The organism is Hyunsoonleella sp. 2307UL5-6 (genome assembly GCF_047345485.1).
GTDB lineage: Bacteria > Bacteroidota > Bacteroidia > Flavobacteriales > Flavobacteriaceae > Jejuia.
This window is the reverse complement of sequence record NZ_JBLFEN010000005.1, coordinates 274,530-332,200: the sequence shown is the minus strand read 5'-3', so window position 1 is coordinate 332,200 and position 57,671 is coordinate 274,530. Positions and strand designations below refer to the sequence as shown.

The following is a 57,671-nucleotide window of genomic DNA, read 5'->3' as shown; positions in this document are numbered from 1 at the left end:
AATATTGGTACGTTCATTAATCCATTCTGCAATAATGTGGCGTGCGCCTTCTAAGGCGTCTTCAACAGAAGTCACATTCCCTTTTACATACTTAAAGGCAATCCGCTCAATATCATTTGCATTCTGACTCATAATAATTTTGGCCAATGGCTCTAAACCACTTTGTCTCGCTTTTTCAGCTTTAGTTTTTCGGCTTTTTTTAAATGGCAGATACAAATCCTCCAGTGTGGTTAAGTCTTGCGTTACTTCTATTTTTTGTTTTAGATCTAGCGTTAAAACACCTTGCTCTTCTAGCGCTTTTACAATAGCTTTTTTTCGTTTTTCTAAGGCTTCAAATTGTTCCTTATATTTTACAATATCTCCTATTTGCACCTCATCTAAATTTCCAGTGCGCTCTTTTCTGTATCGCGATATAAAGGGAATAGTACAATCTTCTTCCAACAATTGAATCGTGTTTTTTACCGACTGTTCTGGTAATTGTAACTTAGAAAGTATGTATTTTAGTTGCGCTGACATTAATTCTGAAATATTTTAATGCTAAAATAAGATATAGTATTGACTTAAATTTTAAAAAACAAATCACCATGAAACCCTTTATTAAAATAGTTGTTGTTTTAAGTATACTTTTTACAAATTGTAAAAAAGAAGAAAAACAACGCACCAATAATACCGAAGACTTTAAAGCGGTAGAGCAAATTATACAGGATGCTTTTGATGATATTTGGAGTGCTAAAAAAGAAGAACGCATTTTAAAATATCACACTGATGATTTTATTCTTTTAGAACATGGCGAAGTGTGGACAAACGATACCATTGTCAATTGGTGTAAGCGCGCAAAATTGAGAGATACTGGTGTAAAACGCATTAACAGTTTTGATTTTTTTGAGGCTAAAAGAGAAGGGAATCGCATTTGGATGGCATACCACAATTATGCCACTATAAAAAGCGATACTTTAGAACGAAAATTACAATGGTTAGAGAGTATTGTTGCAATTAAACAAGATACTATTTGGAAGTTAGAAATGATGCACTCTACGAGAGTACCTATTGAGAATTAAATAACAATTAGTACAAATATGTTATAATTTTAAACCTCACAGGTTTTAGAAAATCTGTGAGGTCTTTTTTATATACAGTATATATTTGACATACTAAAAGTTTGATGATGGCACTATTTTTAGCGGATAAACCCGGGTTAGGGATTGCAGTGTAAAGCCCACAGCGCCGCGTAGCTTTTGGGCGCGAGGACTTGCAGCGTAAAGCCCGACCCGACAGGGGAACCCCAAAAAAATTAAGCCACTTTTTTAATTAAATCAAAGCAAGGACACTTTTTACAGCGCTTATTTTCGCCTTTTTTAAACTTTTTACAGCAACTACTTTTTACTTTTTCAGGAAGTTCTATTCCTAATTTTCGTAGCTTTTTAATTGCCTTTTTTTGTTTCTTTTTTTTGCTCACAGCGTGCGAATGTTCAATTCATTGAGCAAAAATAAGTTATTTTTATTAAATCTAAATAAGCTTAAGTGTTAAAATTATTCAGGACTATCTATCGCAGCTGTAGTTACCGTTAAATTTTCAATATCTCTATCAAATAAATACAAACCACCTTTGTCATCACCAATCATATTTATCTTATCTAAAATGGTGCGTGCAACAGCCTCTTCTTCTATTTGTTCTGCAACATACCATTGTAAAAAATTATGGGTTGCATAATCTTTTTCTTGAAGTGATATATGTACTAATTCGTTAATGCTTTGAGATACAAACACCTCATGATCAAACAATTTTTCAAACATTTCTTTAAAAGAATTAAAGGTTACATTTGGTGCTTTTAGTTGTGAAATTTTTGCGTGTCCTCCACGCTCATTTACAAACTTTACCAATTTTAACATGTGCTCACGCTCTTCATCGCTTTGCGCATACATAAAGTTTGATACCCCTTCTAAACCTTTAACCTCTGCCCAACATGCCATGGCCAAATATATTTGAGATGATTCTGCCTCTACTCGTATTTGATTATTTAACGCCTGTTCTATAGATTTTGATAACATATTACTTGGTTTTTTGTAAAGTTAAAAAATTACTCGCTTTCTATATTATTTATAATCATAAAAAAAGGCTATTCTAATATTAGAATAGCCTTTAGTGATCTATTAATTAATACTTGAAAATTACTGTACAGTAAGTGTATACTGTGGTGTTGGATTTAAAGGACAGAAATATACATACTCTCCTTTTGCTAATGTAGTGGCCTTAGTTTTTTGTGTCTCTCCATCTTTAACAACTTGTGTTACATAAGCTGTTTGTATGTGATTTTCTGGTTTGCTAGCATCATCACCTTTTTTTACTAAAACTAAACCAACTTCTTTAGCTGCATGATTATTTGCTACTTCAAATACATAAGTACCTTCGCTTACCGTTAATGCTTTTTGAACAAATTCTCCTTTAGTTTGCTCTAAAGAAATGGTTTTTACTGCTTTGTCCATCATTTTATCTTGTGCATTTCCGTTTAAAGCGAAACCTAATGTTACTACTAAAATTGCTATTACTTTTTTCATTGTTTTAATTGTTTTGAGCTTTTGCTCTGATTATTGATTATTTGTGTTTAATATTAATTTTTATAATTATACAGTAGTTGCTGTTAATGGTTGTGCTACTGGAAAATCTACTGGTACTTGTGTTGTACTGTGTACGTAATTTGAAATGGTTTTATCGCCTACTAAAGAAATAGTATCGATTAAATTCCCTTTTGAATAGCCTGCGTTAAAGAAATTTTCTAATACAGCTTCGTCTGTTTTTCCTCTATTTTCTGTAATGTTTTTAGCTAATTTAGCTAAGGCATCCAATTTAGTATCAAAAGAAGCTTCTCCTGCTCTTAATTCTAAAATTTGATCATCAGTAAAACCATTCATTTTACCAATTGCAGTGTGTGCAGATAAACAGTAAACACAATTATTTACTTCGCTCACAGCTAAATTAACAACCTCTTTTTCTTTAGCCGATAAAGATGTTTTTGCATTTGCAAAATTTAAATAGTTTTCTAAAGCTGTATCACTATGTGCATATGTTGCATATAAATTTGGTACAAAACCTAATGCTTTGTTTAAATTATCGAAAATAGCTTGATTATTTTCGCTTACTTGTTCTCTTGTTGGTACGTTAAATGTGCTCATTATTTTTGTTTTGTTTATCCTGAGTGTGTCTCAGGATATTGTTATTATATATTGCTTTATTTTGATTGTACAAAGATGCAACCGTTTTAAAAGTTGCACCATGATTGTATTTCCCTTTGGGTTGTCAATTTTTCCCTTTATTATTTTACGTAATAGTATTGTCTTGAATAAAAGGTCTTTCTGCATCACAATAAAAATCGTGAATGTGTCTTTGCTCACAATGTGTTTTTGGCGAAATAGTATTTAATACTTTTCTTCCTTTTCCTCTAAAAATTTCAATTAAATTGAAAACTGATATATGTTTTAAATTCATAATGTTATTGTTTTAATTATACACTACAAAGATGCACGAAAAGGAGATGTAATAAAATGATAAGATTGCCCTAGGTGTTGTCAATTTTTCCCTATGAATGCTTTTTACAACACAACAAAAGCGGTTTGACCAGAAACACTATAAGCTTTTAAGCGTATTTGAATATTAAAATAAATTTGAAGACGATTTTATAATATTTTTTGCAGTTGTTTTTTAAAATCAGATGGAGATAATTCTGTATGTTTTTTAAAAAGTCGGCTTAAATGTGAAGCATCTTCAAAACCCACTTCATATGCAATTTCCTTAGCAGTTTTATCAGTGTAAATTAGTAGTCGTTTTGCTTCTAGCACAACACGCTCATGTATGATTTGTAGCGGACTTGTTTTTAATTTTGAGAATGTATTTGACAGTGTTTTTGGAGATTTAAATAGTTTATCTGCATAAAACGATACACTATGTTCTGTTTTAAAATGAGATTCAACTAGCATATTAAACTCACGCAACAAATCTATTTTAGTGTTTTTTGATGTTTCTACAAACCCTTCTTTGGCTTTTAGTAGTCTTGTACCTATAATGATGAAACGCGCCATAAGCATCCGCAACATTTCAGCTTGAATAGTATCTTTAGTTTCAAATTCATCTAAAAACACTTCGTGTAATGTATTTAACTTTTTGTGTTCTTTATCTTGTAATTTTATAATTGGAATATGCACATTACCAAAAAACAATAAACCCGCACAACTAACTTCTTGATCGTGATCTTTAATACAATAAAACTCTCTGTTAAATTGATACACCACCAAATCTACCCCTGATAAGAACTGAAAATACTGCACTGTAGTTAATGCTAAAATACTATTTGCCTCAATGGTATAAGGCACGCTATCTACAACTATTTCAGCTTTAGACCATTGTGTTCTTACAAATGTATATAAATCTGGTTGCTTCGGTGTTTTATAAGATTTTAAGAGTGTTTCATCTCCTATTTTTAAAGTGGCGTTAGTAGAAAACTCGGTAAATGTTTTTTGCATTTGGGGTTAGTCTCTATTTCATATAAAACATTACATAATACTAATAAAACGAACGTAACAACTTTAGCAACAAGGCAATAATTTTCTTCTCTTACTGAATTAGAATTATCAAATTCTTCAAAATTATTCTTTTCCCCATTAAATCATTATAAGTACTAACTAATCTGCAACCCATTCCCAACCTTAGTATCATCAGGATTTACAAACACCAATTTCCCATCAGGAGTCTCCGTCATTAAAATCATGCCTTGACTCTCCACACCACGTAAGGCTCTTGGCGCTAGATTTACTAAAACTGTAACGCGTTTGCCAACAACTTCTTCGGCAGAAAAACTTTCGGCAATACCTGATACTATAGTTCTTATATCAATACCTGTGTCCACCTTCAACTTTAAAAGCTTTTTAGTTTTTGGCATTTTTTCGGCTTCTAAAATAGTACCTACGCGCATGTCTAGTTTGGTGAAATCCTCAAAAGTAATCGTATCTTTTTGTGGTTCTACTTTTGCATTAGCTATTTCGTTTGCTTTCTTTCTGGCTTCTAGTTTATCTAATTGCACTTGTATCGTTTTATCTTCAATTTTAGAGAATAGTAGTTCTGCTTTTCCTATGTGATGATATGCCGGAAGTAATTCTTTTTTAATTGAAATCTCGTCCCAATTTACAGGGTCTTTGAGAGATTCATTTTTATGAGACATCATAGTCTCTTTGTTGTTTGAGATAACTTCGTCGTTTTGCTCCTCGTTATGACGTAACTTTAGTATGTTTTTTAATTTTGTTGAAGTAAATGGTAAAAATGGCTCACTTAATGTTGCTAAAGCACTTGCTATTTGAAGCGCAACATACATGACGGTTTTAGTGCGTGTTTCGTCTACTTTAATGGTTTTCCATGGTTCAGCATCGGCTAAATATTTATTTCCTAATCGCGCTAAATTCATTAATTCTTGTCCGGCTTCCCTAAATCGGTAACGTTCAATGGAGCTTGCAATCACATTTGGATACGCTTTTATAGCTGCTAAAGTGGCTTCATCAACCTCGTCAAAATCAGAAGGTTCTGGCACAATACCATCATAATATTTGTTAGTTAACACTACAACACGGTTAATAAAATTTCCAAAAATGGCAACCAGTTCATTATTATTTCTTGCTTGAAAATCTTTCCAAGTAAAATCATTATCCTTTGTTTCTGGTGCATTTGCATTTAAAGCATAGCGCAACACGTCTTGCTGATCTGGAAAATCTTCTAAATACTCATGCAACCACACTGCCCAATTTTTAGAGGTGGATAATTTATTGCCTTCTAAATTTAAAAACTCATTAGCTGGCACATTTTCTGGTAAAATATAACTGCCCTCAGCTTTTAACATTGCTGGAAAAATAATACAGTGAAATACTATGTTATCCTTTCCTATAAAATGTACCAATTTCGTGTCTTTAGCTTTCCAGTAGGGTTCCCAATCTTTACCAACATGTGCTGCCCATTCCTTAGTTGAAGAAATATAACCTATAGGCGCATCAAACCACACATAAAGCACTTTACCTTCACCACCTTCAGCTGGTACAGGTATGCCCCAATCTAAATCTCTTGTTACAGCTCTTGGTCGTAACCCATCGTCAATCCATGATTTTACTTGTCCGTAAACATTTGGTTTCCAATCTTTTTTATGGCCTTCTAAAATCCACTCTTTTAAAAAGGCTTCGTGTTTATCTAAAGGTAAAAACCAATGCTTTGTTTTCTTTAAAGTAGGCACATTTCCTGTAATTGCCGATTTTGGATTAATTAAATCTGTGGCGTTTAAACTTGTTCCACAATTTTCACATTGGTCGCCATAAGCCTCTTCATTGCCACACTTTGGGCACGTACCAATCACAAAACGATCTGCTAAAAACTGATTCGCTTCTGCGTCATATAACTGCTCAGTAGTTTCTTCTATAAACTCTCCTTTTTTATCTAAAGTTTCAAAAAAATCAGAAGCAGTTTTATGGTGAATTGGTGCAGATGTTCTAGAATAATTATCATACGTAATTCCAAAATCTTCGAACGATTTTTTTATAATCGCATGGTATTTATCTACAATATCCTGAGGAGATACACCTTCATTCTTTGCTTTTATGGTAATAGGTACACCGTGTTCATCACTTCCGCCAATAAATGCCACATCGTTGCCTGTTAAACGTAAATAACGCGCATAAATATCAGCAGGCACATAAACACCAGCTAAGTGCCCAATATGTATAGGACCGTTAGTATAAGGAAGTGCTGTGGTAATGGTATATCGTTTTGGTTTGCTCATCAATCTAAAATTAAGGCGTAAAAGTAAGCATTTTGAGAGGGTATTGGAAATAAATTGTTATGGGTTTAGGATACTTACATAAAAGAGATCCCGCCATAAAGCAAGATTAGTTCAACTCACTATTTAAATGCGTCTTTCATAATTTTTAAAATAGTGTTTCACTAAAAAAATGTAAATTTACATGATGCAGAAACACCTACTAAATATAACTTTATGCTGTGTTGTTTTTTTCTTTGGAATTAAAACAACTTTTTCGCAAAACAAACCATTACCGCAACACGACATGAATTTTAAACAACCTCCATATTTAAAAGTAGGCGATACTGTTGCCATTGTTGCTCCTGCAGGAATTCTTAAAAATAGAGCAGGTGAAATACAGAAAGCGAAATCTTTACTTAAAAGTTGGGGTCTGCATGCTGTTGTGGGTAAACATGTATTTAATCAAGGCCGCCATTTTGCTGGAACAGATGATGAGCGATGTGAAGATTTTCAAAACGCTTTAGACAATCCAAATATAAGTGCCATTTGGTGTGCACGCGGTGGCTATGGCAGTGTTAGAATTTTAGACAAATTAGATTGGACAACATTTAAAAACCATCCTAAATGGATTATTGGGTATTCTGATATTACTGCTATACATAGTGAAACACATAATCTTGGAGTACAATCTATTCATGCTATGATGTGTACAAGTTTACAAGATGATGTTGAAACAATACAAGAGACCATTTCAACATTTAAAGCTGCTATTTTTGGTGATACATTAAGCTACACTTTAGAAGGCTCAACATACAATAAAATTGGTACTGTTTCTGCACCTCTAGTTGGCGGTAATTTAACTATACTGCACACTATGTTAGGTTCTCAAACAAGCTTAGACACCTCTGGAAAAATTCTATTTATAGAAGAAATTGGAGAATACAAGTATCATATAGACCGTATGTTGCAAAGTTTAAAACGTGCTGGTTATTTTGATAATTGTAAAGCTGTTATTATTGGTGATATGACTAAAATAAAAAAGAACACAACACCTTGGGGCTCATCAATAGAACAATTAATTTTGGATGTATTATCAGATTATAATTTTCCTGTAGCATTTAACCTAAAGGCTGGACATGAAATAGATAACCGCGCTTTAATTTTAGGCAGCACTGTTACATTACATGTGAGTAAAACACAATCTACACTTAAATTTACACCATAACCATCTAAAATTCAGAGCTTTTAAACGCACAAAAACAACCGTTTATAGTGTAAGGTAGTTTACTAATCGTTTATAGTTGCACACTCGTCTATTATTTTCAAAAAATTGTAATTTCTGTAGTACTATTGTACAGCAATACTAATTAATAGCATAGTTATATACTAGTTTTTAAATACTCAAAAAAATATAATACAACATAATTGTTATCAACAACAATCCCTCGTAACCAACTATACTTCTCTCGTTTAGTTGGTTTTTTATTAATGTAAAGCGCAACTTAAAAAGCATTAAACTCTTGTCTACTATTAAGCGTGATCATATCTTATTAGATGTTTTTTTGAAGTGTAATACTCAATATTTTCTTTATACTCCAAACTGAGTTAAATGATGGCCTATAGTTTATAAAACTTAGTATTGCATTCTTTTTGTTTAACGCACCTAAGTAATGTGACACTCTACCGTCAAAATAAGATATACCTAAATTTTCTGTTTTCTTTAAATAATCAATTAATCGCTATTGCTCTACATTAAAATTTATGGCATCCGTTATTTATTAATATTCCAATTTATCAAAAAAACTATTGGTACTGAATTTTATTAGGATTCTGATTTGCGTTAACATCAAAATGATATAGACACGCTTTAACTGAGCAATGTATTTACCTTTGTCTAAACGAAAATGATATATGAAAAAAGAAAAAGGAAATTTTGAATTTGTAAAAGATAACGACGATAAGAAAAGAAATTATCTCTTTCAAAAAGATAGCATCACTAAAACTGGAACCATTATAGTAGTTGCATTTTTGGTTATTCTCATTATAGCCGTAATACTATCTGGAGTTTTTACTGACTTTACATAATTTAAAATCTTAACTCCTTCTGTAACTGCTCATAAGCTTCTTGCACTTGTCTAAATTTTTCTTCGGCGCCGTCTTGATGCTCTTTACCTAAATGAATAACACGATCTGGATGGTATTTTTTCGCCATTTTTCGATAGGCTTTTTTAATATCATCTACTGTGGCGTCCTTGTTAATTTCTAAAATCTTATAAGCGTTATCTTTACTATTGTAAAACATGGCTTTTATACTTCCGTAATCTTTTGAGCTGATACCTAAATATCCTGCCATAGTATAAATTTGGCGTTCTTCATCTTTAGTAACAGTGCCATCGGCTTTTGCGATACCAAATAAAAAATGAATAAGTTGCAAACGCGAAGCATGATCCATCATTTGCTTAATTTGTAAGCATACTGGTCTTACCGAAACGTTTTGTTTACTTATGCCTTTAAACAATTTGAAAGCTTGGTTTGCACGGTCTTTACCATACATGTTTAAAAACTGCTTGCGCACATAATCTAATTCACGTTGGTCTTGTTTACCATCTGCCTTTATAATTACAGATGCAAGTACCAACAAACTCACCTCAAAATCTCCAGACTGGGTTTGCGGGCGTTGTCTGGGTGGTGTTCTATAGGTTGTTCTTCTTCTCCCTTGGGTGGATGGACGTTCTCCTAAAAGTGGATTACCACTATTTGACATCGAATCTATTACACTACCAATTGCTAAACCAATTATAGCACCTATTGGCCCACCAAAAGACCATCCTAAAGCACCACCTATCCATTTTGAAAAACTCATGTTTACTTCTAAATTTTATTATCAACCAAATATACTATTGTTAGTTGAAAATTTTAGTGTTTTGTTACGCAAGCTATAATAATTTAGAGTTATTATTTTTGCTAAAAATTTTATTTAATGCTCTAAATTATCAAATTTAGCACCGCGTTAAGGATAGAAGCGGCATCCTTTTTTGTTTTTTTTGCAAAAAAGATATAGCGGATAGCCTGACCTTATAACGCCATAAGCGTTATAAGGGAACGCCCAAATAATTTTTGCACAATTTTTGATTAACTTTGCATAGTTTAAATTTTAATATAAAAATATAGAAAATATGTATCCAGCAGAATTAGTAAAACCAATGCGTGAGGATTTAACCAATGTTGGTTTTGAAGAGTTACAAACTGCCGAGGCTGTTGATGCTGCATTAGCAAAAGAAGGCACTACTTTAGTTGTAGTAAATTCGGTTTGTGGATGTGCAGCTGCAAATGCAAGACCTGGTGCTAAAATGAGTTTAGAGAATGCTAAAAAACCTGATAATATTGCAACTGTTTTTGCAGGTGTTGATAGAGAAGCTGTTGATAAAGCAAGAGCACATATGATACCGTTTCCTCCAAGTTCGCCATGTATGGCATTATTTAAAAATGGAGAGTTGGTGCACATGTTAGAGCGTCATCATATAGAAGGTAGACCTGCAGAATTAATTGCAGAAAACTTAATGGATGCTTACAACGCACATTGTTAGAAAAAAGCATTTTTAAAATGCAAAAAACACTTAATGATTAAGAATTAAACCACGATACTTTCGTGGTTTTTTGGTTTGGTACGCAACCATTTTATAATTATACCATCTAAAAGTTAAATAGTATAATAATGAAAAAGTCAGTTTTTAAATTATGTATAGCGCCACTTTGTTTACTATTATGTTCTACACAATGTGAAGATGATATTCCATCTATTAATCAAGACACCCAAGCGCAAGAACTAACTATTTTAAAAACCGATATTGAAACTATAGCAGGTGCATCTATTTGTAATACTACTTTTGAATGTAAATTTATTGCCTTTGGAAGTAAACCTTGTGGTGGGCCTTGGCGTTATTTAATATATTCTACATCTATTGATATAGAAACTCTAGAAAGCATGGTTGAAAATTATAACCAAATGGAAGCTGAATATAATGAAGCATTTGGTATTGCCTCAAATTGTGCAATTGAAAACCCACCTACTAGCATTAATTGTGAAAATAATGAATGTGTTGCTGTGTACTAATACTTTGTTTATTATTTTTGGGGCATGGAAAAACTACTATCCTATCCCATATCGATTATTTACTATTTATGTTTTGGATTAACCCTTGTGTTTTTTCATCCAATACAGTGGTTTTGCTTTAACGTTTTAGGCTATAAGGCACACAAACTAAGTGTAGACGCACTTCAATTTTTTTTAATGCGATGTGCTAACATATTGGGTACGCGTTTTACATTTGATAATCCTCATAATATACCACTAAGCACACCGCTTATTATTGTTGCTAATCATCAGAGTTTATACGATATTTCTCCCATTATGTGGTACATGAGAAAACACCATACCAAGTTTATTAGTAAGGTAGAATTAGGCAAAGGCATACCTAGTGTGTCTTATAATTTACGCCACGGCGGTTCGGTTTTAATAGATAGAAAAAACCCCAGACAATCGCTTCCTGCTATTATGAAGTTTGGAGAATATATAGAAAATACAAAAAGGGCTGCTGTAATTTTTCCTGAAGGTACACGTAGTAAAGATGGTACACCAAAACCTTTTCAAACTAAAGGTTTAGAGATTATGTTTAAAAAAGTACCCTCTGCTTTAGTAGTGCCAATTTCTATAAATAATTCATGGAAAATGCAACGTTACGGGCAATTTCCTATGGGTTTAGGCACTCATATTAAATTTACCGTGCATAAGCCTCTAGAATTGGCTACCTTTGCTGATAAACAAGCCTTACTTAAACAAGTAGAACAAACCATAAAATCCCACATTCACCTTAAAAAATAATAGTATATGTCGTTGAAAAATGTAAGATTGGAAGTTATGGAATTCATTGAGAAAGACGTCGCTTCCTTAATGGAGAAATATTTAATGCCTATTGAAAAAATTTGGCAGCCTACAGACTTTTTACCTAATCCAGAAAAAGACAGCTTTTTTGACGAAATAAAAGAAATACAAGAGCTTGCTAAAGAATTACCTTATGATTTTTGGGTGGTTTTAGTTGGTGATATGATTACGGAAGAAGCGTTACCAACTTACGAATCTTGGTTAATGGATGTTGAAGGAGTAAACCAAGTTGGCGAAAACCGAAATAGTTGGAGTAAGTGGGTAAAACATTGGACTGCCGAAGAAAACCGCCATGGCGATGTTTTAAATAAATACTTGTATTTATCAGGACGTGTAAACATGAAAGAAATTGAAAAAACCACACAATATTTAATTGCTGATGGTTTTGATATTGGTACCGATAGAGATCCTTATAAAAACTTTGTTTACACAAGTTTTCAAGAATTAGCCACCTATATTTCGCATAACCGAGTTGCTAAAATTGCAAAAAAAACGAGTAATAAACGTTTGGCAAAAATGTGCCAGATTATCTCAGGAGACGAAATGCGACACCATAATGCATATTCTGAATTTGTGGAACGTATTTTTAAAGTAGACCCTAGCCAAATGATGATGGCGTTTCATTATATGATGAAACAAAAAATAACCATGCCTGCACACTTTTTAAGAGAAAGTGGCGGACACATAAGTAGTGCTTTTGAAGAGTTTTCTAATACTGCACAACGCATAGGTGTGTACACATCTACTGATTATGTTGATATTTTGCAGAAACTAATTGACAGATGGCAGATTGATAAAATTACTAACCTCACAGAAGAGGCTGAAAAAGCACGTGACTATTTAATGAAGTTACCTTCTAGAATGTATCGTTTATCTGAGCGCATGAAGATTCCAGAAAACTCTTATGAGTTTAAATGGGTGTCTCCGGCCACTAACAAATAAAATTGTTTTTTTAAGTTGATTAATTACAATAACAAAACATTTAAACCCATTTCTAGTTCAGTAAATAGTGAAACTAGTTCTGAAACAATTTTTAGTTATAAGCAACATCAAAATATAGTAACTTCTTACTACAGTGGTGGTAACATTATTAAGGGCCATCTTATTGGTTTGGTTGACGAGGATGGTAATATTAATATGCGATATCATCAAATTAATAAAAACGGTACATTAATGACAGGAATTTGTAGTTCTAAGCCTGAAATTACTACAAATGGAAAAATTAGGCTTCACGAAAATTGGGAATGGACGTCTGGTGATACATCAAAAGGTAGCTCTATTTTAGAAGAAATCTAATTAAAATGTCCTCACGAGAAATAATACACCACACCATAAGCTTTGTAAAAGAGACACTTAAAAATGCTGAAGGTGGACACGATTGGTTTCATATAGAGCGTGTGTATAAAAATAGCTTACTTATTGCCAAAACCGAAGCAGTTGATGTATTTATTGTTTCTCTAGGAGCGTTGCTACATGATATTGCTGACAGTAAATTTTATAATGGCAATGAAACAATTGGCCCTAAAATAGCACGTGAATTTTTATTTAAATTGAATGTAGATTCTACAGTTATTGAACATGTTATAAATATTATTAACCATATTTCGTTTAAATCAAGTTTAGAAGGCAAACAAAAATTTAAATCTCCAGAATTAGATGTGATACAAGATGCTGATAGATTAGACGCTATTGGTGCTATTGGTATTGCTCGAACATTTAATTATGGTGGTTTTAAAAATAGAGCCATATATAACCCAAAGGTTCCTCCTGCTTTAAACATGACAAAAGCTGAATACAAAGCATCTACCGCACCAACCATTAATCATTTCTACGAAAAGTTATTACTACTTAAAGATAAAATGAATACCGAAACTGGTAAACAACTGGCTAAACAACGCCATGAATTTATGGAGCTGTATTTAAAACAGTTTTATGCTGAATGGGAGGGAGAAGTTTAATGCAAATTATGTTTTTAGTAGAAATGCTATAGTTTGAATATAAAAAAAACACTAGCAAACGAAAGCGATAGAGATTAAACGGTCAATTTAAATCCTAAAAACAATTGGAATTTATAGGTGAAATATTTACTGTAACACATACACTTTTTTACAACAAAAAAGCTAAGGCATCACCCGCTAAAGCGGTATCACAAATAAAAAATTTACTGAATAATATGTTTAATTTCCTTGCGATATTGCGAGGCACTTTTACCAGTAATTTCATTAAACTGTTTATTAAAATGTGAGAAGTTGTTAAAGCCACATTCGTAACAAATATCAGCAATACTCATTTGGCTTTCGTTAAGCAGTTTGGTAGCGTGTACAATACGATGCTCGTTTACTATTTGTGTAAAGGTTTTACCTGTTGCTCTTTTAAAATATCTGCAAAATGCGGGTACCGTCATACTTACCTTATCGGCAATTTCATCTAAAGTAATATGATTTTCAAAATTAGAGTTAACATATTTAAATATGGTTCTAATTTTTGAGCTTTCTTGTGCTTCTGCTTCAAAAGCAACACCTTCAGCATTTAACATCTCATAATTGTCGGTAAGCGCTAAGTAGCGTAAAATCTCCATGAGTTTGATAGAGCGTTCTAGTCCTTGATATTCGGATAGTTTTTCAATTTTAGGGCCAATAAAGGTTTTAGTTTCTACCTTAAAACGAATCCCATTTTTAGCTAGCTTAAATAACGATACTAAATTTACGGCTTCTGGAATATTTAAAAAATCTTCTCCTAAAAAATCAGTTTTAAAATGTATAGTAGTTTCAGTACCTGTTGCCGTAAGTCTATCAGTAAATCCGTTATGCGGTAAATATTCACCTATTAATATTAATTGACTATTATTAAAATAAGAGAGGTGATTACCAATGTGTGTTTTTCCTTGACCCTTATTTACATAAATTAGTTCTAGTTCTTTATGAAAATGCCAATAGGCATCATTTCTATCAACCGTATCGCTATGCTGCTTTACAATTATTGAACTTCCAAAGCTTGGGGTAAGTTTTTTTAATGTAGGCTTTTTGTTCATTTTAAAGGGCTTTAGTTTACAAATTTAATATTTATTATGCATACATTATATATTTATTTACCTTAAATATATACTATATTAACTTAACAATGTGTTAACAATTACTTGATAGTTAAAATAGTACATAAATATGATAAAATTGATGTTTTCAGAGCTCTAAAAGCAGTATATATTTGCAGTGTAAATGTTTAAGTAATTTATTTTAAAACATATATATAATTAGTTTTAGTTTCTAATTATTACAAATTACATTAATAATTAATTTTAATGTCTTATTTAGTTTAGTTGGTTAAAAGTGGGCTGTGGTGGCCCACTTTATTTTTTATATATTTTTTGAATCCTGTTTATTTAAAATCTATATTTTTCATTAATATAATTTCCTTTAAAATTACAACTTATCTTAATAAAAATACACTTGTTTAAACCCGTTGTGTATTTTGAAAAAATCCTGTCAATTCGAGTGAATTTCACCACTGAAATGAGTGAAATTTGTATCGAGAATAAGAATTTTTAATATGAATTGGTCCACAATACGATTTTTTTATCAAAAAAATCAATCGAACTTACATTACACTGTTTATTTCAACTCAAAATGCACAACGGGTCTGTTTAAGTATCATCATTACTACATAACTACTCTAACATATTAGTTTATGCAAAGAAATTATATAATCAAAAACACTTATTAAATGTGGGATTTATTTAAAATTATCTTTAATATATACTATATTAACTTAACACAACCATAACATATATTTAACGGGTAATTTTGAATACAAATTAGTCAATTCTAATGTTTTTCAGGAAATACTTTTACTATAATTTTGGAGTGTGAAACGTTAATAAAACCAAATCATGAAAAACGTAAAAAACAACTCCAAAAAAGTATTTTTAATGGTAGCGCTAATGGCTACGGTTATAGGATACGCAAACAGCAACCCTTTTTCTATCGTAAAAAGTAAAGCTAACAGAACCGTACTTACTTTAAATGTTAAAGCAGGTAACCTTTTCACTATTAAGGATGTAAATGGCGTTATACTATTTAAAGAAGCAATTGAAGAATCAGGAGTATACCAAAAAGGTTTTGATCTTACTGAATTACCTAATGGCAATTACTTTTTTGAACTGGATAAAGACATGGAAATTAATATTATTCCCTTTACCGTTAATGCAAACAAAGTAGTATACGATAAGGACAATAGCGAAACAATTTTTAAACCTTCTACTCGTGTAAAGGATGATATGATTTTTGTAAATTGCTTATCAATGCATAAAGATCTCTTAGAAATAAGTATTTATTATGATGGAGGCAGCGCTCTAAGTAATTATGAATTAATTCACTCTGAAACCTTAACTAGTGAAGGTAACCAAATAAGAAAGGTTTATAAAATTAAAGATTACACAAAAGGTGATTATAAGATTGTATATAAAACTGAAGGTAAGACCTTTGTGAAATTTATTTAAAGTAACAGATTAACTCAATTATTATAAAAAAGCAGGCTAAGTTTAGCCTGCTTTTTTTGGTTTAAATTATTCCATTTCTAGAATAGCTTTAACTGATTATCTTTAAAATTTTGATGTAATTAGAAATCAATCTCTTCGACTTATATTTAATAACTAAAATACCCGTTGTGCATTTTGAAAAAATTCTGTCAATTCGAGTGAATTTCACCATTGAAATGAGTGAAATTTGTATCGAGAATAAGAATTTTTAATATGAATTGGTTCTCGATACGATTTTTTATCAAAAAAATAACTCGAACTGACATTACAGTGTTTATTTCAACTCAAAATGCACAACGGGTAACTAAAATAAAAGTTACAACACTATGGAGCAAAAATTTCCACTTCCACCATTTAGTTTAGAAGATGCCATTGAGAAGATACAAAAAGCTGAAGATGCTTGGAACAGTAAAAACCCAGAAAAAATAGCCAAAGCATATGCTATTGATAGTGCATGGAGAAACAGAGACACTTTTGTGAATGGGCGTGAAGACATTATCAATTTTTTAACCAAAAAATGGGAAAAAGAATTGAATTACAAACTAAAAAAGGAATATTGGGCGCATACAAGCAATAGAATTGCTGTTAGATTTGAGTATGAATATCAAACTAAAGCAGGCAATTGGTTTAGAGCCTACGGAAATGAAAATTGGGAATTTGACGAAAATGGATTAATGACAAAACGATTTGCCAGTATTAATGATTTAGAGATTACAGAACATGAAAGAATATTAAAATAGACGAATTACGTTCACTAGAAACACCTATATGAGATAGGACATCTTTAGATTAAAAAAGGTTCTAAAATCTATTCCCCAGGAAACTCCGCTTTTCTTTTTTCTAAAAACGCAGTAGTACCTTCCTCAAAATCTTTAGTACCAAAGCAATTTCCAAACGCAGTAATTTCGGTTTGGTAGCCATTAACGCCTGTTTTAAAATTAGCATTTACTGCTGTTATAGCAGCACGTATAGCAACAGAAGAATTTTTTTTAATTTTTCCTGCAAGCGTTTCACATAATTCTAAAAGCGCTTCTTGAGGTACAACGTGGTTTACTAAACCAAAGCTTAGTGCTTTATTGGCATCTATCATACCCGCTGTCATAATCATTTCTAAAGCACGCCCTTTACCAACTAACTGCGTTAAACGTTGTGTGCCACCATACCCAGGAATAACTCCTAAAGACACTTCTGGTAAGCCCATTTTTGCGGTATTACTGGCTACTCTAAAATGGCAGGCCATGGCTAATTCTAAACCTCCACCCAATGCAAAACCATTTATAGCTGCAATTACTGGTGTAGATAGGTTTTCTACAAAATCAAAAAGTATCTGTTGCCCATTTGCTGCCAAATGTGTACCCTCTTCAACACTGTAATCTGCAAATTCGCTAATATCAGCTCCTGCAATAAAAGCCTTTTCACCACTTCCTGTTACAATAATTACTTTTGTGCTTTTGTCGGCATCAGCAACTTTAAAAGCGTCGTGTAATTCTTTTATGGTGTCTTGATTTAGTGCATTTAATTTTTTAGGACGATTTATAGTAATCGTTGTAATGTTTGCTTCAGAATTTATAATAAGATTATTATAAGCCATTTTTCAATTTTTTATTAAGATTCACGTTTTGGAAACACTACTTTAAATATAGTTCCTTCATTAGTTTTGGTAGTAAACGAAATATTACCATTATAGGTTTCTATAATATTTTTAACCATTGCTAAACCAAGCCCCATACCACTTGTCTTAGTTGTAAACTTTGGTTCAAATACTTTATTTCTATACTCTTTTAAGATTCCTGAACCATTATCTGATACTGTAATAATTACATTTTTATCGTCTTCGCCAACATTTACTATAACCTGTGGCGTTTTATCTTCTGGAATGGCTTGTATACCATTTTTTACCAAATTTGTTACTACTCGTATTAATTGAGTTCTATCAAATTCTGCTATAATTTCTTCAGTTTCAGATGTAAATAAAATATAATCTTCGTTAAAAATATCTAATGCTAGTTTGGTAATATGTACAACATTTAGTGTTTCGTTTTGTTGTGCTGGCATTTTAGCAAAATTTGAAAATGCCGAGGCTATAGAACTCATAGTATCTATTTGCTGAATAAGTGTATTACTGTATTCTACTATTTTTTTCGTAATATCTTTGTCGTTAACGTCAAACTTTCTTTGAAAATTCTGGACAGTTAAACGCATTGGTGTTAACGGATTTTTAATTTCATGCGCCACTTGTTTTGCCATTTCTCTCCATGCTTGTTCGCGCTCACTTCTTGCGAGTTGTACTGCGCTATCCTCTAACTCATCAATCATACTATTATAAGAGTCAATTAGAGTTGAAATTTCTTGACTAGAGTCTTCTATTACAATTTTTTCGTTTCGCTTTTCCAAACGTGTTGTAATAATTTTGTCACTAATAGTTTTAAGTGATTTGGTGATGTATTTTGATAGTAAAAAAGCAATAAATATGGCTATAATTAAAACAAAAAGATACGCAATACCCAAACGCCCTAAAAATTCGTTTAGCTCTTTAGATAAAAAATCATCGCGCTCTAGGTAAGGTAAATTTAAAATTGCCAAGGGTTTAGATCTATTGTCATATATAAAGATGTATGACGACTGGTACGTGAGTCCGTTTTCGGTAAGTTTATCTACATAACGATGATCTGCTGTGTTAGAAATAGCATCTAAAATATGTGGTTCTATTGATTTTTCTTCTTCGTCAGGCTTTAAATTTGCTTTAGATGTAATCAGTAAGTTTCCTTCTAAATCGTAAAGATTAACTTGTAATTTATGGATATCTGCTATATTGCTAATTTCGTCTTTAAATATTAACGGAATATTTCTTGTTTTTACTTCCCAAGTATTCTGCCTTCCATTCAATACTCGTTTAAGGTGCGTTTTAATATTTAATTCTTTACGATTAAGTCGCTGTATGTGATAATCGGTAGTTTCTTCATTATATTGATATATAGCTACAGATGCTATAAGTACCGAGGCAATTAAAACCAGCACTATCATCACAATAAAAATACGAGTACGTAAAGAAAGTTTTTTTAATTTCATCTAAAATAGTAACGGATTAAAGATAGCAATAATCACACCAAACCTACTATCTATATTTTTAAAATTAAACAGGTATTTGGGTATTGCTACTTTAAATTATATTACTTAACTAACGCTAAAATCCTGTAAACACAAAATCAAATACTTGTAGCACCGTTAAAAATACAATTTCGCTATTAGTAACCTTTTGTTAACTTTGTAACAAACTAAATAAGCATTGTCGTTACACCTACAAGACATTCCGCGCGTAAAAACAATTACGAAAGCCGACTTTTTAAAACACTATTTTAAACCACAAAAACCTGTGGTTATAGAGCGGTTTATTGATGATTGGCCTGCATATAACACATGGAATTTAGAGTATTTTAAGCAGGTTGGAGGCGATTTAACTGTGCCACTTTATGACGATAGACCTGTAGATTATAAAGATGGATTTAACGAGCCTCATGCTAAAATGAAACTGAGTGCCTACGTTGATTTATTAAAACGAGAGCCAACAAAATACCGTATTTTTTTGTGGAATGCTTTAAAGGAAATACCGCAACTACAAAATGATTTTACATTTCCTGATTTTGGATTACGATTAATGAAAGGCATACCAATGTTGTTTTTTGGCGGACAAGACTCACATACTTTTATGCATTATGATATCGATTTGGCTAATATTTTTCATTTTCATTTTGAAGGTAAAAAAGAGTGTATTTTGTTTGACCAAAAGCAGAATGAGTATTTATATAAAATTCCACATTCTTTAATTACTAGAGAAGATATTAATTTTAAAAATCCTGATTTTAAAAAATGGCCCATGCTTAAAAAAGCTAAGGGCTATAAAACCGAATTAAACCATGGTGAAGTACTATATATGCCAGAAGGATATTGGCATTATATGCGTTATATAACACCAGGATTTTCTATGAGTTTACGAGCCATTGCCAGAAACCCAAAACACTTAGCTAAAGCGTTTTACAACGTACTAGTAATGCGAAGTTTTGATACTGTTATGCGCCACATTAAAGGCCAAAAATGGATAGATTGGAAAAACAAACAAGCTATTGTCCGTACACACAAACATCTATAAAACCTTTGCATTTATAAAACTTATAATATCTTTGCCAACTTATATTTAAAACTCAAATCAACTTAACAAATTAAAAATGAAGAAACTAATTTTTATACTAGCAATTCTAAGTGTATCACTTATTGACGCACAAGCTTACATTGGTAAAAACGACAACAAATTTCAAGTAGGTCTAAATGCTCAAGACAACGGCACAGGCATCAACATAAGTTACGATTATGGTGTTGGAGACAATATCTCTTTTGGTTTAAGTTCTACCTACCTTTTAGGTGTTGAAGAGTTAATAAATGCTGATTTTGGAGACCGTGTTGATATAAGAGCGCGTTTTAATGCTAACTTAGGAAACGTTATTAATGTAAGCGATAATTTTGATGTATACCCAGGACTAAGCTTAGGGTTAAAGAATTTTGGTGGTCATTTAGGTGCACGCTATTTCTTTACAGAAGGTTTTGGTATTTATACTGAGTTAAATGTGCCTTTTGCAAAATACAACTCAGGAACCTTAACGGCTGCAGAAACACTACACAATCAATTTTCACTTAATTTTGGTGCTAGTTTTAATTTGTAAAGCATCAAATTACATGCGATTTTTAGCATGTTCCTGTTAATAAGGACGTGATGTACCGAGAATTTATATGATCGTAAAATTTAAAAACGTTGTCTTTTGAAGTTGTTCTCGATACTATTTTTTTAAAATAAAAAACCAGCCGACTTCTATGAAACTGACATTTTGAATCTAGTTCAATTTATAACTAACACAACTAATTATACTGAAAAAGCGGATACTATTTCACAAGTTATCCGCTTTTTATGGATTTACCTGAAAAGCTCTCGTGCCTTTTCGTACACCAAATGCGATTCCCAGCCTCTATACAGTAGATAATCGATTAATTTTTGTCTTTTTTTGTATGTATTAGTCTCAGTGATAGAATTTGCTCTTTTTTCGGCTAAATTATTAAAAACCTCGATATATTCCGCATCTTCTATTTCTGCAAGTGCTTGATTTATATTAACTTTGCTGATGTCTTTTTTCTTCAATTCGAAAGTTAATCGGCGTCGGCCCCAAGCCTTAATTCTAAACTTACCGCTTACAAATGTTTTGGCAAAACGTTCTTCATTAAGAAAGTTATGCTTTAAAAGATGGACTATAATTACATCGATAGCCTCGGGTATCATGTGCATAGTCACTAATTTTTCACGTACTTCTTTATGACATCGTTCTTGATACGCACAATAATGCTCTAGTTTACTAGTAGCTTCTTGTACGGTATATGTTTTTTTGGTATGCATGTAGCATCAAAAATAACAATTGAAACTGATTAAAACATTAAAAATATAAACCCAAATTTTTATACTGAACTTTTTAGCTAACGTATAGATTGAAAAACCTTACATGATGAAAAAAATCACTTTATTAATTATTCTGCTTTTGGCTTTTGGCTTTAGTTATGGGCAGACAACTCTATCAGAAGGTGATATAGCTATTACAGGAGTTAATACCCAAAATCCTGATCAGTTTTCTTTTGTCCTATTAACAGATGTAACTGCTGGTACTACCATAAATTTTACAGATTTTGGATGGCTAAGCACTGGCTCCTTCAACACAACATTTAATGAAGGTGTTATTACCTGGACAGCAACTTCTACCGTAAGTTGTGGTACTGAGATAATTATTACAGATATTGGTAGTAATAATTATTCTTCTCTTGATTTTTCTGGTAGTACTATAGGTGCAGCTATTGAAACAGATGCATTATTTGCATTTTCTGCCGCAGGAGACCAAGTTATTGCTTATCAAGGTACACTTGCGACACCAACATTTTTATACGCAGTCCATGTTGCAAATGCTAATGGGTGGACAGATGCAACTAGCACTTCAAACAGCGCTATTCCTGCTGGCTTAACAGATGGCGTTAATGCCATGACTTTTAATACAGACAATTGTATTTATGATCGATCAGTATTGGCTAATCAAGCTTTAATTCTCAACGCAGTTGCTGATGCATCCAATTGGTCTGGAGCTAACGGTGGCGGAGCTAATATTCAATCACTTGGTGGTGCAGCTGTTTATACTTGTATTGCAGCAGGTACTTGCGCTACAACAGTGACATGGAATGGTGCTTGGGTTGGTGGGGCACCAGATGCATCTACTGAAGTTATTATAGCTGCAAATTATGACACAAGTTTAGGTAGTTTTAGTGCATGTAGCTTAACCGTTAACCCTAGAATAGATTTAAATGTAAGCAATGGCACTTACATTGAAGTTGAAAATGATGTGGTTGTTGATGGTAATTTAACAGTTCAAAGTCAAGGTAATTTTGTTCAAAATGATAATGGAGGTACTTTTACTTCAAATGGAAGTTCTAGTGTAACTAAACAAACACCACCAAAAGCAGATTGGTTTTATTATACATATTGGAGTTCACCCGTTGAAGATGAAACTATAGAAGAAGCTTTTCCAGATGCACCTGCTGATAGACGTTTTTGGTTTGATGCTTCTGCCTTCGTGGACAATGCTCCAACTGATGATATAGATGATGATGCTAATGATTGGCAATTCGCGCTTGCTGGGGATACAATGACTCCAGGTGTTGGTTACGCTGCTACTGAAAGTAGATTTCATTTACCGGGAGGAGCAGGGACAGCAGATTTTGAGGGTGTTTTCAATACTGGTGACATACCTGTTACTATAGCTTTAGATCCAACAAACTTAGGTGTAAATTGGAATTTTATTGGAAACCCTTATCCATCTGCATTAGATTTTGATGCTTTTCATTTAGCAAATTCTGGAATAATTGGTGGCGCAGCATATTTTTGGTCACAAGCATCACCACCGCTTGAGTCGAACCTTGGTAATGAAGGATTAAATTTTAATTTAAATGATTATGCAATTTACACTGTAGGATCGGGCGGTACAGCTGGTGGTGTATCAGGAAAAGAACCGAATGGCTTTGTAGCATCTTGCCAAGGTTTCTTTGTTCCTGCTTTAAGTGCAGGAACTGCCACTTTTACTAACGCTATGCGTATGGCTGATGATACAAGTAATGACCAATTTTTCAAAAACTCTAGAACTAAAAAATCTAATACTGAAAGTTTGAAAAATAAGCTGTGGTTAAATTTAACTTCTGACAATGGTGTTTTTAATCAAGTGCTCATAGCTTACGTCGATGGTGCAACTGATAGTAATGACGGCATGTATTACGATGCTCCTAAATTTCTTTCACAAGATTATGCCGCAGCTTTATATTCTTTATCAGATTCAGATAATATTAAATATGCTATTCAAGGAAAAAACACTACTAGTATTGACGAATCAGAAATTATTAAGCTTGGTTTAAGCACTAATATAGATGTTGCGACAATTTACACATTATCAATAGCCCAACTGGAAGGTGAATTTTTACAAAACAATACTGTGTCTCTAAAAGACAACCTAACAAATACAATTCACAACTTATCCGATAGTGATTACAGTTTTACTTCTGAAGTTGGTGAATTTAACAACCGTTTTGAAGTTGCGTTTAACGCTACCGCATTATCTACTAACGATTTTAATGTAAATGCTAATACAGTTAAAATAGTGCAATTAAATACTGATACTGTAGAGTTTACTACTGAAACTTCAAACTTTAAAACCATCACAGTTATTGATCTTTTAGGAAGAACATTACAGAAATATAACGCAGATAGTAATACCGAAACCTATAACTTAAATGCTTTAAAAACCGCCGTTTACATTGCTAATATAGAATTAGAGAACGGTGTTACTTTAAGTAAAAAGTTTGTGAAGAAATAAGACTATAATTAAAATTCAATATTTTACACGCTATTCCCAATGGAGCAGCGTGTTTTGTTTTTATACATTTAATCCAAATTTAACTTGAATGTATAAAACAACTATAACCTGTATTTTAAAGCTAAAATAAGATTACTTCCTGGTGCAGAAATACCTGAGGAATATGGCCTGTAACGCTGGTTTGTAATGTTTTCTAAAGCTGCGGTAATAGTTGTAGATGTATTTATGTTATATTGTGTTCTTAGGTTTAAAGTATACCATGAAGGTGAAAACGGATTACCATTTTCATCAGAAGCATAAATATAATCTTTAACTTTTTCTGAAGGTGCTAATTCGTTATAAGATAACTCAGCATTATACATAGCAAAAGCATCAACTACAAATTTTTTAAAATTATACACCAAATGAGTACTTCCAAAATTTGGTGCTACATGGCGTATAGGCACTTCTATATTATCATTTTCTTCTGTACCATCAATTACGCTATACTGAGAGGTAAGCTCTAGATGTTTAGCAAGTTGTAGTTTCAATCCCACTTCAAACCCATAAATCCATGCTTTTGATGCGTTTTGTATCGCTTGTACATTGCTCAACTCACCATCATATAGTATTTCAGTGTCGCCATTCAAATTAAAATCTCTTCGTACTAGTGCGTTATCTAAATACGTGTAATACGTGCTCAAATCTAATATAAACTTCTTATTAAAATCAAGTTTCACACCTACTTCGCCACCATAAGCATACTCTGGACGTAAAGCTTGGTTTGGCACAACTACTGAGCCTGGTTCAGAATCAAATACCTTACCTATATCATCTATATTTGGAGCTCTAAATGCTGAAGCTGCATTTAATTTCCATTGTATCGTTTTGTTTGGAAACCAAGTTAATCCAGCAGTACCAGTAAGTGCTCCTGCATTATTTTTTGAGCTTTGAAATGGTAGGTTTAAAAATGTATTGTTTTCTGTAAAATCAGCTTTAGATGTAACATTATTATATCGCAAACCAGATTGAAATACAAACTTTGTATTTGGCTTGTATTTTAAGCTTGTATAAAGAGCCGCAGAAGCCCAAGTAGCACCGTTTGGATATCTTGTTACCGCTCTAGAAGTACTTCTAGTGGCAATGTTTTCGGTTTGTCCTACAGATGACACTTTATTAAATACGTATTCTGTACCATAAAACAATTTTGTTTTTTCGCTCAGCCTTTTTTCAAAATCTAAATTAAACGAATATGCATCTACGGCTTCTTCTCTAATTCTTCTATCTACAGATTGAAAATCCCGATCTATTCTACTTTCTTGAAAATTTTGATACGCTAACGTAGCTTTAATTTTATCGTATAAATTTGAAGCACTACTAAGCTTTGTAATTTGAAAGTTAGACATAAACCATTTTTGTGGGCCGTAATTCCATTCAGCAGAACGTAAATCGTCACCACGATTACGAATTAGCCTGTCGTATCTTGGAATATCAGAAGATTTTGAGTAATGCAATCCTAAATCAAAACTCAAATCTTTATAAGGTTTATATCTTATTTTTTGAGTTAGGTTTAACTGATTGTAACCAGAAAATCTTTGAACTCTAGGGTTAGGGTTGGCAACTATAGCGTCATTTCCATTGTTTGAAATAATAAACTCCGGCCTTAAATAATCATCTGGTCCATGAGCACCCATTTTTAAATCATTAAAATCTGTAAAGGTAGCACTAGTTAGAAACCCCCATTTTTTATAGCCTAAATTTAAATTTATATGCCCTGTTTTTTCATTACTGGCCGATGCGTATCGTACCAAAGTATTTGCTTTAACCATTAAGGTGTCAGCATATGATAATTTAGGTGTTTTAGTGTAAAAACTCATAACGCCACCAATAGCATCACTACCATAGATAACAGAACCTGACCCTAATGTGATTTCTGTACTTTGTATTGACAATGGGTCTACAGCTATAACATTATGTACATTACCACCTCTAAATATAGCGTTATTCATACGTACACCATCAACAGTAATTAATAAGCGATTAGTTGAAAAACCTCTAATTAAAGGGCTTCCGCCTCCTAATTGACTTTTTTGAACAAATACTGATCCTGTATTTTGTAATGCATCTGCACTGGTTTGGGGATTTGTAAATGCTATAATTTCAGCATTACTATTTACAATTTTTTGAGGAATATCGTGTTTGTGTTGCTCAAACTTTGAGGCCGAAATTACAATTTCATTCAACCCTTGTGTATTGGCGTCTAAACGCACAATTTTAGTTTTTAAAATATCAGCTTTTGTTAAGGATTTGGTAATATGAGATAGGTGCTGAAAGTAGAGCGTATCTGTTAACGAAAACTTTTTTAAATTGGCAATACCATTAAAATTTGTAACTACGCTTTTAGTTTTTTTTACATCAAAAATTGCAACACCAAAAATAGGCTCTTCAGTTATTGTATTTACTACTTTTATATTTTGTGCTTCTACTACTTTTAATAGTAGTAAAAACAATAAAAGCATATAGTTGCGTTTCATTTTTAATTAAAAACTTGGTTAAATATTTGTAATGATTTTGGGCTTCTAAAGCTACCCAAATGTAGTTCAAAATAAAGCAAAATCATATTTAAAAATGATTGTCTTTTTTGTGCATTTATTTTTAGTGTAGATAATACATCAAATTTTATACCTAAAAGCTGTTTTAAAAGCACTAAATTTTCACCTGAGACACTGTATCTTCCCAAATCTTGCATTTGAAAACTACCATCCTCTAGATTAAAAAAGGCTTGGTTTATAGAAGTAATATCTGGATAAAACCCCAAATACTTGGTGAGTTTTAATAAAAATAACAAATGAAAATTAGCATATTCATTGTCTGTATCAAAAAACAATAACGAGGTTTCTAAATAACTATACAGCGCTTCGTTTTTTTCTTCTTCTTGTAATGTGGTAGCTAGTATTTCGGAAAGGAACATTACAACAGCACTTTTAAAAATATGAGAATGTAAACTTGTGTAAACAACATTGGTTTTTACCTCTTTTAAATGGTATAAAGATCGAGCTTTTGTATAATTAAAAACGACTTGAACTTGCGATAGCAACTGAAAATATGCTGCTTTAATACCCGATTTTTTAGATTTAAAAACACCACGAACTAAAAAGCTTATAACACCATGTTCTTGCGTATAACATTTTACGATTAAATCATTATCTCTATATTTTAACTTTGATAGTACAATGGCATTTGTAGTGCTTAACATTACCTTACTATCATTAGTTTAATAACTTTAGTTTCAAAGCTATCTAAATCAGAAAGCATCACGAGATATACTCCAGATGCTACTATGTTGTTGGCTAAATTTTTACCATTCCAAAAGGCAGTACCACCGTCTATTTCTAAATTAAATCCTTGAAACCTTTGGTTAGTTCTAGATTGTGCTTCGGCAACCAAATTCCCTTCAATATCAGTAATTTTGATATTAACATTATTGGGGAGACCATCTATTTTTACTTTTTTCTCAACAATATCAAAACCTGGTCTTACCGGATTAGGGTAAGCATAGGCACTTGTAAAATCTTCTGAAACAGATGAGCTGCCTGTTTTAAAGGATACTAATCCTTTTTCAGTAGCTATAAATAATGTGCCGTTTGATTCGTCTAAAGATAAATCTGAAATATTATCAGATGGTAATGGAGAATTCTCTGTAGTAAAGTGAAAAATAGTTTGTTGTCCATCAGAAGAAAAATAAAACAAACCTGAGCCAGTTGTTCCTATCCATTTATTATTAGCACCATCAACAAGTATTTTAGAGATAAATTGTTGAAAAAGCAGTTCTTTTGCAACACCATCTTCTGAAATAATTATTTCTTCTACTCTAGGCTTATCTTCATCAAAAAAACCAGAGGTGTTAAATAGTACTCTTAACCCTCTAAAAGTGCCAATCCACAATTGATTATTATTATCTAAAGCTAATGCTGTAGCAAATATAGATGGCATATTTTGGTCTTCAGCACTTATATTTTTAATCCTTTGTGTACCGCCCTCGTTATTAAAGCCAATAAGCCCAAAAGCTGCACTGGCTAGCCATTTTGTTCCGTCTCTCCCTATTACCATGTCTCTAAAACCGGCGTTATCTGCATCTGCTGCTATTATCTCTTCAAAATCAAAAGACCGCCATGTACCGTTAGATACGTTAAAAGATTTTAATGGCCTATTAATTCTACTAGTTGCTGTCCACAATAAACCATCTTCATCAAATACAGATGGGCCTACCCTTATATCTATATAATTTGGATCTGAAGTTACTAAAGATTCTAAACCACTATTGGTGGTATTATATAGTGTAGTAGGCACACCATCTTCCAACTCTAATAACCCACTAAAAAAAGAACTCATAAAAACTTGATTGACGTTAAATGGGTTAACAGCAATACTGTTAAGGCATTTAGCATCAAAATCTACGGAATATGGTGTATTACTCCAAGTGCCATTTTCAAACTTACTAAAACCCCGATTATTTAATGGAAAAGGGTTAAGGAATAATGTATACTCGCCATAAGTAACCCATAATTTATTAAAAGATGCATTTAAAGAAAACGGTTTGTTTAATAATGGGCCATCTGGATGTATTTCTTTAAAAGTATTAACATTAGATATTGAAGTTTCTAAAATTCCAAAATCTCTTGTACCAATATAAATGGCGTCATCAATTGCTAGTGCAGAGGTATATCTGGTATCAAAAGCGTTATTAACATCGACTTGAGCTAATACATTAAAATCTTCGTCATATACAAAAATATTAGTATCAGTAGTTACGATTAGTTTATCATCTTCACCTCTTATTTCTAACGGTAGTCTATTATATCTAAAAAGAAAAGTTAAATTAGAGTCATTAACTTGAAAAATATTGCGGTTACTGGCTGTAGCATATAATTTATCTGTTAACCCCTCAATACCTATAAAATCGCCAGTAGTTATACTTTCCCAGTTTCTAAAATCTATTAAGTTTGAACTATCCAACGAGGCCCTTCGAATACCTACATTTCTACAAGCGGCATAAATAAAATTATTAAATATAGTTGTTTGATTTACTCGCAATTGGCTGCCTTGATCTCCAATAAAAAAAGTGTCTCCAAATTCAAGTCGTTCAAGATCAAAAACTGATATTCCAAAATCTGTAGCGATATAAGCAATATTATCTAAAACATTAAAATGATTAATTTTTTTACTTGTGGCAGGTATCGTAACCTTATCTATAATATCAATAACAGTTAATACATTACTATCATTTTCTAATACAATTTCTATAAGTCCGTTTTCATAACCTATCAGCAATAGCTCAAAAGTATCACTATAGTATATTGTAGAAATAGTATTACCTGATAAACCATTAATTGTATCAATTTTATCTATTTCCTGAGTATCTATGTCATAAGTAAAAACAGCGTTTTCGGCAGCTGCATAAATTTTTGAGTTACTCTTAACAATATCAACAACATTAAAATACGAAAAATGCCCTTCCCAAAGTGCTGAAAAGTCTTGAGCATATTGAACTATTGGTACTAAAAAAAATAATAAAACAAAACTCTTTTTTAACATGGCTTCTTTTTCTGCTTTCAAATATATTTATAAGTAACGAGTTATAATTTAAAATAATATACTTAAAACAAAAAAAGCTTCCTAAAATAGGAAGCTCTTCTCTTAGTTTTTTATGTGATTAAACAACACCTTGTGCTAACATTGCGTCTGCTACTTTAACAAAGCCTGCAATATTTGCGCCTTTAACGTAATCTATATAACCATCTTCATCGGTACCATACTCTGTACATGATTTGTGTATATCGCCCATAATTTCTTTTAATTTTTTATCTACCTCTTCTCTTGTCCATTTGTAACGTAATGAGTTTTGAGTCATTTCTAAACCAGAAGTTGCAACACCGCCAGCGTTTGAAGCTTTTCCGGGAGCAAATAAAATTTTAGCCTTATGAAATTCTGCAATAGCTTCTTTAGTAGATGGCATATTAGCACCTTCACTCACGCACATACAGCCATTTTTTAATAATGCTTTAGCATTATCGCCATCTAACTCATTTTGTGTGGCACAAGGCAACGCTATATCGCATTTCTCATTCCATGGCGTTTTACCTTCAAAATATTTAGCGTCTGGATATTCATCAACATATTCACTTATTCTACCTCTTTTTTCATTTTTTAAATGCATAACAAACTCCAACTTATCAGCATCTATACCATCTGCATCGTAAATATATCCAGAAGAATCTGAAAGCGTAAGTACTTTAGCACCAAGTTGAATTGATTTTTCAGCAGCATATTGAGCCACATTACCAGAACCAGATATTACAACTGTTTTACCATCAAAACTATCATCTTTAGTTTTTAGCATATTTTCTGCAAAATATACTGTGCCATAGCCAGTAGCTTCTGGTCTAATTAAAGAGCCACCCCATGTCATGCCTTTACCTGTTAAAACACCCGTAAACTCATTTCTTAACTTTCTATACATTCCAAAAAGAAACCCTATTTCACGCTGGCCTACACCAATGTCTCCAGCGGGTATATCAGTATTTGGACCAATGTGTCTAAATAATTCGCCCATAAAAGCGTGACAAAATCTCATAATTTCATTATCACTTTTATCTTTTGGGTTAAAATCACTTCCTCCTTTACCACCGCCCATTGGTAATGTTGTTAAGCTATTTTTAAATACCTGCTCAAAAGCCAAAAACTTTAAAATACTAGCGTTTACCGTTGGATGAAAACGTAAACCGCCTTTATAAGGACCAATGGCAGAATTCATTTGAATTCTGTACCCTCTATTAACTTGAATTTCGCCATTATCATCTACCCAACATACTCTAAATGAGATTAATCGTTCTGGCTCAACCATTCTAAGTAAAACATTTTTACCATAATAAATATCATTTTTAACTATATATGGAATTACGGTTTCTGCTACTTCTTCAACCGCTTGTAAAAATTCTGGTTCGTGAGCGTTACGCTCTTTTACCATATCCAAAAACTCTGTAATTACTTCTTTCATGAATTAACAAATATTTATATTTTTACTGAAATTACAATTTAGAATCGTAAAGATACGTTATCTTTAAAATATCTTTTTTATAATATTTCGCTATTTATAACAAAAGTGGAGTGCGTTTTGTCTTAAAAATTTGGTATTTCGTCGAGTTTTTATATATTTGCTGACTTAATGCCTCGAAACTAAACAACATATTATGCTCAACTTTAAACGTTTAGCTTTTTCTCTCATTATGTTTGCAATTTGCCAAACGTCTAATGCGCAGCTAGGATTTTCTCATGAAGTGGGAATAATAACTGGACCAGTTCAGTTTAGATCAGATTTTGGTAGTCGTCAAGATGAAAGAACTAATTTTGGTAATTCTGGTTTTGGTATCGGTTTGGTTCATTATATCAATTTTTCATACAGAGCCGATTGTAATTGCTACACCACAGACACCTATTTTAACGACCATTTTAAATTAAGAAATGAAATTTCTTGGAATAAAACTAAACTAGAGCATTTAGGCAGATGGGTACAACCAGATAGAACTAGCGCAAACGCCGATAGATTAAGAGGACATACTGGTTTTGCTACAAACTTAGATATTGGTACGCAACTAGAATTTTTTCCGTTTAGTATTCGTTCTTTTCAATCTTATGGATACCGTTTAGCGCCTTTTGTGAGCTTAGGTGTGCATTACACCTCTTATAGTCCTGAAGTACAAACTACATTTAATGATGGCACTAACGATGTTGGTAATGTTGGAGATCCTAATAACTTTTATACCATTTGGGCTCCCGGATCGGTTGATGCTGCACCTGGAAGTACTTGGTCTACAGTAGCAAGCGTTGGTTTTAGATATAAAGTTGGTAAACTATCTGACGTTATGCTAGACTTAAGATGGCAATACTATTTTGATGATTGGGTTGATGGTTTAAACCACGATTTAATTTACAATAAAAATAATGATTGGCTACTATGGTTAAATGTTGGTTATATTTATTATTTAAACTAACAATACGCCTAACTAAGTTGTCCAAAAACTTCATTTTACTTTTTACAATATTTTTATTTTTTTCTTGTAAGAAAGATGTAGAGCTACTCTCTTTTTCTGAAGTTGAAATTACAACTAAAAACAACACATTAGTTGAAGTTTTTGTGCCTAAAGCCCTAGGTAAAACACCTGTTAGTGCTACTATTAATACTACAATTGAAAACTTTATAGCGTCACTAATTACTTCCGGAACAGCCGAAAACAATGATAAGTTGTTATCAGTTACTAACCAAATTGAACTATTTAATCAAGAATATCAGTCTTTTAACAAAGAGTTTCCAAAAGCGATACAAAATTGGGAAGCCCAAATACATGGCGAAGTCACCTTTAAATCATCTAAGATGATAAGTATCGTTTTAACATCATACATTAATACTGGTGGTGTTCATGGCAATACCAGTATTAATTTTTTAAACTTTGATGCAATTACAGGGAAAAAAATCTCAAAAGAAGCATTATTAACTGATGTTAAGGGTTTTAAAACTATTGCAAAATCTTATTTTGAAAAAGAAACTTTAGAAGAATCTACGATTATTGCATCAAGTGATTTTAAGCTTCCCGAAAATATTGGGTTTTCAGAAGATGGTATAATCCTATTATACAATACCTATGAAACACTGCCATATACCAAAGATATTATAGAATTTACTATACCATTTGAAATTGCAAATGATTATCTAGTTTTTGATAGCTTTTAAAAGTGCTAATACATAACCATAATGCAAGCCTTCGTGTATTGCCATAAATTGTAAGGCCTCATCGATATTTGTCAGCGTGTTACCAGTTGTAGATACAGTATAAGCAGTATATGTTTTAAAAATACCATTATAATAGTCTTCCTTGGTTTGCTCAAGTGTTGCTAATAACAAATTGTTTATTTCATCTACTTCTTCTTGAGACACATTACCGTTTGGCTTACTATCTTTTCTATATTTATCTATCATTTCATCAGATACCGATGTTAATAAACCAGATAGTTTATACCCCAAAAGTTGTTGGGTAACTACAATATGAGCAATATTCCAAATAATATTATTATTGAATCCCTCGGGGATTTTATTTAAATCTTCTAATGTGTTTTCCTCTAGTATTTCTTTAAAAATACCTCTAGTATTATGTAGAACCTGAAATGTAAAATCCATATTATTTAAATTTTTGATAAATATAGTTTTAATTTGTTTTTTGAAATAGATAAAACCATGAAAAAAGTATATTATTTAAAGACTTGCGATACATGTAGACGCATTTTAAAGGAACTTAATTTACCATCAGATTTTGAATTACAGGATATTAAGAGTAATGTGATAACTGTAGATCAATTAGATCATATGCAAGCGCTCTCTGGAAGCTATGAAGCGCTTTTTAGCAAACGCTCGCAACTCTATAAAAAATTAAATTTAAAAGAGCAAGACCTAACTGAAAGCGATTTTAAACATTATATCTTAGAACATTATACGTTTTTAAAAAGGCCTGTAGTAATTATAGACACTTCTATTTTTATTGGAAACGCTAAAAAAACGGTTGAAAGCATAAAATTAGCTCTGGATAAATAATTATAAAAACAGTAAAAAAACAAAAAAGTCTAACATTTCTGTTAGACTTTTTTTGCTCCTCAGGCTGGGCTCGAACCAGCGACCCTCTGATTAACAGTCAGATGCTCTAACCAACTGAGCTACTGAGGAAGGTAATATTTCGCTTTTGCGAGCGCAAATATATATTAATTTTTAATTACAACAAACATAATAACTAAAAAAATTAGTCAAAAATTGCCTTATAAATATCGTTGCCATTAGCAAACAAAACAAGTCCTATTAAAATAAAGAAACCAACCATTTGTGCATACTCCATAAACTTATCTCCAGGCTTTCTTCCAGATATCATTTCATAAAGTAAAAACATAACATGACCCCCATCTAAAGCAGGAATTGGTAATAGATTTAATACACCTAACATGATAGAAAGAAACGCTGTAAGGTACCAAAAGGCTTGCCAGTTCCATTGTGCTGGAAACATTTGCCCAATGGCTGCAAATCCGCCTATTTGGCTTGCACCCTTTTTAGTAAATATATATTTAAACTGCGCTAAATAATCTTTAACCTCCCAATAGGCTTGACTAAAACCTCCTGCAATACTTTCTGAAAACGTATATACTCTGTTTTCATAATTTATATACTCATCATCCGTTGATGATCTGTAAATGCCTATTTTATTTTCTTCATCTGGTGTTACTGATAAATCTAACGTAGTACCATTGCGTTGTATTTGCAAATCTATTGCTTTGGTATTGCTATGTTTTATGCCATATGCAAGGTCTGAAAAGTAATTCACTGAATTTCCATTTACAGCAATAATTTTATCACCTGGTTGTAAGCCTGATTTATCAGCAGAAGATTCAGATAATATAGAATCTATTTGAAATGGATAGCGAGCCTCTAAGGCTGGTAAATCTCCCGCTTCAAAAAGCTGAGTGCCTATATCTTCTGGCAAACTAAGTTTTTCTTCAACACCATTGGTGTGTTCTACTGTCATAGTATTAACATCGCGAAACATTAAATACTTATTCACGGGTATAGTAATATCTTCAATTGCGTCTCCATTTATAGAAATAAGCTTATCACCTTGTTGAAATCCGTAATTCTCTAAAGTTTTAGTTACGCTATACCCGTATTTGGCGCTGTCTTTAGTTGTGTAGTTTGTACCCCAAATGGCCAACATTATAATAAATAATACTATAGCTAATAAAAAATTAACCGTTACACCTCCTAGCATAATAATTAGGCGTTGCCATGCAGGTTTAGAACGAAACTCCCAAGGTTGTGGTGGTTTTGCCATTTGCTCAGTATCCATACTTTCATCAATCATTCCAGCAATTTTTACATAACCGCCTAACGGCAACCAACCTATACCGTAAACTGTTTCGCCTATTTTCTTTTTAAATAGAGAAAATTTAACATCAAAAAATAAGTAAAATTTTTCTACGCGAGTTTTAAATAATTTAGCAGGAATAAAATGCCCTAGCTCGTGCAACACTACTAAAATGGATAGACTCAAAAGTAATTGAGCTGTTTTTATTATGAATACTGACATCTACATTTTTTTATAACCGCACAAAAGTAAGGTTTTAAACCAAGTTTAAAAAGCTATTAAACAATTGCCACAGGTTTTAACAGTAATTTAAGCGAATACTCTCTTTTTTACAACTTAAAATCATTGTATTTTTGTTTAAATTTTAAACACTTAAAATGTTATCATTTTTTAAGGATTATAAACTCTTTGCTATTGTTTTTAGTATAATATCAATCATTATTATTGCACTAATATACAATACATTAAATGTATATCAACCACTAGATATTTATACCCCTTCAAGGGTTGACCCAATTTTAGTAGATACTACCATACAACACAAAAAAAAGTACCATACAATTGCAGATTTCAAATTGATAAATCAAAACGGTGATACGGTGACTCAGGATACTTACAGAGATAAAATTTATGTAGCTGATTTCTTTTTTACTACCTGCCAAACCATTTGTCCTATTATGACGCACCATATGGCAGATATACAACAAGCCATCTTGGAAGATACTGAGGTGATGCTACTATCGCATACGGTGACTCCAGAAATTGATACTGTTGCCCAATTAAAACGCTATGCTATTAAAAAAGGAGTAAATGATAAAAAATGGAACTTAGTTACTGGTGATAAAAAAGAAATTTATAGGCTTGCAAGAAAAAGTTATTTAGCAGTTAAAGATAATGGTGATGGTGGACCTTTTGATATGGTACATACCGAAAATTTTATGTTGATCGATAAGAAGCGACAAATACGTGGGTTTTATGATGGCACCAAACCTGACGATATTGATAAATTACGCAACGATATTGCTATTTTAAAACAGGAAGAATAACGCCTCTTTATGAATATACTTTTAAATATTTAAACTACGTTAGAGATTATACCAGAACTCTCTTTAAAATTTTGGTAAATATATTGTCATTTCAAATAGGTACGACGAAATAATCTGCCGATATTAAGTAGATTGCTTTCACTAAATTAGCAATAGCAAATGGGTGGTGTTGTCTTAAAAAAACTATCTATCAGCTGTATCGCAAATGGTTAGATGTCCAGTATATTATACAATTTGCATATAAAATCCTCTTTACATATAGCACATTTAAGCGTCGGGATTTTTATCTCTAAAATTTTTATAGAGTTTGAAACCTAGCATGATGAGAATACCCAAAACAAAAATGCCTATTACTCCCCAAATCCAATTTATAGCGCTTTTTAAAATGACTAAAAAAATAACGGCAAAAAGGATAAAGGTGGCGCCTTCGTTCCAAATACGCATGTAGCTTGATGTTTTTTTTACATCGTCTTTTTGTAATTGTTTAAAATACTGATGCGTTTTTAAGTGATAAGCGAACAATAAAAGAATAAAGCCTAATTTTACTTGCATCCATGGCATATAAAATAAGGTTGGATTTATATAAAAAAGACTCAACCCAAAAATAAGTGCTAAAATTGCTGAAGGCCAAGTAATAATAAACCATAGGCGTTTTGCCATTAGTTTAAGTTGTGCACCTAAAATTTCTTTATCTGGCGATGGCTTATAAAACGCCTCTATTTGATACACAAAAAGCCTAGGAATATAAAACAAACCCGCAAACCAAGTAATCACAAAAATAAGATGAAATGCTTTTAAATAGAAATATGTCATGAGCTGAAACGAGTAGATAATTAAAGTTTTTAAATTTAACAATAAAAATATTATCCTGCTTTATGTAAGAGCTTTAACTTAACCTCACGGCGTAAAAAAACGGCAGTAACTATAGTAGACAATACATCGGAGATGGGAAATGCAACCCAAACACCAAACTCACCATAAAACTGGGGTAGAATTAATATTAACGGGATAAAGAAAAAGCCTTGCCTAGTAAGTGTCAATAATAAAGCCGGTATGGCTTTCCCAACGGCTTGAAAATATGCTGCGCCAATAAGTTGTACTGCTATTATTGGTGTAGCGGCAAACACCCAACGCATTGCAGATGGCGTTTGTAGAATAACATCTTTATCGGTTGTAAAAAGTCGTGTTATAGCTTCTGGAAATACCATTAACGCTATAAATACTAAGGTTGCCAATACTGATGCGTATAAAATTGCTGTTGTAATTGTTTTTTGTACACGCTTATATTTGGATGCTCCATAATTAAACCCCGCAATGGGTAAAAACCCTTGCGTAATACCATATACCGGAAATAGTGCAAACATAAGCATACGACCAACTATGGCGTAAGCCGTAACTGAAGTTTCGCCACCTAAATCAAACAAAATATTATTCATAAACAGGTAAGTAATGCTAACTACAGCTTGTCTTGCTAAGGTTACAAAACCTAAAGACCCTATTTCTGATACAATATATTTTTGAAGTTTAAAATTACATTTCAATAGTTTTAATTCTGAATTCTTTGATAAGAAAAACCAGAGAATAAAGAGAAAACATAACAGATAAGATACGGTTGTTGCCCACGCAGCACCAGCCATACCCCAATCTAACAAATTAATAAAAACATAATCTAATAATAGGTTTCCAACCGAAGGAATCATCATAGCAAACATAGCAAACTTTGGTTTACCCTCTGCTCTAATTACGGTATTACCCATCATACTTAGCGCTAAAAAAGGCACACCGTACAAAACTATGCGATAATAAATTGTTGCGGGTTGTAAAATGGCACCTTTACCACCAAATGCTGGAATAATATCATCTATAAACCATAACCCAAATAGCACCATGGTTATAGTAACTAAAAGCGTAAGTGTAATTTGATTTCCAAAAGTAGCACGCGCTTTTTTTATATTATTAGCACCTAACGCACGAGAAATTATAGACGAGCCACCAATACCAACAGCCATACCTAATGCTGCTATAAAAAAAGAAACTGGTAATACTACATTTATTGCTGCAATAGCGGTAGCTCCAATCCATTGTCCAACAAAAATGGTGTCTACAAGAATATTTAAAGACATTACAAGAATACCAATAGAAGCTGGTACAGCTTGTTTAATAAGTAGTTTACCTATAGGTTGTATGCCTAAATCTTGCGAAGATATTTTGGCCATTAAACCGTTTGAGGCATTTTAACTGGGGTCCATTCTTTAGCGATATTGGCAATAACCTGTGCAAAATCCTCGCGATCATTTAAACATGGAATTACTGTAAAATCTTTACCGCCAACTTCATGAAAAATCTCTTCGCCTTCCATGGCAATCTCTTCTAAAGTTTCTAAACAATCACTAACAAAAGCAGGTGTTACAATAGCCATTTTTTTAATGCCTTCTTTACCCATGCGTTCTATAGTACGATCTGTATAAGGTTGCAACCATGGATCAAAACCTAATCTAGATTGAAACGTAGTGGAATATGTTCCATTTTTTAAACCTAAGGCTTTAGCGACGTTTACTGTAGTGATTTCGCATTGGTGGCGGTAACAAAATTCATGTTGCTTACTCCCTTTTTTAAAACAGCATTTACCATCCATTTTACAGTTACCGTTAGTCACATCACTTTTACGTATGTGCCGTTCTGGTACGCCGTGGTAACTAAATAATATATGCTCATAATCTAACCCATCCAACTTTTCGCCTATACTTTTTGAAAGTACATTGATATAATCTTTGCGTTGGTAAAACGCTGGTGTTCGTGTAATTTTTACTTGCGGAAAATATTCGGTAACCAATTCATCTACTTTAACATCAATAGTTTCTGTAGTTGCCATAGCAAATTGAGGATATAACGGAATAGTTTTTATTTCCGTACAGCCTTTATCCACCAATTCTTGTAGTCCGTTTTTAATAGTCATACTTCCATATCTCATGGCTAATGCGACTGGAAATTCTAACTTTTCCTGTACTTTGTTTTGAAGCTTCTCTGAAAGTACTATTAAAGGTGAACCTTCTTCCCACCATATTTTTTTGTATGCTTTAGCTGAAGCTTTTGGTCGCGTATTAAGTATAATGCCTTTTACAAGTAATGTTCTTGCCCAAAGCGGAACATCTATAACACGTTCGTCCATTAAAAACTCACCTAAATATCTTTTTACGTCTTTAGGTTCTGGACTATCAGGAGAACCTAAATTTACTAATAAAATACCTTTCATATTTCTCTATTCATTACCTGTAAAATGGAAACTATTATTTATTCAATAATGTTGTTCTAATAGTTTCTGGTACTATTGAATTAACAAATGCAGCCATATTTTTTTCGTTACCTAAAAACTTCCACCCTTCAAACTGTGGGTCTTTAATTGCAAACATAGTTGATGTATTATCAATAATTAATGATGTAGTTTCGTTGTCTATCAACACATTATCGGCTCCAAATTGAGATGACATAGTAGATTTCATCAATTCTAAGTATGCTGTTCTTTCTTCCTCTGGTTTATCTTTTTCACTTGTAAATATCATTCTCATTTTACTCTCATAATAAACAACCGCATAAGTTACACCAGCTTCATCCATTGTATCACTAACGCTAGTTACATCATTAGTAATAAACTCAATTTTCATTTGGGGAGAATTAAACATTTGTTCCATTGCTGCTTTCATTTGCGCTTTTGTAGCCATTTCAAACATTTTTGGATGCATGTAATCAAGAACCTTGTCAAGGTTCATAGCAGTCATATAATCGTAATAAGTTTGTGCTTCTTTTTCAATATTTGCTTTATCGGTTTGAGAAACCGATGTTCCTGTAATTAAAAAAATAAAAACTAATATTATTAATGATCTCATATTAAAAGTTTATTTACAACAAAAATACGATAGATTATTAACAATAACAGTATTTTTTAGTCGTTAGATCATTGATAAAATTTATTCTCCTATTAGAATAAGGCAACATTACTTAATGTTTTTACCATTTTTTTATAGCTCCATAAACTCAAATAAACATTTAATTACGTAGAGCATCTATTTTTTTAAAATTAGAGCATAAGCGAAGAATTTCTTTGCAATCATAGGAAAGATTTTACTAAAAAAACCTATTGATGGTTTACAAGAACTCGGATTGTTATATTTTGATATTCTCCAAAATATAAGATCAACTCAAATTAGAGGTGATAAATAAAAACGCCAAATATGATTTAGATATTGGTTTCATAACGGGATTTGGGTCGTTCTTTTAGAGGATCACAATCTTGAAAAATACCACACGACGTATTAGTGCGTGCTAAAGATTTGCCTTTAATAAATTGTTTAGATAATGCTTCAATCTCTGGGGTCAAGAATTTCATAATATAGGTTTTGGGGTTAGTCAAAAATAATAAAAAAAACTTACATTACTCTAATTCAATGACATTACATACTTTTTGGGCGTAGTTCCATACTTTTTTTTAAATGCCGCAATAAAATGACTAGAAGTGCTATAGCCTATTTTATGGCCAACTTCATTTACATTATCATCTCCTGCCTCAAGTAGCTTACGAGCGAATTCCATTTTGTAATCAAATAAAAAACTAAATACAGAATCACCATAAATTTGCTTAAAACCTTCCTTTAGTTTTTTAATATTTAAACCTATTTCATCAGCTAATTCTTGAAGTGTTGGTGGTTCTGCCATTCGTAATACAATAATATCTTTGGCTTTACGTATTTTAATCACATTTGTTTCATCTATTAAAAACGGGCACTGCTCTACATTAGCATCTTCACTTCTGTTAAAATACAAACTCAATAATTCGTAAGCTTTACCTTTAAAGTATAATGCTTTAATAGATGGATTTAAACTAAAATTTATTAATTGGTTTAGTACAACAGCCATAGAAGGTGTAATAACACCATCTTTATAATACTTTTTATCTCTATTTTCTGAATTCAAAAAAGATATGTAATCAGCCTCTTGAGAAAATAAACTATGAAATTTCTTTATAGATATTAAAATAGATACAATCCAAGAATTTGGTAAAACTTTTAAATCTATAGGTAACTCGCGCTGCGGATTATAAAGTAATAGTGAATTTTCCTCTTGAATATCTAAGCTATAGCGCCCTTGATTAAACACAAATGATGTACCGCCTTTAATGCAATAATGAAATTGAATAAATGAGCTATCTATGTCTTTAGCAACATTTTGTGTCTCATTCTCATCATTCTTAAATGTTAAGATTAAAAACCCATCTTCAACTTGTGTTTCATCAAAAGTACCTCTAGCGATACTTTTTAAGTTATTTTTTTCTTTCATATTTTCTTTTTATTTAGAATAGTTCTAAATTAAAGCTTTCAAAATCATCAAATTCACTACAAAAATATGACATTTATCATATTTTTACTTGAAAACGCTTTAAAAAACCACAAACGATATTAAAAGTTCTTTGAGCGTTATTTTTTAATTATCAATCCGACTACTTTTGTGTGGCAATTACAATTAAAATAATGCAAAAATACAATATTAGCAAAAGCAGTTCTTTTTATGCTATTGGCTTAAGTTATAAAAAAGCTGATGCCGATACAAGAGGACGTTTTAGTTTAGACGAAGAATCTAAACATAAATTATTGCAAGATGCTAAAGATAATGGCATTGAAAGTTTAATAGTGACTTCAACATGTAACCGTACAGAAATTTATGGTTTCTCGCAGCATCCCTACCAACTTATAGAATTATTATGTGATAATACAAACGGTACTGTTGAAGAGTTTAGAGATGTAGCCTACATATACAAAAATAAAGAAGCTATTGCACACATGTTTCGCGTAGGTTCTGGTTTAGACAGCCAAATTCTTGGAGATTTTGAAATTATAAGTCAACTAAAAGTGAGTACTAAACTATCTAGAAAATACAATTTATTAAATCATTTTTCTGAGCGTTTAGTAAATGCTGTAATACAAGCTAGTAAGCGTATAAAAACTGAGACTAATATCTCTTCAGGTGCTACATCAGTATCGTTTGCTTCGGTACAATATATTTTAAAAACCATAACAGAAGTTCCAACTAAAAATATTTTATTGTTTGGAACAGGAAAAATTGGCAGAAACACTTGCGAAAATTTGGTAAAGCATACCAAAAACGAACATATTACTTTAATAAACAGAACAAAAGATAAAGCAGAACGTATCGCCGGTAAATTTAATTTAGTAGTTAAAGATTATTCTAATTTACAAGAAGAGGTAAGTGAAGCTGATATACTTATTGTAGCAACAGGTGCACAACGCCCTACGATTGATAAGCATATCATTCAAACTAATAAACCACTCTTAATATTAGATTTATCAATACCAAAGAATGTAAATGAAAATGTTAGGGATTTAGAAAATGTAGCTTTAGTACATTTAGATCATTTATCAAAAATTACTGATGAAACTTTGGAAGCTAGAAAAGCGCACATTCCTTCTGCAGAAGCTATTATAGAAGATGTTAAGGCAGAATTTAATAGTTGGTTAGAAACTAGAAAATTTGCGCCAACCATAAAAGCACTAAAACATAAGTTGACTGATTTTGCGGCTGCTGAATTGGATACACAACGTAAAAAACTAACTGATTTTAACGAAGCCCAAGCAGAATTAATCAGCACAAAAATAATTCAAAAAATAACCAATCATTTTGCGCATCATTTAAAAGACGATGCCGTTTCTACAGATGATAGCCTAGAACTGATAAAACAAGTATTTCAGTTAGAACCTTCACAAAAAAATGTCTAAAACCATAAGAATTGGTACACGCGATAGTGAATTAGCACTATGGCAAGCCAACATAGTAAAAAAATTACTCGAAGAAGCAGGCCATAAAACAGAACTTGTTCCCGTTAAATCTACAGGAGATTTAGTGTTAGACAAACCCCTTTACGAATTAGGTATTACAGGTATTTTTACACGTACTCTAGATATCGCCATGTTAAATCATGATATCGATATTGCAGTACACTCCCTAAAAGATGTTCCTACGGTTTTACCAAAAGGTATTATACAAGCAGCAGTTTTAAAGCGTGGTAATGTAAATGATACTTTAGTTTTTAAAGATAATGAAGAGTTTTTAAGTGCGAAAGAAGCGCTTATTGCTACAGGTAGTTTACGCCGAAAAGCACAATGGTTAAATAGATATCCAACACATACCATTACAGATTTACGTGGTAATGTAAATTCTCGTTTACAAAAACTTGAAGATAACGAAGATTGGAACGGTGCTATTTTTGCCGCTGCTGGCATTGGCAGAATAGGTATTAGGCCAGAAGAAGCGATAAATTTAGATTGGATGATTCCTGCACCTGCACAAGGTGCCATAATGATTACAGCTTTAGATGAAGATGAATTTATTAAAGACGCTTGTGCTACATTAAACCATGAAGAGACTGAAATTTGCACCACCATAGAGCGCGAATTTTTGAATAAACTAGAAGGCGGTTGTACAGCGCCTATTGGTGCTTTAGCCTATATTAAGGATGAGGAAATTAACTTTAAAGGGGTTTTATTAAGCGAAGATGGCAGCAAAAGAATTGATGTTACGCGGGTTAAAAAACTAGGAGAACACACAGATATGGCTCAATTTTGTGCCGATTTTGTGATTGAACGTGGTGGCAAACGTTTGATGGATAACATTAAACATTCTAACAAGAAAATAAATGTGTTTTCTACAAAGCGCTTAACTGATGACCAACGCTTGTTATTCCATGAAAAAATAGTGGCTAAGAGCGAAGATTTCATCAAAATAAGTTTAAATAGAATTCATCCACGCTTCTTAAAAAATGAAATTGAAAATGTAGTAATTACTAGTAAAAATGCAGTAGAATCTTTAACTACAAATTATTCTGCTATAGAATTACAGTTCAAAAACATTTACTGCGTGGGGCGAAGAACAAAACGTCTTGTTGAAAACAAAATAGGTAAAGTAAAACACTCTGAGAAAAATGCAAAAAAGCTCGCAGAATATTTAGTTGAGCATATTGACGGTACAGAAGTAACGTATTTTTGTAGTGATATTAGATTGGATGCACTGCCAACTATTTTAAATGAAAATAATATAAAAGTAAACGAAGTTGAAGCTTACCAAACCAAATATGACGGCCATAAAGTAGAAGATTCTGTAGAAAGCGTTATGTTTTACAGCCCATCAACAGTAGAGAGTTTTACCAGGAAAAATAAAAATAAAGATACTATTGCGTTTTGTATTGGAGAAACTACAGCAAAAGAAGCACGACAATATTTTAAAGATGTTAGAGTGGCAAAAGTACCTACAGTGGAGAGTGTGATTGAGTTGGTGAATCTGCACTATGTTTGATTGCTGTTAGCTTTTGGCTATTAGCTATTGGCACCACTCATATGAATAAAAAGAGAACTAAGAGCTAAAGGTTAACGCCTAAAAGCCAAAAAAATGAGAGACTTTAGAAAACTAGAAATTTGGAAAAACGGCATTGAACTTGTAAAGCAAGTATATCAATTATCTAGTATTTTACCTTCTGAAGAAAAGTTTGGTTTAAGAAGTCAAATTACAAGAGCAGTTGTTTCCATACCATCAAATATTGCAGAAGGTTGTAGTAGAAATAGTGAAGTTGAATTTAAACGATTCTTGGAAATATCGATAGGCTCACTTTTCGAAGTTGAAACACAATTAATTATTGCTCAAGAATTAAAATTTATAGATAAAAAAGAACTAAAAGCCATTTTTTGCTTAATCCAAAAGGAAGCAAGAATGATAAATAGTTTAATAAATAAAATTAAAAATAGTTAACGCTTTTTAGCTAATAGCTAAAAGCCAAAAGCCAAAGGCTGATTATGAAAAACGATTTATTTTTAAGAGCATTAAAAGGAGAAACAGTTAGTCGCCCACCAGTTTGGATGATGCGTCAAGCAGGGCGTTATTTGCCAGAATTCATGAAAATTAAAGCGAAATACGATTTCTTTACGCGTTGCCAAACTCCAGAATTAGCAAGTGAAATTACGGTGCAACCCATCCGAAGATACGGAATGGATGCCGCTATTTTATTCTGTGATATTTTAGTTATTCCGCAGGCTATGAATATCGAGGTGCAAATGAAACCTAATTTTGGTCCGTATTTACCACATCCCGTACGCTCTCAAAAAGATGTTGATAATGTAATTGTTCCAGACGTAAAAGAAAGTCTTAACTACGTGTATCAAGCTATAAAAGCCACTAAAGAAAAACTGAACGATGAGATTCCTTTAATAGGTTTCGCAGGTTCTCCATGGACTATACTTTGCTATTGCGTGCAAGGACAAGGCAGTAAAAATTTCGATAAAGCCAAAGAGTTTTGTTTTACAAACCCAATCGCGGCGCACCAATTATTACAAAAAATAACCGATACCACTATTGCGTATCTTAAAGAAAAAGTGAAAGCAGGTTGTAACGCCGTACAAGTTTTCGATTCTTGGGGAGGTATGCTCTCACCTGTTGATTACCAAGAATTTTCATGGCAATACATCCAGCAAATTATAGATGCTTTAAAAAACGATGCACCTGTAATCGCCTTTGGAAAAGGCTGTTGGTTTGCACTTGGTGAAATGGCAAAATCTGGCGCAAGTGCCTTAGGTGTAGATTGGACGTGTTCTGCTAGAAATGCTCGTTATTTAACAGGCGGAAACATCACGTTACAGGGTAATTTTGACCCAACACGCTTATTTTCTCCTCCAGCAGAAATAAAAAAAATGGTACACCAAATGATAGATGAATTTGGAAAAGACAAATACATAGTAAATCTTGGCCACGGTATTTTACCTAATATTGGTTTGGATAACGCAAAAGCATTTATTGATGCCGTAAAAGAATACGGAATTTAAAATATTTAGGGCGTTACCCTCGATAAAAAATCGGGGTCGGGCTTTCACTACTCGCTCTCTGCGAGGAGCTCAAACAGGCCGTTCAATCCCTAACGCAATAGTAACGTCTATTAATTTTATTTTCGTTTTAAAAAAGTTTATTTTTATATAAATAACTTTAAATATTATGCCTAATAAATTTCAGCAGCTAACAAAAAAATACGCCTTATTAAAAAGAGGTTGGTCGCCACAACAAAATTTATTTTACGGCTTTTTCACCTATATCATTCTAGGTTTCTTATTATTATGCCTTCCAGTAGTTCAAAAAGAAAGTGTTCCCTTATTAGATCATTTATTCATATCTACTTCAGCAGTATCAACAACGGGTTTAGTTACTGTTTCTATTTTTGATACTTATAATTTTTTCGGTCAGTTTATCATCATGATACTCATTCAGCTTGGAGGTATTGGTTATTTATCCTTTACCACATTTATGCTACTATCTACAACACGAAAAATGACTATCTGGCATAAAAAAATATTATCTACAGAATTCACACTACCAAAAACTATTAAAATAAATGATTTTTTAAAATCAGTTATTCTATTCACTTTTATTATGGAACTCCTAGGAGCCATTCTATTTTTTATAGCTTTCAAGAACGATGGCACACCTTTTTGGGAAACACTATGGTCGTCTATCTTTCATAGTATTAGCACATTTTGTACTGCAGGTTTTAGTTTGTTTAATAGTGGTTTTACTGAATATGTGGATGATAATTTTGTGAATTTTATCATCTCTATGTTGGCTATTTGTGGTTCACTGGGCTTTATAGTTATTACTGACTTCGGGATGTTTATTAAAAAGAAATCTCATAAGTTAAGTTTTACCACTAAGATTATTCTTTACGGTTTTATAATTCTTTTAACCTGTGGAACGCTTTTCTTTTATTTTTTTGAACCTTCTATTACCAGCATGTCTGGAAAATCAAGGTTCTTAGCTTCGTTTTTTCAAACCATGACGGCGATGACTACCGTTGGTTTTAACACCGTAGACTTCGGGTTATTTTCTCAAGCCATGATGCTTATTTGTATCTTTTTAATGTACGTTGGTGCTTCACCTTCTGGAACTGCTGGAGGTATAAAAATAACAACCCTTACAGCAGTTTTTGCGATATTGAAAAGTCAACTAAAAGGTAGCAAACACATTACATTTTTAGGACGTATTATTCCTTATGAGCGTTTATACATTGCTACCTCAGCATTCATTTTTTATACAAGCATTATTTTGATAGGTACATTTCTAATTACACTGACTAATGATTTGAAATTTGAAGAAATCCTCTTTGAAGTAGCATCTGCATTAGGTACGGTTGGTATAAGTACCGGAATTACATCCGATATTAATACATTTGGAAAAGTGGTTGTAATTCTACTCATGTTTATAGGGCGTTTAGGGGTGCTAACTTTTGGATTAGCAATTTGGTCTAGAAGTAAAAATGACGAGGAAAACCTACCAGTTTTAAAAGGTGATATTGCAGTTTAACTATGATAAAAAACATCATTTCTGGAATTAAAGCATACTTAGGTGCTTTTGGTTTAATTTCTAAATTAAAACTTTGGAAGTATTTTGCTATTCCTATGGGTATAAGCCTTGTTACTGCTATAGTTGTTTTTGGTTCAGCTTACGGATTATCAGATAATATTGGTGGTTTTATTTCAAAAATTTGGATTTGGGATTGGGGAAAAGACACATTTACTAGCATTAGTAATTTTATTGGCGGTTTAATAATTGTTGTTATCGGTATTATTCTTTTCAAACATATTATAATGGCACTATCTGCACCATTTATGAGTCCTGTTTCTGAAAAAATAGAAGCCTATTTTACAGGAAACCCACCACATTCGCACAGAGATACTACATTTACGCAACAACTGTGGCGTGGTATTCGTATTAATGGAAGAAACTTGTTGATGGAATTATTATTAACGATTCCAATTCTACTTTTAAAATTCATTCCATTTGTAAATATATTTTCTACCATTTTGCTGTTTATGGTACAAGCCTATTATGCTGGTTTTGGTAATATTGATTATACCTTGGAGCGTCACTACCCCTATAAAGAAAGTTTGCTATTCGTGCGAAAAAATCGTGGTTTGGCCATTGGTAACGGTATTGTTTTTATTTTATGTTTACTAATTCCTATAGTTGGTGTAATTTTAGTTTTGCCGTTATCGGTTACTGCAGCTAGCGCAACAACAGTTAAAAAAATAAACAGCACCAAAAGGTAAAAGCACATGGTTAATATTGTCGAAAAATACAACAAACCTTTTGAGTATGCTGGTATTTTAATGCATCTTATTATTGCTTTTCAGTTTTTAAAACTATGGTACCAACCTAATTTCGATGATGCTGAAAAAATATATGCCATGGCCGTACTTATGGCTTTTGAGTTTATATTGATGCACTCTGGCGTTTTTATGGCAGTAATGCCAAAAAAAATATCACTATATATTTTAGTACCTATTTATGGCCTTTTCGCTTGGGCATTTTCTCAAAGTATGCCAGATAACTCTATATTGATTATTTATGGCTTTATTATTTTAAACAGGATGCGTTTTGCGTTTTCTGATGTTAGTTCCGCCTTAAAAAATAAAGCTATCTTAACTTCTACGTTAGGGGCATTTTCTTATTTTGTATTAATTTTTGTGTGTGTATTTACAAATAGTATTTTTGGCGAATTAGGATTAACACCATCATTTTTAGATGCATCGGGATATTTTAATCACACAAAAGCAAGCGGTGCATTTATAGATAAGCCGCATATAGCCATTGGTTTTGGTTTTTTTTACTATTGTGCACTAACACTTATAGAGGCTGTATTACTTATTGTAGGTCCTAAAAAAGTTAAAAACGCTACATATGCTTAATTTAGACCTATATTACATAAGTGCAATTAACTTAAAAGATGCTTGGGGTGTATGTGACTTTGCTGTGGCTAATAATGAACGACTAAAACACTATTTTCCAAAAACATTAGAGCAAAACTTAACACCAGATTTATCAAAAATTTTTGTTGAAAAAAAGGTGAAAGAATTCAACAAAAAAAAAGAATTTCTATTCACTATAAAACATAATGAAGGATATAAGTTACTGGGTATAGTATACATAAAAGCAATAGATTGGAGTAAAAAACGAGGCGAATTTACTTACGCTATAGATTACACTATTGAAGGCAAAGGTGTAATGACAGAGGTTATTGAAAAATTATCTGATTATGCTTTTGAAAATCTAGATTTAGAGACTTTACAAATCATTGTGCATAAAAGTAATTATGCGAGTACTAAAGTTGCCAAAAATTGTAATTTCACACATATTAAAACATTAAAAAATGAACATACACCTCCAGAAGAAGCACCTTTAGATATGGAGTTATATGAACTTTATAAGGAGATTGAATAAATGAAAGATAAATTTTATAATTATATACAAGATTTACAAGACAGCATTACCTCAACACTAGAAGCTATTGACGGTAAAGCCAAATTTCAAGAAGATATTTGGAAACGACCAGAAGGCGGTGGCGGACGTACCCGCGTTATTGAAAACGGAAACGTTTTTGAAAAAGGAGGTGTTAATATATCCGGTGTTCACGGTAAACTCCCAAAATCCATGCAAGCCTATTTTAAAGTAGGCGATGTTGATTTTTTTGCCTGCGGATTAAGTTTAGTCTTGCACCCAAAAAACCCAATGGTACCAACTGTACATGCCAATTGGCGCTATTTTGAAATGTATAATGAGACTGGAGAAATTATTGATAGTTGGTTTGGTGGCGGACAAGATTTAACGCCTTATTACTTGTATGAGGAAGACGCTACACATTTTCATCAAACTTGTAAAAATGCATGCGACAAGCATAACCCTGAGTTTTACCCAAAATACAAAGCACGCTGCGACGAGTATTTCTATAACGCTCATAGAAACGAAGGCCGAGGTATTGGCGGGCTATTTTTTGATTATTGCAAAGCCTCAGATGATATGACCATGAAAGACTGGTACAACTTTGTAACTGAAGTTGGAGACAGCTTTCTAGATGCTTATGTGCCAATTGTTGAAAAACGAAAAGATTTAGCATACACAGAAGCCCAACGCAATTGGCAAGAAATCCGTCGTGGACGCTATGTAGAATTTAATTTAGTGCATGATAAAGGCACCCTTTTTGGACTAAAAACTAACGGACGCATTGAAAGTATTTTAATGAGCTTACCACCACATGTGCAATGGGTTTATGACCATCATCCTGAAGAAGGAAGTGAAGAGGGAAAATTAATTGAGGTATTGAAAAACCCTGTAAACTGGGTTTAAAACTAATTAAAACCTCACAGGTTTTAAAAACCTGTGAGGTTTATAAAAATAAAAACTATGTTCCCATTAAAAAGAAACCGAAGACTAAGAACCAATGAAGCCATTCGTTCTTTAGTTCGAGAAACCATAATAACTCCAAATGATTTTTTAGTACCACTTTTCGTGGTGGAAGGCAAAGGCATTAAAGATGAAATTCCTTCTATGCCCAATTACTTTCGCTATAGCTTAGATCTATTAGAAAACGAAGTTAAAGCATTGTGGAAACTGGGTTTAAAATCAGTCTTACTTTTTGTAAAAGTCCCTGACAACCTAAAGGACAATGCAGGAAAAGAAGCTTTAAACCCAGACGGGCTCATGCAACGCGCCATAAAAACCGTTAAAAATGTGTGTCCGAATATGTTGGTAATGACGGATGTAGCTCTAGACCCATATTCAGCTTACGGACATGACGGTATTATTGAAAACGGACACATACTTAACGATGAAACTGCTGAATTTTTAGCAGAAATGAGTATCTCTCATGTCCAAGCAGGCGCAGATTTTGTGGCACCTAGTGATATGATGGATGGACGTATTCTTACCATTCGTGAAGCTTTAGAAGATGAAGGTTTTACCAATACAGGGATTATGAGTTATTCGGCTAAATACGCATCAGCTTTTTACGGCCCTTTTCGGGATGCTTTAGATTCTGCTCCTGTGGATATGGTTGATATTCCTAAAGATAAAAAAACCTATCAAATGGATTATGGCAACCGTTTTGAAGCCATCAAAGAAACCGAAATGGATATTAATGAAGGCGCAGATATTGTAATGGTAAAACCAGGAATTTCTTATTTAGATATTCTTCGAGACATTAAAAACGAAGTGGATGTACCCGTAGCTGTGTATCAAGTTTCTGGTGAATATGCTATGATTAAAGCTGCTGCCGAAAAAGGATGGTTAAACCACGACCAAGTGATGCTAGAAACTACAATGGCCTTTAAACGTGCTGGGGCAGATATTATTGCTTCTTATTTTGCTAAGGATGTTGTGAAACTGATTTCGTAAAAGCCTTCTTATTTAATTAGAAAATGATTCATCTCCAAAATCAACCTCCCAATTAACACCTAATAATGTTATTAAATTATCATCTTCTGGAAAGTCTTTCCCGAAACCTCCTGTTACACTATTTTTTTTGATTCTTTTAGGAAGAAAAATCAATACCCAATATTAGGTATTTGCTCAAGTAATTTACAAAATAAAATTTAACTATTTTAGCATCTAAATAAACTTTAAATGAGCGCACTTATATTTTGGGCAACCATATCCATATTCTTTTCGTTTTTATGTTCTATTCTAGAGGCTGTTTTACTTAGCGTTACACCCACTTTTATTAATGTTAAAAAACAAGAAGGGAAAGAATACGCAACAACTCTAGAAAAATTAAAAAAAGATGTAGATAAACCACTAATTGCTATACTTACACTAAATACCATTGCGCACACTTTAGGCGCTATGATGGTAGGTATTGAAGCTGAAAATCTTGATTTAGATTGGGATATTTTAGGTATAAATACTGTTGGTATTGTTTCAGCAATCATGACATTTTTAATTTTAGTAGCTTCTGAAATCATCCCAAAAACTATTGGTGCCACCTACTGGAAAGGACTTGCAAATTTTGCATCTAAAACATTACTGGTTTTAATTTTTCCTTTGAAGTGGACAGGTATCTTGTGGTTATTACAACTAACCACAAAACTTATTGGCGGTAAAGGCCACGGTAGTGTGTTAAGTAGAGAAGGGTTTATGGCCATGACTGATATTGCTCACGAAGAAGGAGTATTTCAGGAAAACGAGAGTAAAATCATTAAAAATCTTTTAAACTTTAAAGAAATTTTTGCAAAAGATGTAATGACACCAAGAACGGTAATGAAAACCGAAGATGAAAAAACTACGGTTGAAGATTTTTTTAAACGAAACTTAAACCTACGTTTTTCTAGAATTCCTGTTTATACTAACGATTCTGATAATATAACAGGACTTGTGCTTAAAGATGAGATTTTTAAAGAAATGGCACTTGATAATAACAGTAAAAAACTATCAGAATTAAAACGAGATATTATTGTTGTGGATAGAAATTTGCCTATCCCTACTTTATTCGAAAAATTAGTAGATACTAGAAATCACATGGCACTTGTTGTTGACGAGTATGGCTCAGTAAGTGGTTTAGTAACTATGGAGGACGTTATTGAAACTTTACTTGGTTTAGAGATAATGGACGAGAGCGATAACGTTTCTGATTTGCAACATTTGGCTAGAAAAAGTTGGGAAGCTCGTGCTAAAAAATTAGGCATTATAGAGGAAGACAAATCGCAGGAATAGATGGAAACCTGTATTATCAATTCACCTTTAGGGTTTACAAAAATTATTGGTAATGTAGATGGTATTGCATCAGTTACTATTCTTAATTCTGAAGAAAAAATTACAGACGTTATTCCTACAGTGTTAGAAGATTGTGCTATTCAACTTAACGAGTATTTTGAAGGTACACGTAAAAACTTCGACTTAAAACTCAACGCAACTGGTACTGAATTTCAAAACCGCGTTTGGAAACAACTAGAACAAATTCCCTTCGGTAAGACAACTTCTTATCTAGAATTATCTAAACAAATTGGCGATATAAAAGCCATTCGAGCAGTTGCTAACGCCAATGGTAAAAATCCGCTTTGGATTATCATTCCTTGTCATCGTGTAATTGGTAGCAATGGTGCGCTTACGGGTTATGCTGGTGGTATACACCGTAAACAATGGTTGTTAAACCACGAAAGTCCTTATAAACAACAATCTTTATTTTAAGGCTTCTCTATTTAAAATCACCTTCATTAAAAAAAGTTATATTGCATATAGATGTACAAAACTATTGCCAACATAGCTAAACGCTTTTTTACTGATGCCCAAATTTATAAATATGGGTTTAACTGGTCGCCCATGTATAGCCGTTCTACAGGTAAAATTATTGAGGTTTCAGAAGATCTTCACTTTGTAAAAATTAAAATACCTTTAAGTTGGAAAAATAAAAATTATGTAGGTTCTATTTTTGGCGGGAGCATGCTTTCGGCTACAGACCCTATTTACATGATTCAATTAATAAATATTCTAGGAGATAACTACGTGGTGTGGGATAAAGCAGCAACTATACGCTATAGAAAACCTGCAAGAACTACTATATTTTGTGAGTTTACGTTTTCTAAAGAGGAGATTGAAACTATAAAAAAAGATGTTGCCAATAATGGCGAAATAGATGTTATTAAAACGCCTAATATACTAACAAAAGAAGGTGTTGTTATTGCTGAACTTAATAAAACAATGTATATAGCTAACAAATCATTCTATAAGGCTAAGCGCAAAAAAAATATGCTACCTAAGTAGCTATTTCTCTGCTTTTTACAATCCATATGAATTTTCATATCTTTAGGTTTTACTTAAAACGTGTAAATGAAATTTTTAAAAAAACTTTTTAAATGGTTAGTCATCTTTATTGGTGTACTTATTGTTATACTATACCTTACTGATACCGATTACCTTATTAAGGCTGTACGAACCATATATTTAAAAGGACATACTACTGCCTATTTAGAGGATTATAAATATTTTGATAATCAGAAAATTGATAACGATACACCTCAACCCTGGCCAAATCATAAAAATTATAATTTGGTTAAAGAAACCAAAGCTTTAGATTCCATACATAAAGTAAACGAAACAGTTGCTTATGTGATTATTAAAAATGACAGTATTTGGTTTGAAAACTATTATGATGGATTTAATGAGAACTCTAAAACCAACTCGTTTTCTATGGCTAAAAGTTATGTATCTGGACTTTTAGGAAAAGCTATTATGGAAGGCCATATAAAAAGTTTAGACCAACCCGTAAATGATTTTTTACCCCATTTTAATGAGGACTTAGCAGCTAAAATGACCGTAGGAGACCTTTCTAGTATGGCATCAGGAACCACTTGGGATGAGAAATATTACTCTCCGTTTTCAATTGTAACAAGAGCCTATTTTGATGATGATTTAAAAAAAGTAATGCTTGGTTTAAACGTTGAAACCGAACCTGGTAAATCCTTTAAATATTCAAGTGGAGACACGCAAATGCTGGCTATGGTAATTGAAAAAGCTACCGGTAAAAAACTCTATAACTATTTAGCCGAGAGCTTTTGGAAACCTTTGGGTTCTGAAAACGCTACACTTTGGCAAATAGATAGTAAAGATCATGATTTGGTTAAAGCCTATTGTTGTATTGCCAGTAATGCAAAAGATTTTGCCCGTTTTGGAAAACTCTATAAAGATTATGGCAAATGGAATGGTAAGCAACTGTTAGATTCTGCTTTTGTAGCAAAATCTTTAAAACCTGTATACCCTAATGGTGATGCTTACGGCTATGGTTGGTGGTTAAAATCTATAGGAAATAAAAACTTTTTTATGATGCGTGGTCATTTGGGTCAGTATGTTATTGTAGAGCCTAATGATAATGTTATTATTGTAAGGCTAGGGCACTCTAAAGGTAATGATAAAGTAGTGGGACAGTTTACCGCTGACATAGATATTTATATTAAGGAAGCTTATAAAATGATGGGTGATGATTACTAAATTAAATCTTGAAGACATACTATTTCTAGACATAGAAACCGTCCCGGAAACTCAACATTTTTCTGAATTAGACGATACGAAACAAACGCTTTGGGAACACAAATCGCGCTATCAACGTAAAGATGAATTTACTGCGGAAGAGTTTTACGATCGTGCTGGTATTTGGGCAGAATTTGGAAAAATTGTTTGTATTTCTGTGGGTTATTTTAACTTTCAGGGGCAACGCCGTGTATTTAGAGTCACTTCTTTTTATGGTGATGAAATAACTATCTTAAAGGATTTTAAAAACTTATTAGAGTCTCATTTTAATCAAACTAAACATTTACTTTGTGCTCATAATGGAAAGGAATTTGACTTCCCTTACATTGCGCGCCGTATGATTATTCATAATATTGAGTTGCCCTACAAACTAAATTTATTTGGTAAAAAACCATGGGAAGTACCGCATCTGGATACACTAGAACTATGGAAGTTTGGAGATTACAAAACCTATACGTCTTTAAAATTATTAACTAATGTTTTAGGTATTCCTTCGCCAAAAGATGATATTGATGGTAGTGAAGTTTGCAGTGTGTATTATGAAGACGGTGATATTGACAGAATTATTATTTATTGCGAAAAAGATACGATTGCTGTGGCTCAAATATTTTTGCGTTTACGCGGTGATGCTTTATTGAGTGATGATGAAATTATACAGATATAAAAAAAGTCCAGATTTAAAATCTGGACTTTTTTATTAAATAGCGCTATTAACTATTCTTTTATAAAGCGTTTCATCATTTTATCGTTGCCTTGGGTTACTTCAATAAAATACATTCCCGCTTCTAAACGATCTACAATTATTCTGTTCCCTTCTTTACCTTCGTGAATTATTTGTCCTAAAGAATTTATAATTTTATAGGTAAGTATGCCACGTTTTAGTGTTTTAAGGTTTAATACATCTTTTACTGGATTTGGATATAGTGTAAGCGTATTTGATATAGTATCAAATTTATCTTTTATAGTATCCTTAGCGGCTCCAGAACTAGTGGTTAAGTTAATATTATCAATAGCAATATCGGCTTGCCAAGTACCACCTGTAACTCTGTTAAAACGTAATTGCACGCTATTACCAACGTAAACAGAAAGATCTATTATTTGCGATTGCCAAGAATTACCTTTATTACCAGATTCGCTCCATAATGTTGTCCAACTCATACCATTATCATTACTAGCTTCTAAAGCTATCGTTCCTATATCCGCAGCTCCAAACATATGATAATTAAAACTAAAACTAGCTGTAGTTACAGAGGTTAAATCGTAACAAGGCGAATTAATAATGGCTTGTTTATTTGGGAAACCGTCTCCATTGCCAGAAGCTTCAACATAAATATACGAACCACCATCTATAGCACTAGAAGGACCTGTTCCGTTTGATGGTGTGCCGTTAGCATCAACCGTCCAATTAATATCATCGGTAGTAGATTGTGTCCAATCTCCTATTGTATTTTCATAGCTTTCGATATATGGGAAGTTAGTTATCCCTCCTGAGCAACTTTCTATAATGACCTCTTCATCAATTAAACTAATAGCATCTATTGCAATATCGGCTTGCCAAGTACTACCTACAAATCTGTTAAATCTTAATTGTATGCCTCTACCAACATAGGTTGATAAGTTAATAGTTGCTGTTTGCCACGAATTTCCTTTATTTCCACTTTCACTCCAAATACTCGTCCATGTTGTACCTTCATCATCACTAATTTCTAAAGCAATAGTTCCTATATCTGTTGCTCCGAACATGTGATAATTAAAGCTAAATGTTGCTTGTGTAAGCGCACTTAAATCAAAACACGGCGATGTAAGTAGTGCTCTTTTATTAGGAAACCCTGTTCCGTTAACCGATGCTTCTACAAAAATATAAGAGTTACCCTCAATAGCACTTGATGGTCCTGTATTATTTGATGGTGTACCATTAGCATCTATCAACCAATCTAAATCATCAGAAGACGATTGTACCCAACCACCCAATGTGTTTTCAAAACCTTCAGCATATGGAAATGATGCTATTCCTCCAGAACACCCATTGATAACAGAAGACACAGTAACTGTTCTTATTAACTCTGTTGCTGCATTACCTGAAGCATCACTAACGTTATAAGTTACTACATACGTACCTGCCGTGTTAGTATCTACTATATCGCCACCAATTATAATTGCTGCGGTTATGTCGCCATCTAAATCGTCTGTGGCTGTTGCGCCTGCTTCTGTGTAAACATCACCAAGGCTTAAATCTATGGTTGCTGCACCGTTTAATGTGATGACTGGTGCTGTGGTATCTGGTATTATATTTATTGTTCTTACTTCTTGTGTCGCAGAGTTTCCTGCGGCATCAGTTACATCATAAGTTACTAAATAAGTGCCTGCCGTGTTAATATCTACTATATCGCCACCAATTACAATAGCTGCGGTAATGTCGCCATCTAAATCGTCTGTAGCTGTTGCGCCTGCTTCTGTGTAAACATCACCAAGACTTAAATCTATGGTTGCTGCACCGTTTAATGTGATGACTGGTGCTGTGGTATCTGGTATTATATTTATTGTTCTTACTTCTTGTGTCGCAGAGTTTCCTGCGGCATCAGTTACATCATAAGTT

The 57,671-nt window shown here is 32.6% G+C and carries 60 protein-coding genes and 1 tRNA gene (1 of these 61 only partly in view); 33 read left to right on the top strand and 28 right to left on the bottom strand.

The genetic code is table 11. The features are described 5' to 3' along the window. Positions 1–516: the beginning of a Tex family protein gene (locus tag ACKGJY_RS11560; RefSeq protein ID WP_413974046.1), read on the bottom strand. It extends 1,611 nt beyond the left edge of the window; the window shows 516 of its 2,127 coding nt (coding positions 1–516); its start codon is at positions 514–516; its stop codon lies off the left edge, out of view. 68 nt (positions 517–584) lie between these two features. Here ACKGJY_RS11560 and ACKGJY_RS11555 point away from each other — a divergent pair, with 68 nt between their 5' ends. Then, positions 585–1,058 carry a nuclear transport factor 2 family protein gene (locus ACKGJY_RS11555; RefSeq protein ID WP_413974045.1) on the top strand — a complete coding sequence of 158 codons (474 nt, stop codon included), beginning with the start codon at positions 585–587 and terminating at the stop codon, positions 1,056–1,058. A 233-nt stretch (positions 1,059–1,291) separates the two neighbouring features. Here ACKGJY_RS11555 and ACKGJY_RS11550 read toward each other — a convergent pair whose 3' ends face one another. From ACKGJY_RS11550 to metG, 7 genes are all read right to left on the bottom strand, one after another. After that, complete coding sequence (locus ACKGJY_RS11550) at positions 1,292–1,456, bottom strand: hypothetical protein (protein ID WP_413974044.1); 165 nt, start codon at positions 1,454–1,456, stop codon at positions 1,292–1,294. Between the two features lie 74 nt (positions 1,457–1,530). After that, positions 1,531–2,049, bottom strand: coding sequence for a ferritin (locus ACKGJY_RS11545; RefSeq protein ID WP_413974043.1), 519 nt, complete (start codon positions 2,047–2,049; stop codon positions 1,531–1,533). 120 nt (positions 2,050–2,169) lie between these two features. Further along, complete coding sequence (locus ACKGJY_RS11540) at positions 2,170–2,556, bottom strand: cupredoxin domain-containing protein (RefSeq protein WP_413974042.1); 387 nt, start codon at positions 2,554–2,556, stop codon at positions 2,170–2,172. Positions 2,557–2,622: 66 nt separating this feature from the next. Further along, positions 2,623–3,171, bottom strand: coding sequence for a carboxymuconolactone decarboxylase family protein (locus ACKGJY_RS11535; RefSeq protein WP_413974041.1), 549 nt, complete (start codon positions 3,169–3,171; stop codon positions 2,623–2,625). Between the two features lie 145 nt (positions 3,172–3,316). Further along, entirely contained in the window at positions 3,317–3,484 is a 168-nt protein-coding gene (locus ACKGJY_RS11530; RefSeq protein WP_413974040.1) for a hypothetical protein, read from the bottom strand. Between the two features lie 188 nt (positions 3,485–3,672). Continuing rightward, on the bottom strand, positions 3,673–4,515 hold the full coding sequence (locus ACKGJY_RS11525; protein ID WP_413974039.1) for a helix-turn-helix domain-containing protein: 843 nt from the start codon (positions 4,513–4,515) through the stop codon (positions 3,673–3,675). A gap of 155 nt (positions 4,516–4,670) precedes the next feature. Further along, positions 4,671–6,806, bottom strand: coding sequence for a methionine--tRNA ligase (gene metG / locus ACKGJY_RS11520; RefSeq protein WP_413974038.1), 2,136 nt, complete (start codon positions 6,804–6,806; stop codon positions 4,671–4,673). Between the two features lie 184 nt (positions 6,807–6,990). On the opposite strand from metG, the gene ACKGJY_RS11515 reads away from it, so the two are divergent. Together ACKGJY_RS11515 and ACKGJY_RS11510 are read left to right on the top strand one after the other, a co-directional pair. After that, positions 6,991–8,010, top strand: coding sequence for a S66 peptidase family protein (locus ACKGJY_RS11515; protein WP_413974062.1), 1,020 nt, complete (start codon positions 6,991–6,993; stop codon positions 8,008–8,010). Between the two features lie 686 nt (positions 8,011–8,696). After that, the gene (locus tag ACKGJY_RS11510) at positions 8,697–8,870 is read left to right on the top strand and encodes a hypothetical protein (protein ID WP_413974037.1); all 174 of its coding nucleotides are present in this window, start codon (positions 8,697–8,699) and stop codon (positions 8,868–8,870) included. A 1-nt stretch (position 8,871) separates the two neighbouring features. Here the strand turns inward: ACKGJY_RS11510 and ACKGJY_RS11505 are convergent, their stop codons facing one another. After that, positions 8,872–9,648 carry a TerB family tellurite resistance protein gene (locus ACKGJY_RS11505; protein WP_413974036.1) on the bottom strand — a complete coding sequence of 259 codons (777 nt, stop codon included), beginning with the start codon at positions 9,646–9,648 and terminating at the stop codon, positions 8,872–8,874. A gap of 313 nt (positions 9,649–9,961) precedes the next feature. On the opposite strand from ACKGJY_RS11505, the gene ACKGJY_RS11500 reads away from it, so the two are divergent. The 6 genes from ACKGJY_RS11500 to ACKGJY_RS11475 all read left to right on the top strand — a co-directional run bounded on the left by ACKGJY_RS11500 (position 9,962) and on the right by ACKGJY_RS11475 (position 13,685). Beyond that, positions 9,962–10,372 (top strand): BrxA/BrxB family bacilliredoxin, encoded by a 411-nt coding sequence (locus ACKGJY_RS11500; RefSeq protein ID WP_413974035.1) that lies wholly within the window; start codon positions 9,962–9,964, stop codon positions 10,370–10,372. Between the two features lie 128 nt (positions 10,373–10,500). Then, positions 10,501–10,899, top strand: coding sequence for a hypothetical protein (locus tag ACKGJY_RS11495; protein ID WP_413974034.1), 399 nt, complete (start codon positions 10,501–10,503; stop codon positions 10,897–10,899). Positions 10,900–10,923: 24 nt separating this feature from the next. Continuing rightward, positions 10,924–11,667: a lysophospholipid acyltransferase family protein gene (locus tag ACKGJY_RS11490; RefSeq protein WP_413974033.1), complete on the top strand. Its 744-nt coding sequence runs from the start codon at positions 10,924–10,926 to the stop codon at positions 11,665–11,667. Between the two features lie 6 nt (positions 11,668–11,673). Next, a complete protein-coding gene (locus tag ACKGJY_RS11485; RefSeq protein ID WP_413974032.1) occupies positions 11,674–12,669 on the top strand; it encodes an acyl-ACP desaturase in 996 nt (331 codons plus the stop codon). A gap of 15 nt (positions 12,670–12,684) precedes the next feature. Beyond that, positions 12,685–13,023, top strand: a complete 339-nt coding sequence (locus tag ACKGJY_RS11480; RefSeq protein WP_413974031.1) for a n-acetylglutamate synthase — start codon at positions 12,685–12,687, stop codon at positions 13,021–13,023. A gap of 5 nt (positions 13,024–13,028) precedes the next feature. Next, the gene (locus tag ACKGJY_RS11475; RefSeq protein WP_413974030.1) at positions 13,029–13,685 is read left to right on the top strand and encodes an HD domain-containing protein; all 657 of its coding nucleotides are present in this window, start codon (positions 13,029–13,031) and stop codon (positions 13,683–13,685) included. 203 nt (positions 13,686–13,888) lie between these two features. Here ACKGJY_RS11475 and ACKGJY_RS11470 read toward each other — a convergent pair whose 3' ends face one another. Continuing rightward, positions 13,889–14,758 (bottom strand): AraC family transcriptional regulator, encoded by an 870-nt coding sequence (locus ACKGJY_RS11470; RefSeq protein ID WP_413974029.1) that lies wholly within the window; start codon positions 14,756–14,758, stop codon positions 13,889–13,891. A gap of 855 nt (positions 14,759–15,613) precedes the next feature. On the opposite strand from ACKGJY_RS11470, the gene ACKGJY_RS11465 reads away from it, so the two are divergent. Both ACKGJY_RS11465 and ACKGJY_RS11460 read left to right on the top strand, forming a co-directional pair. Then, entirely contained in the window at positions 15,614–16,222 is a 609-nt protein-coding gene (locus tag ACKGJY_RS11465) for a hypothetical protein (protein ID WP_413974028.1), read from the top strand. Between the two features lie 365 nt (positions 16,223–16,587). Then, the gene (locus tag ACKGJY_RS11460; RefSeq protein ID WP_413974027.1) at positions 16,588–17,001 is read left to right on the top strand and encodes a DUF1348 family protein; all 414 of its coding nucleotides are present in this window, start codon (positions 16,588–16,590) and stop codon (positions 16,999–17,001) included. Between the two features lie 68 nt (positions 17,002–17,069). Here ACKGJY_RS11460 and ACKGJY_RS11455 read toward each other — a convergent pair whose 3' ends face one another. Beyond that, positions 17,070–17,852: an enoyl-CoA hydratase/isomerase family protein gene (locus tag ACKGJY_RS11455; protein ID WP_413974026.1), complete on the bottom strand. Its 783-nt coding sequence runs from the start codon at positions 17,850–17,852 to the stop codon at positions 17,070–17,072. Between the two features lie 14 nt (positions 17,853–17,866). Then, the gene (locus ACKGJY_RS11450) at positions 17,867–19,330 is read right to left on the bottom strand and encodes an ATP-binding protein (protein WP_413974025.1); all 1,464 of its coding nucleotides are present in this window, start codon (positions 19,328–19,330) and stop codon (positions 17,867–17,869) included. 217 nt (positions 19,331–19,547) lie between these two features. On the opposite strand from ACKGJY_RS11450, the gene ACKGJY_RS11445 reads away from it, so the two are divergent. After that, a complete protein-coding gene (locus ACKGJY_RS11445; protein WP_413974024.1) occupies positions 19,548–20,408 on the top strand; it encodes a cupin-like domain-containing protein in 861 nt (286 codons plus the stop codon). 76 nt (positions 20,409–20,484) lie between these two features. Next, complete coding sequence (locus ACKGJY_RS11440; RefSeq protein WP_413974023.1) at positions 20,485–20,976, top strand: DUF6646 family protein; 492 nt, start codon at positions 20,485–20,487, stop codon at positions 20,974–20,976. Between the two features lie 248 nt (positions 20,977–21,224). On the opposite strand, the gene ACKGJY_RS11435 is transcribed toward ACKGJY_RS11440, so the two are convergent. Continuing rightward, on the bottom strand, positions 21,225–21,698 hold the full coding sequence (locus ACKGJY_RS11435; protein ID WP_413974022.1) for a regulatory protein RecX: 474 nt from the start codon (positions 21,696–21,698) through the stop codon (positions 21,225–21,227). Positions 21,699–21,801: 103 nt separating this feature from the next. On the opposite strand from ACKGJY_RS11435, the gene ACKGJY_RS11430 reads away from it, so the two are divergent. After that, positions 21,802–24,204, top strand: coding sequence for a T9SS type A sorting domain-containing protein (locus ACKGJY_RS11430; protein WP_413974021.1), 2,403 nt, complete (start codon positions 21,802–21,804; stop codon positions 24,202–24,204). 101 nt (positions 24,205–24,305) lie between these two features. Here the strand turns inward: ACKGJY_RS11430 and ACKGJY_RS11425 are convergent, their stop codons facing one another. The 4 genes from ACKGJY_RS11425 to gdhA form a co-directional block, all read right to left on the bottom strand. Beyond that, complete coding sequence (locus ACKGJY_RS11425; RefSeq protein WP_413974020.1) at positions 24,306–26,717, bottom strand: TonB-dependent receptor domain-containing protein; 2,412 nt, start codon at positions 26,715–26,717, stop codon at positions 24,306–24,308. Between the two features lie 2 nt (positions 26,718–26,719). After that, complete coding sequence (recO, locus tag ACKGJY_RS11420; protein ID WP_413974019.1) at positions 26,720–27,439, bottom strand: DNA repair protein RecO; 720 nt, start codon at positions 27,437–27,439, stop codon at positions 26,720–26,722. Beyond that, positions 27,439–29,799, bottom strand: coding sequence for an ABC transporter substrate-binding protein (locus ACKGJY_RS11415; protein ID WP_413974018.1), 2,361 nt, complete (start codon positions 29,797–29,799; stop codon positions 27,439–27,441). The genes recO and ACKGJY_RS11415 overlap by 1 nt, the downstream gene beginning before the upstream one ends. A 97-nt stretch (positions 29,800–29,896) precedes the next feature. Continuing rightward, complete coding sequence (gdhA, locus tag ACKGJY_RS11410) at positions 29,897–31,240, bottom strand: NADP-specific glutamate dehydrogenase (protein ID WP_413974017.1); 1,344 nt, start codon at positions 31,238–31,240, stop codon at positions 29,897–29,899. Between the two features lie 193 nt (positions 31,241–31,433). Between gdhA and ACKGJY_RS11405 the strand changes: the two genes are divergently transcribed. Further along, positions 31,434–32,234, top strand: coding sequence for a THC0290_0291 family protein (locus tag ACKGJY_RS11405; protein WP_413974016.1), 801 nt, complete (start codon positions 31,434–31,436; stop codon positions 32,232–32,234). A 17-nt stretch (positions 32,235–32,251) separates the two neighbouring features. Further along, positions 32,252–32,971 carry a PdaC/SigV domain-containing protein gene (locus ACKGJY_RS11400; RefSeq protein WP_413974015.1) on the top strand — a complete coding sequence of 240 codons (720 nt, stop codon included), beginning with the start codon at positions 32,252–32,254 and terminating at the stop codon, positions 32,969–32,971. Here the strand turns inward: ACKGJY_RS11400 and ACKGJY_RS11395 are convergent. Further along, on the bottom strand, positions 32,951–33,415 hold the full coding sequence (locus tag ACKGJY_RS11395; RefSeq protein ID WP_413974014.1) for a DinB family protein: 465 nt from the start codon (positions 33,413–33,415) through the stop codon (positions 32,951–32,953). The two genes, ACKGJY_RS11400 and ACKGJY_RS11395, sit on opposite strands and share 21 nt — an antisense overlap. Positions 33,416–33,472: 57 nt before the next feature. Here ACKGJY_RS11395 and ACKGJY_RS11390 point away from each other — a divergent pair, with 57 nt between their 5' ends. Next, positions 33,473–33,826: an arsenate reductase family protein gene (locus ACKGJY_RS11390; protein ID WP_413974013.1), complete on the top strand. Its 354-nt coding sequence runs from the start codon at positions 33,473–33,475 to the stop codon at positions 33,824–33,826. Between the two features lie 55 nt (positions 33,827–33,881). Here the strand turns inward: ACKGJY_RS11390 and ACKGJY_RS11385 are convergent. Together ACKGJY_RS11385 and rseP are read right to left on the bottom strand one after the other, a co-directional pair. Next, positions 33,882–33,955 (bottom strand) — tRNA-Asn (locus ACKGJY_RS11385). 73 nt (positions 33,956–34,028) lie between these two features. Then, positions 34,029–35,360 carry an RIP metalloprotease RseP gene (gene rseP / locus ACKGJY_RS11380; RefSeq protein WP_413974012.1) on the bottom strand — a complete coding sequence of 444 codons (1,332 nt, stop codon included), beginning with the start codon at positions 35,358–35,360 and terminating at the stop codon, positions 34,029–34,031. Positions 35,361–35,515: 155 nt separating this feature from the next. Between rseP and ACKGJY_RS11375 the strand changes: the two genes are divergently transcribed. After that, positions 35,516–36,184, top strand: a complete 669-nt coding sequence (locus ACKGJY_RS11375) for an SCO family protein (RefSeq protein ID WP_413974011.1) — start codon at positions 35,516–35,518, stop codon at positions 36,182–36,184. A gap of 267 nt (positions 36,185–36,451) precedes the next feature. On the opposite strand, the gene ACKGJY_RS11370 is transcribed toward ACKGJY_RS11375, so the two are convergent. The 6 genes from ACKGJY_RS11370 to ACKGJY_RS11345 all read right to left on the bottom strand — a co-directional run bounded on the left by ACKGJY_RS11370 (position 36,452) and on the right by ACKGJY_RS11345 (position 41,515). After that, a complete protein-coding gene (locus ACKGJY_RS11370; protein WP_413974010.1) occupies positions 36,452–36,997 on the bottom strand; it encodes a CopD family protein in 546 nt (181 codons plus the stop codon). Positions 36,998–37,047: 50 nt separating this feature from the next. Beyond that, the gene (locus tag ACKGJY_RS11365) at positions 37,048–38,400 is read right to left on the bottom strand and encodes an MATE family efflux transporter (RefSeq protein ID WP_413974009.1); all 1,353 of its coding nucleotides are present in this window, start codon (positions 38,398–38,400) and stop codon (positions 37,048–37,050) included. Continuing rightward, positions 38,400–39,437: a ferrochelatase gene (gene hemH / locus ACKGJY_RS11360; protein WP_413974008.1), complete on the bottom strand. Its 1,038-nt coding sequence runs from the start codon at positions 39,435–39,437 to the stop codon at positions 38,400–38,402. The genes ACKGJY_RS11365 and hemH overlap by 1 nt, the downstream gene beginning before the upstream one ends. Positions 39,438–39,471: 34 nt before the next feature. After that, the gene (locus ACKGJY_RS11355) at positions 39,472–40,068 is read right to left on the bottom strand and encodes a hypothetical protein (protein ID WP_413974007.1); all 597 of its coding nucleotides are present in this window, start codon (positions 40,066–40,068) and stop codon (positions 39,472–39,474) included. 350 nt (positions 40,069–40,418) lie between these two features. Continuing rightward, the gene (locus ACKGJY_RS11350; protein WP_413974006.1) at positions 40,419–40,568 is read right to left on the bottom strand and encodes a hypothetical protein; all 150 of its coding nucleotides are present in this window, start codon (positions 40,566–40,568) and stop codon (positions 40,419–40,421) included. A 50-nt stretch (positions 40,569–40,618) separates the two neighbouring features. Then, positions 40,619–41,515, bottom strand: a complete 897-nt coding sequence (locus tag ACKGJY_RS11345; protein WP_413974005.1) for a helix-turn-helix transcriptional regulator — start codon at positions 41,513–41,515, stop codon at positions 40,619–40,621. Positions 41,516–41,706: 191 nt separating this feature from the next. Between ACKGJY_RS11345 and hemA the strand changes: the two genes are divergently transcribed. From hemA to hemB, 10 genes are all read left to right on the top strand, one after another. After that, positions 41,707–42,969 (top strand): glutamyl-tRNA reductase, encoded by a 1,263-nt coding sequence (gene hemA / locus ACKGJY_RS11340; protein WP_413974004.1) that lies wholly within the window; start codon positions 41,707–41,709, stop codon positions 42,967–42,969. After that, a complete protein-coding gene (gene hemC / locus ACKGJY_RS11335) occupies positions 42,962–44,542 on the top strand; it encodes a hydroxymethylbilane synthase (protein ID WP_413974003.1) in 1,581 nt (526 codons plus the stop codon). The genes hemA and hemC overlap by 8 nt, the downstream gene beginning before the upstream one ends. 93 nt (positions 44,543–44,635) lie before the next feature. Next, positions 44,636–44,992, top strand: a complete 357-nt coding sequence (locus ACKGJY_RS11330; RefSeq protein WP_413974002.1) for a four helix bundle protein — start codon at positions 44,636–44,638, stop codon at positions 44,990–44,992. Positions 44,993–45,033: 41 nt separating this feature from the next. Further along, positions 45,034–46,059 (top strand): uroporphyrinogen decarboxylase, encoded by a 1,026-nt coding sequence (gene hemE, locus ACKGJY_RS11325; protein WP_413974061.1) that lies wholly within the window; start codon positions 45,034–45,036, stop codon positions 46,057–46,059. A gap of 166 nt (positions 46,060–46,225) precedes the next feature. Beyond that, the gene (locus ACKGJY_RS11320) at positions 46,226–47,584 is read left to right on the top strand and encodes a TrkH family potassium uptake protein (RefSeq protein WP_413974001.1); all 1,359 of its coding nucleotides are present in this window, start codon (positions 46,226–46,228) and stop codon (positions 47,582–47,584) included. Positions 47,585–47,586: 2 nt separating this feature from the next. Further along, complete coding sequence (locus ACKGJY_RS11315) at positions 47,587–48,330, top strand: EI24 domain-containing protein (protein ID WP_413974000.1); 744 nt, start codon at positions 47,587–47,589, stop codon at positions 48,328–48,330. A gap of 6 nt (positions 48,331–48,336) precedes the next feature. Continuing rightward, positions 48,337–48,969, top strand: a complete 633-nt coding sequence (locus tag ACKGJY_RS11310) for a hypothetical protein (RefSeq protein ID WP_413973999.1) — start codon at positions 48,337–48,339, stop codon at positions 48,967–48,969. Next, the gene (locus ACKGJY_RS11305) at positions 48,962–49,501 is read left to right on the top strand and encodes a GNAT family N-acetyltransferase (protein ID WP_413973998.1); all 540 of its coding nucleotides are present in this window, start codon (positions 48,962–48,964) and stop codon (positions 49,499–49,501) included. Before ACKGJY_RS11310 ends, ACKGJY_RS11305 begins: the two co-directional genes overlap by 8 nt. Continuing rightward, positions 49,502–50,404: an oxygen-dependent coproporphyrinogen oxidase gene (gene hemF / locus ACKGJY_RS11300; RefSeq protein WP_413973997.1), complete on the top strand. Its 903-nt coding sequence runs from the start codon at positions 49,502–49,504 to the stop codon at positions 50,402–50,404. It begins immediately after the preceding gene. Between the two features lie 57 nt (positions 50,405–50,461). Then, positions 50,462–51,451, top strand: coding sequence for a porphobilinogen synthase (gene hemB / locus ACKGJY_RS11295; RefSeq protein ID WP_413973996.1), 990 nt, complete (start codon positions 50,462–50,464; stop codon positions 51,449–51,451). A gap of 12 nt (positions 51,452–51,463) precedes the next feature. Here the strand turns inward: hemB and ACKGJY_RS11290 are convergent, their stop codons facing one another. Then, positions 51,464–51,604: a hypothetical protein gene (locus tag ACKGJY_RS11290; RefSeq protein WP_413973995.1), complete on the bottom strand. Its 141-nt coding sequence runs from the start codon at positions 51,602–51,604 to the stop codon at positions 51,464–51,466. 75 nt (positions 51,605–51,679) lie between these two features. Here ACKGJY_RS11290 and ACKGJY_RS11285 point away from each other — a divergent pair, with 75 nt between their 5' ends. The 5 genes from ACKGJY_RS11285 (at position 51,680) to ACKGJY_RS11265 (ending at position 55,739) form a co-directional block, all read left to right on the top strand. Beyond that, positions 51,680–52,765, top strand: a complete 1,086-nt coding sequence (locus tag ACKGJY_RS11285) for a CNNM domain-containing protein (protein ID WP_413973994.1) — start codon at positions 51,680–51,682, stop codon at positions 52,763–52,765. Next, positions 52,766–53,239, top strand: coding sequence for a methylated-DNA--[protein]-cysteine S-methyltransferase (locus ACKGJY_RS11280; protein ID WP_413973993.1), 474 nt, complete (start codon positions 52,766–52,768; stop codon positions 53,237–53,239). Between the two features lie 51 nt (positions 53,240–53,290). After that, positions 53,291–53,812, top strand: a complete 522-nt coding sequence (locus tag ACKGJY_RS11275) for a DUF4442 domain-containing protein (RefSeq protein WP_413973992.1) — start codon at positions 53,291–53,293, stop codon at positions 53,810–53,812. Positions 53,813–53,878: 66 nt separating this feature from the next. Beyond that, on the top strand, positions 53,879–55,036 hold the full coding sequence (locus tag ACKGJY_RS11270; protein WP_413973991.1) for a serine hydrolase domain-containing protein: 1,158 nt from the start codon (positions 53,879–53,881) through the stop codon (positions 55,034–55,036). Then, on the top strand, positions 55,026–55,739 hold the full coding sequence (locus tag ACKGJY_RS11265; RefSeq protein WP_413973990.1) for a 3'-5' exonuclease: 714 nt from the start codon (positions 55,026–55,028) through the stop codon (positions 55,737–55,739). Before ACKGJY_RS11270 ends, ACKGJY_RS11265 begins: the two co-directional genes overlap by 11 nt. 50 nt (positions 55,740–55,789) lie before the next feature. Here the strand turns inward: ACKGJY_RS11265 and ACKGJY_RS11260 are convergent. Beyond that, positions 55,790–57,671 (bottom strand): immunoglobulin-like domain-containing protein (locus ACKGJY_RS11260; RefSeq protein ID WP_413973989.1); only part of this gene is annotated, 1,882 nt, incomplete at its 5' end.

What these genes read in the sequence shown, in the direction of transcription:
- ACKGJY_RS11555 (WP_413974045.1), top strand. Translation starts at nt 585, where the DNA reads ATGAAACCCTTTATTAAAATAGTTGTTGTTTTAAGTATACTTTTTACA.
- ACKGJY_RS11545 (WP_413974043.1), bottom strand. Translation starts at nt 2,049, where the DNA reads ATGTTATCAAAATCTATAGAACAGGCGTTAAATAATCAAATACGAGTA.
- ACKGJY_RS11540 (WP_413974042.1), bottom strand. Translation starts at nt 2,556, where the DNA reads ATGAAAAAAGTAATAGCAATTTTAGTAGTAACATTAGGTTTCGCTTTA.
- ACKGJY_RS11535 (WP_413974041.1), bottom strand. Translation starts at nt 3,171, where the DNA reads ATGAGCACATTTAACGTACCAACAAGAGAACAAGTAAGCGAAAATAAT.
- ACKGJY_RS11530 (WP_413974040.1), bottom strand. Translation starts at nt 3,484, where the DNA reads ATGAATTTAAAACATATATCAGTTTTCAATTTAATTGAAATTTTTAGA.
- ACKGJY_RS11525 (WP_413974039.1), bottom strand. Translation starts at nt 4,515, where the DNA reads ATGCAAAAAACATTTACCGAGTTTTCTACTAACGCCACTTTAAAAATA.
- metG (WP_413974038.1), bottom strand. Translation starts at nt 6,806, where the DNA reads ATGAGCAAACCAAAACGATATACCATTACCACAGCACTTCCTTATACT.
- ACKGJY_RS11515 (WP_413974062.1), top strand. Translation starts at nt 6,991, where the DNA reads ATGCAGAAACACCTACTAAATATAACTTTATGCTGTGTTGTTTTTTTC.
- ACKGJY_RS11510 (WP_413974037.1), top strand. Translation starts at nt 8,697, where the DNA reads ATGAAAAAAGAAAAAGGAAATTTTGAATTTGTAAAAGATAACGACGAT.
- ACKGJY_RS11505 (WP_413974036.1), bottom strand. Translation starts at nt 9,648, where the DNA reads ATGAGTTTTTCAAAATGGATAGGTGGTGCTTTAGGATGGTCTTTTGGT.
- ACKGJY_RS11500 (WP_413974035.1), top strand. Translation starts at nt 9,962, where the DNA reads ATGTATCCAGCAGAATTAGTAAAACCAATGCGTGAGGATTTAACCAAT.
- ACKGJY_RS11495 (WP_413974034.1), top strand. Translation starts at nt 10,501, where the DNA reads ATGAAAAAGTCAGTTTTTAAATTATGTATAGCGCCACTTTGTTTACTA.
- ACKGJY_RS11490 (WP_413974033.1), top strand. Translation starts at nt 10,924, where the DNA reads ATGGAAAAACTACTATCCTATCCCATATCGATTATTTACTATTTATGT.
- ACKGJY_RS11485 (WP_413974032.1), top strand. Translation starts at nt 11,674, where the DNA reads ATGTCGTTGAAAAATGTAAGATTGGAAGTTATGGAATTCATTGAGAAA.
- ACKGJY_RS11475 (WP_413974030.1), top strand. Translation starts at nt 13,029, where the DNA reads ATGTCCTCACGAGAAATAATACACCACACCATAAGCTTTGTAAAAGAG.
- ACKGJY_RS11470 (WP_413974029.1), bottom strand. Translation starts at nt 14,758, where the DNA reads ATGAACAAAAAGCCTACATTAAAAAAACTTACCCCAAGCTTTGGAAGT.
- ACKGJY_RS11465 (WP_413974028.1), top strand. Translation starts at nt 15,614, where the DNA reads ATGAAAAACGTAAAAAACAACTCCAAAAAAGTATTTTTAATGGTAGCG.
- ACKGJY_RS11460 (WP_413974027.1), top strand. Translation starts at nt 16,588, where the DNA reads ATGGAGCAAAAATTTCCACTTCCACCATTTAGTTTAGAAGATGCCATT.
- ACKGJY_RS11455 (WP_413974026.1), bottom strand. Translation starts at nt 17,852, where the DNA reads ATGGCTTATAATAATCTTATTATAAATTCTGAAGCAAACATTACAACG.
- ACKGJY_RS11450 (WP_413974025.1), bottom strand. Translation starts at nt 19,330, where the DNA reads ATGAAATTAAAAAAACTTTCTTTACGTACTCGTATTTTTATTGTGATG.
- ACKGJY_RS11440 (WP_413974023.1), top strand. Translation starts at nt 20,485, where the DNA reads ATGAAGAAACTAATTTTTATACTAGCAATTCTAAGTGTATCACTTATT.
- ACKGJY_RS11435 (WP_413974022.1), bottom strand. Translation starts at nt 21,698, where the DNA reads ATGCATACCAAAAAAACATATACCGTACAAGAAGCTACTAGTAAACTA.
- ACKGJY_RS11430 (WP_413974021.1), top strand. Translation starts at nt 21,802, where the DNA reads ATGATGAAAAAAATCACTTTATTAATTATTCTGCTTTTGGCTTTTGGC.
- ACKGJY_RS11425 (WP_413974020.1), bottom strand. Translation starts at nt 26,717, where the DNA reads ATGAAACGCAACTATATGCTTTTATTGTTTTTACTACTATTAAAAGTA.
- recO (WP_413974019.1), bottom strand. Translation starts at nt 27,439, where the DNA reads ATGTTAAGCACTACAAATGCCATTGTACTATCAAAGTTAAAATATAGA.
- gdhA (WP_413974017.1), bottom strand. Translation starts at nt 31,240, where the DNA reads ATGAAAGAAGTAATTACAGAGTTTTTGGATATGGTAAAAGAGCGTAAC.
- ACKGJY_RS11405 (WP_413974016.1), top strand. Translation starts at nt 31,434, where the DNA reads ATGCTCAACTTTAAACGTTTAGCTTTTTCTCTCATTATGTTTGCAATT.
- ACKGJY_RS11395 (WP_413974014.1), bottom strand. Translation starts at nt 33,415, where the DNA reads ATGGATTTTACATTTCAGGTTCTACATAATACTAGAGGTATTTTTAAA.
- ACKGJY_RS11390 (WP_413974013.1), top strand. Translation starts at nt 33,473, where the DNA reads ATGAAAAAAGTATATTATTTAAAGACTTGCGATACATGTAGACGCATT.
- rseP (WP_413974012.1), bottom strand. Translation starts at nt 35,360, where the DNA reads ATGTCAGTATTCATAATAAAAACAGCTCAATTACTTTTGAGTCTATCC.
- ACKGJY_RS11375 (WP_413974011.1), top strand. Translation starts at nt 35,516, where the DNA reads ATGTTATCATTTTTTAAGGATTATAAACTCTTTGCTATTGTTTTTAGT.
- ACKGJY_RS11370 (WP_413974010.1), bottom strand. Translation starts at nt 36,997, where the DNA reads ATGACATATTTCTATTTAAAAGCATTTCATCTTATTTTTGTGATTACT.
- ACKGJY_RS11365 (WP_413974009.1), bottom strand. Translation starts at nt 38,400, where the DNA reads ATGGCCAAAATATCTTCGCAAGATTTAGGCATACAACCTATAGGTAAA.
- hemH (WP_413974008.1), bottom strand. Translation starts at nt 39,437, where the DNA reads ATGAAAGGTATTTTATTAGTAAATTTAGGTTCTCCTGATAGTCCAGAA.
- ACKGJY_RS11355 (WP_413974007.1), bottom strand. Translation starts at nt 40,068, where the DNA reads ATGAGATCATTAATAATATTAGTTTTTATTTTTTTAATTACAGGAACA.
- ACKGJY_RS11350 (WP_413974006.1), bottom strand. Translation starts at nt 40,568, where the DNA reads ATGAAATTCTTGACCCCAGAGATTGAAGCATTATCTAAACAATTTATT.
- ACKGJY_RS11345 (WP_413974005.1), bottom strand. Translation starts at nt 41,515, where the DNA reads ATGAAAGAAAAAAATAACTTAAAAAGTATCGCTAGAGGTACTTTTGAT.
- hemA (WP_413974004.1), top strand. Translation starts at nt 41,707, where the DNA reads ATGCAAAAATACAATATTAGCAAAAGCAGTTCTTTTTATGCTATTGGC.
- hemC (WP_413974003.1), top strand. Translation starts at nt 42,962, where the DNA reads ATGTCTAAAACCATAAGAATTGGTACACGCGATAGTGAATTAGCACTA.
- ACKGJY_RS11330 (WP_413974002.1), top strand. Translation starts at nt 44,636, where the DNA reads ATGAGAGACTTTAGAAAACTAGAAATTTGGAAAAACGGCATTGAACTT.
- ACKGJY_RS11320 (WP_413974001.1), top strand. Translation starts at nt 46,226, where the DNA reads ATGCCTAATAAATTTCAGCAGCTAACAAAAAAATACGCCTTATTAAAA.
- ACKGJY_RS11315 (WP_413974000.1), top strand. Translation starts at nt 47,587, where the DNA reads ATGATAAAAAACATCATTTCTGGAATTAAAGCATACTTAGGTGCTTTT.
- ACKGJY_RS11310 (WP_413973999.1), top strand. Translation starts at nt 48,337, where the DNA reads ATGGTTAATATTGTCGAAAAATACAACAAACCTTTTGAGTATGCTGGT.
- ACKGJY_RS11305 (WP_413973998.1), top strand. Translation starts at nt 48,962, where the DNA reads ATGCTTAATTTAGACCTATATTACATAAGTGCAATTAACTTAAAAGAT.
- hemF (WP_413973997.1), top strand. Translation starts at nt 49,502, where the DNA reads ATGAAAGATAAATTTTATAATTATATACAAGATTTACAAGACAGCATT.
- hemB (WP_413973996.1), top strand. Translation starts at nt 50,462, where the DNA reads ATGTTCCCATTAAAAAGAAACCGAAGACTAAGAACCAATGAAGCCATT.
- ACKGJY_RS11285 (WP_413973994.1), top strand. Translation starts at nt 51,680, where the DNA reads ATGAGCGCACTTATATTTTGGGCAACCATATCCATATTCTTTTCGTTT.
- ACKGJY_RS11280 (WP_413973993.1), top strand. Translation starts at nt 52,766, where the DNA reads ATGGAAACCTGTATTATCAATTCACCTTTAGGGTTTACAAAAATTATT.
- ACKGJY_RS11275 (WP_413973992.1), top strand. Translation starts at nt 53,291, where the DNA reads ATGTACAAAACTATTGCCAACATAGCTAAACGCTTTTTTACTGATGCC.
- ACKGJY_RS11270 (WP_413973991.1), top strand. Translation starts at nt 53,879, where the DNA reads ATGAAATTTTTAAAAAAACTTTTTAAATGGTTAGTCATCTTTATTGGT.
- ACKGJY_RS11265 (WP_413973990.1), top strand. Translation starts at nt 55,026, where the DNA reads ATGATTACTAAATTAAATCTTGAAGACATACTATTTCTAGACATAGAA.